The organism is Roseomonas rosulenta (assembly GCF_016106005.1).
Taxonomy (GTDB): domain Bacteria; phylum Pseudomonadota; class Alphaproteobacteria; order Acetobacterales; family Acetobacteraceae; genus Neoroseomonas; species Neoroseomonas rosulenta.
On record NZ_JACADR010000003.1, the window covers coordinates 1 to 53,637 of the forward strand.

General features: G+C 70.0%; 64 protein-coding genes and 2 pseudogenes (1 of these 66 only partly in view). 32 read left to right on the plus strand and 34 right to left on the minus strand.

The features are described from left to right. Positions 1-156: 156 nt before the first annotated feature. The 3 genes and pseudogenes from HW578_RS27595 to trbB all read right to left on the minus strand — a co-directional run. Positions 157-414 (minus strand): annotated as a pseudogene (locus HW578_RS27595) (VirB3 family type IV secretion system protein); the annotation flags it as partial. Next, positions 414-731 carry a TrbC/VirB2 family protein gene (locus HW578_RS00950; RefSeq protein ID WP_408906241.1) on the minus strand — a complete coding sequence of 106 codons (318 nt, stop codon included), beginning with the start codon at positions 729-731 and terminating at the stop codon, positions 414-416. The pseudogene HW578_RS27595 and the gene HW578_RS00950, both read right to left, overlap by 1 nt. Further along, positions 731-1,699 (minus strand): P-type conjugative transfer ATPase TrbB, encoded by a 969-nt coding sequence (trbB, locus tag HW578_RS00955; RefSeq protein ID WP_198368625.1) that lies wholly within the window; start codon positions 1,697-1,699, stop codon positions 731-733. The genes HW578_RS00950 and trbB overlap by 1 nt, the downstream gene beginning before the upstream one ends. Before the next feature lie 313 nt (positions 1,700-2,012). On the opposite strand from trbB, the gene HW578_RS00960 reads away from it, so the two are divergent. Further along, positions 2,013-2,660 carry an EamA family transporter gene (locus HW578_RS00960; protein ID WP_369407783.1) on the plus strand — a complete coding sequence of 216 codons (648 nt, stop codon included), beginning with the start codon at positions 2,013-2,015 and terminating at the stop codon, positions 2,658-2,660. 296 nt (positions 2,661-2,956) lie between these two features. Here the strand turns inward: HW578_RS00960 and HW578_RS00965 are convergent, their stop codons facing one another. From HW578_RS00965 to HW578_RS00985, 5 genes are all read right to left on the minus strand, one after another. After that, entirely contained in the window at positions 2,957-3,670 is a 714-nt protein-coding gene (locus HW578_RS00965) for a GNAT family N-acetyltransferase (protein WP_198368627.1), read from the minus strand. 294 nt (positions 3,671-3,964) lie between these two features. Then, a complete protein-coding gene (locus HW578_RS00970) occupies positions 3,965-4,876 on the minus strand; it encodes an EamA family transporter (protein WP_198368628.1) in 912 nt (303 codons plus the stop codon). Positions 4,877-4,884: 8 nt separating this feature from the next. Next, positions 4,885-5,100 (minus strand): hypothetical protein, encoded by a 216-nt coding sequence (locus HW578_RS00975; RefSeq protein ID WP_198368629.1) that lies wholly within the window; start codon positions 5,098-5,100, stop codon positions 4,885-4,887. Next, positions 5,075-5,719, minus strand: coding sequence for a type 2 periplasmic-binding domain-containing protein (locus HW578_RS00980; RefSeq protein WP_198368631.1), 645 nt, complete (start codon positions 5,717-5,719; stop codon positions 5,075-5,077). The genes HW578_RS00975 and HW578_RS00980 overlap by 26 nt, the downstream gene beginning before the upstream one ends. 5 nt (positions 5,720-5,724) lie before the next feature. Then, complete coding sequence (locus tag HW578_RS00985) at positions 5,725-6,597, minus strand: Bug family tripartite tricarboxylate transporter substrate binding protein (RefSeq protein WP_369407784.1); 873 nt, start codon at positions 6,595-6,597, stop codon at positions 5,725-5,727. Positions 6,598-6,834: 237 nt separating this feature from the next. On the opposite strand from HW578_RS00985, the gene HW578_RS00990 reads away from it, so the two are divergent. After that, complete coding sequence (locus HW578_RS00990; RefSeq protein ID WP_198368635.1) at positions 6,835-7,443, plus strand: Crp/Fnr family transcriptional regulator; 609 nt, start codon at positions 6,835-6,837, stop codon at positions 7,441-7,443. Between the two features lie 145 nt (positions 7,444-7,588). On the opposite strand, the gene HW578_RS00995 is transcribed toward HW578_RS00990, so the two are convergent. Next, entirely contained in the window at positions 7,589-8,044 is a 456-nt protein-coding gene (locus HW578_RS00995) for a YHS domain-containing (seleno)protein (RefSeq protein ID WP_198368636.1), read from the minus strand. Positions 8,045-8,209: 165 nt separating this feature from the next. Further along, positions 8,210-9,172: a LysR family transcriptional regulator gene (locus HW578_RS01000; RefSeq protein WP_198368637.1), complete on the minus strand. Its 963-nt coding sequence runs from the start codon at positions 9,170-9,172 to the stop codon at positions 8,210-8,212. A 123-nt stretch (positions 9,173-9,295) separates the two neighbouring features. Here HW578_RS01000 and HW578_RS01005 point away from each other — a divergent pair, with 123 nt between their 5' ends. Next, a complete protein-coding gene (locus tag HW578_RS01005) occupies positions 9,296-9,736 on the plus strand; it encodes a DoxX family protein (protein WP_198368638.1) in 441 nt (146 codons plus the stop codon). A gap of 74 nt (positions 9,737-9,810) precedes the next feature. After that, complete coding sequence (locus HW578_RS01010) at positions 9,811-10,497, plus strand: glutathione S-transferase family protein (RefSeq protein WP_198368639.1); 687 nt, start codon at positions 9,811-9,813, stop codon at positions 10,495-10,497. 197 nt (positions 10,498-10,694) lie between these two features. Here HW578_RS01010 and HW578_RS01015 read toward each other — a convergent pair whose 3' ends face one another. From HW578_RS01015 to HW578_RS01025, 3 genes are all read right to left on the minus strand, one after another. Continuing rightward, positions 10,695-11,168 (minus strand): nuclear transport factor 2 family protein, encoded by a 474-nt coding sequence (locus HW578_RS01015; protein ID WP_198368641.1) that lies wholly within the window; start codon positions 11,166-11,168, stop codon positions 10,695-10,697. Then, positions 11,165-11,791 (minus strand): pyridoxamine 5'-phosphate oxidase family protein, encoded by a 627-nt coding sequence (locus HW578_RS01020; RefSeq protein WP_198368642.1) that lies wholly within the window; start codon positions 11,789-11,791, stop codon positions 11,165-11,167. Before HW578_RS01020 ends, HW578_RS01015 begins: the two co-directional genes overlap by 4 nt. Positions 11,792-11,852: 61 nt before the next feature. Next, positions 11,853-12,398: a carboxymuconolactone decarboxylase family protein gene (locus HW578_RS01025; RefSeq protein WP_198368643.1), complete on the minus strand. Its 546-nt coding sequence runs from the start codon at positions 12,396-12,398 to the stop codon at positions 11,853-11,855. Positions 12,399-12,512: 114 nt separating this feature from the next. Between HW578_RS01025 and HW578_RS01030 the strand changes: the two genes are divergently transcribed. After that, entirely contained in the window at positions 12,513-13,442 is a 930-nt protein-coding gene (locus HW578_RS01030) for a LysR substrate-binding domain-containing protein (protein WP_198368645.1), read from the plus strand. 104 nt (positions 13,443-13,546) lie between these two features. Here HW578_RS01030 and HW578_RS01035 read toward each other — a convergent pair whose 3' ends face one another. Genes HW578_RS01035 through HW578_RS01045 form a run of 3 tightly spaced genes read right to left on the minus strand, consistent with a single transcriptional unit; the run spans position 13,547 to position 16,322 of the window. Continuing rightward, positions 13,547-14,227: an ATP-binding cassette domain-containing protein gene (locus tag HW578_RS01035; protein ID WP_198368646.1), complete on the minus strand. Its 681-nt coding sequence runs from the start codon at positions 14,225-14,227 to the stop codon at positions 13,547-13,549. After that, positions 14,224-15,411, minus strand: coding sequence for an FtsX-like permease family protein (locus HW578_RS01040; RefSeq protein WP_198368648.1), 1,188 nt, complete (start codon positions 15,409-15,411; stop codon positions 14,224-14,226). Before HW578_RS01040 ends, HW578_RS01035 begins: the two co-directional genes overlap by 4 nt. Further along, on the minus strand, positions 15,408-16,322 hold the full coding sequence (locus HW578_RS01045) for an HlyD family efflux transporter periplasmic adaptor subunit (protein WP_198368650.1): 915 nt from the start codon (positions 16,320-16,322) through the stop codon (positions 15,408-15,410). The genes HW578_RS01040 and HW578_RS01045 overlap by 4 nt, the downstream gene beginning before the upstream one ends. 293 nt (positions 16,323-16,615) lie before the next feature. Between HW578_RS01045 and HW578_RS28285 the strand changes: the two genes are divergently transcribed. Continuing rightward, a complete protein-coding gene (locus HW578_RS28285; protein WP_198368652.1) occupies positions 16,616-17,386 on the plus strand; it encodes a TetR/AcrR family transcriptional regulator in 771 nt (256 codons plus the stop codon). Here the strand turns inward: HW578_RS28285 and HW578_RS01055 are convergent. The 7 genes from HW578_RS01055 to HW578_RS01085 all read right to left on the minus strand — a co-directional run bounded on the left by HW578_RS01055 (position 17,288) and on the right by HW578_RS01085 (position 23,185). Continuing rightward, on the minus strand, positions 17,288-18,118 hold the full coding sequence (locus tag HW578_RS01055; RefSeq protein WP_198368653.1) for a sulfite exporter TauE/SafE family protein: 831 nt from the start codon (positions 18,116-18,118) through the stop codon (positions 17,288-17,290). The two genes, HW578_RS28285 and HW578_RS01055, sit on opposite strands and share 99 nt — an antisense overlap. A gap of 24 nt (positions 18,119-18,142) precedes the next feature. Beyond that, positions 18,143-19,735: an ABC transporter substrate-binding protein gene (locus HW578_RS01060; RefSeq protein ID WP_198368655.1), complete on the minus strand. Its 1,593-nt coding sequence runs from the start codon at positions 19,733-19,735 to the stop codon at positions 18,143-18,145. A gap of 14 nt (positions 19,736-19,749) precedes the next feature. Further along, on the minus strand, positions 19,750-20,400 hold the full coding sequence (locus tag HW578_RS01065; RefSeq protein ID WP_198368657.1) for a glutathione S-transferase family protein: 651 nt from the start codon (positions 20,398-20,400) through the stop codon (positions 19,750-19,752). Then, positions 20,397-21,509 carry a YeeE/YedE thiosulfate transporter family protein gene (locus HW578_RS01070; protein ID WP_198368658.1) on the minus strand — a complete coding sequence of 371 codons (1,113 nt, stop codon included), beginning with the start codon at positions 21,507-21,509 and terminating at the stop codon, positions 20,397-20,399. The genes HW578_RS01065 and HW578_RS01070 overlap by 4 nt, the downstream gene beginning before the upstream one ends. Position 21,510: 1 nt before the next feature. Next, on the minus strand, positions 21,511-21,984 hold the full coding sequence (locus tag HW578_RS01075) for a DUF302 domain-containing protein (protein WP_198368660.1): 474 nt from the start codon (positions 21,982-21,984) through the stop codon (positions 21,511-21,513). Between the two features lie 150 nt (positions 21,985-22,134). Next, positions 22,135-22,773, minus strand: a complete 639-nt coding sequence (locus HW578_RS01080) for a cytochrome c biogenesis protein CcdA (RefSeq protein WP_198368661.1) — start codon at positions 22,771-22,773, stop codon at positions 22,135-22,137. A 10-nt stretch (positions 22,774-22,783) separates the two neighbouring features. Next, entirely contained in the window at positions 22,784-23,185 is a 402-nt protein-coding gene (locus HW578_RS01085; RefSeq protein WP_198368662.1) for a thioredoxin family protein, read from the minus strand. 154 nt (positions 23,186-23,339) lie between these two features. On the opposite strand from HW578_RS01085, the gene HW578_RS01090 reads away from it, so the two are divergent. From HW578_RS01090 to HW578_RS01115, 6 genes are all read left to right on the plus strand, one after another. Continuing rightward, complete coding sequence (locus tag HW578_RS01090) at positions 23,340-23,939, plus strand: TetR/AcrR family transcriptional regulator (protein WP_198368663.1); 600 nt, start codon at positions 23,340-23,342, stop codon at positions 23,937-23,939. After that, positions 23,936-24,646, plus strand: coding sequence for a glutathione binding-like protein (locus HW578_RS01095; RefSeq protein ID WP_198368664.1), 711 nt, complete (start codon positions 23,936-23,938; stop codon positions 24,644-24,646). The genes HW578_RS01090 and HW578_RS01095 overlap by 4 nt, the downstream gene beginning before the upstream one ends. 16 nt (positions 24,647-24,662) lie before the next feature. Next, a complete protein-coding gene (locus HW578_RS01100) occupies positions 24,663-25,364 on the plus strand; it encodes a glutathione S-transferase family protein (RefSeq protein WP_198368665.1) in 702 nt (233 codons plus the stop codon). Between the two features lie 29 nt (positions 25,365-25,393). After that, positions 25,394-25,915 carry a redoxin domain-containing protein gene (locus HW578_RS01105; protein WP_198368666.1) on the plus strand — a complete coding sequence of 174 codons (522 nt, stop codon included), beginning with the start codon at positions 25,394-25,396 and terminating at the stop codon, positions 25,913-25,915. A gap of 7 nt (positions 25,916-25,922) precedes the next feature. Beyond that, on the plus strand, positions 25,923-26,615 hold the full coding sequence (locus HW578_RS01110) for a haloacid dehalogenase type II (protein WP_198368668.1): 693 nt from the start codon (positions 25,923-25,925) through the stop codon (positions 26,613-26,615). An 88-nt stretch (positions 26,616-26,703) separates the two neighbouring features. Beyond that, positions 26,704-26,877: a hypothetical protein gene (locus HW578_RS01115; protein WP_198368669.1), complete on the plus strand. Its 174-nt coding sequence runs from the start codon at positions 26,704-26,706 to the stop codon at positions 26,875-26,877. A gap of 245 nt (positions 26,878-27,122) precedes the next feature. On the opposite strand, the gene HW578_RS01120 is transcribed toward HW578_RS01115, so the two are convergent. From HW578_RS01120 to HW578_RS01135, 4 genes and pseudogenes are all read right to left on the minus strand, one after another. Then, the gene (locus tag HW578_RS01120; RefSeq protein ID WP_198368671.1) at positions 27,123-28,403 is read right to left on the minus strand and encodes a Bug family tripartite tricarboxylate transporter substrate binding protein; all 1,281 of its coding nucleotides are present in this window, start codon (positions 28,401-28,403) and stop codon (positions 27,123-27,125) included. Positions 28,404-28,568: 165 nt separating this feature from the next. Beyond that, on the minus strand, positions 28,569-29,222 hold the full coding sequence (locus HW578_RS01125) for an NrsF family protein (protein ID WP_198368673.1): 654 nt from the start codon (positions 29,220-29,222) through the stop codon (positions 28,569-28,571). A 7-nt stretch (positions 29,223-29,229) separates the two neighbouring features. Further along, complete coding sequence (locus tag HW578_RS01130) at positions 29,230-29,844, minus strand: RNA polymerase sigma factor (protein WP_369407785.1); 615 nt, start codon at positions 29,842-29,844, stop codon at positions 29,230-29,232. Positions 29,845-30,126: 282 nt separating this feature from the next. Continuing rightward, a pseudogene (locus HW578_RS01135) lies at positions 30,127-30,219 on the minus strand (ATP-binding protein); the annotation flags it as partial. Positions 30,220-30,352: 133 nt separating this feature from the next. Here HW578_RS01135 and HW578_RS01140 point away from each other — a divergent pair. The 3 genes from HW578_RS01140 to HW578_RS01150 all read left to right on the plus strand — a co-directional run bounded on the left by HW578_RS01140 (position 30,353) and on the right by HW578_RS01150 (position 32,152). Beyond that, entirely contained in the window at positions 30,353-31,036 is a 684-nt protein-coding gene (locus HW578_RS01140; protein ID WP_198368676.1) for a DUF1223 domain-containing protein, read from the plus strand. Positions 31,037-31,144: 108 nt separating this feature from the next. Continuing rightward, positions 31,145-31,777, plus strand: a complete 633-nt coding sequence (locus HW578_RS01145; protein ID WP_198368678.1) for a TetR/AcrR family transcriptional regulator — start codon at positions 31,145-31,147, stop codon at positions 31,775-31,777. A 54-nt stretch (positions 31,778-31,831) separates the two neighbouring features. Beyond that, entirely contained in the window at positions 31,832-32,152 is a 321-nt protein-coding gene (locus HW578_RS01150) for a DMT family transporter (protein WP_198368679.1), read from the plus strand. 120 nt (positions 32,153-32,272) lie between these two features. Here HW578_RS01150 and HW578_RS01155 read toward each other — a convergent pair whose 3' ends face one another. Genes HW578_RS01155 through HW578_RS01165 form a run of 3 tightly spaced genes read right to left on the minus strand, consistent with a single transcriptional unit; the run spans position 32,273 to position 34,334 of the window. Then, positions 32,273-32,974 carry a DUF3047 domain-containing protein gene (locus HW578_RS01155; protein ID WP_198368680.1) on the minus strand — a complete coding sequence of 234 codons (702 nt, stop codon included), beginning with the start codon at positions 32,972-32,974 and terminating at the stop codon, positions 32,273-32,275. Then, complete coding sequence (locus HW578_RS01160; RefSeq protein WP_198368682.1) at positions 32,971-33,663, minus strand: TIGR04283 family arsenosugar biosynthesis glycosyltransferase; 693 nt, start codon at positions 33,661-33,663, stop codon at positions 32,971-32,973. The genes HW578_RS01155 and HW578_RS01160 overlap by 4 nt, the downstream gene beginning before the upstream one ends. Continuing rightward, positions 33,660-34,334 (minus strand): ferritin-like domain-containing protein, encoded by a 675-nt coding sequence (locus HW578_RS01165; RefSeq protein WP_198368683.1) that lies wholly within the window; start codon positions 34,332-34,334, stop codon positions 33,660-33,662. Before HW578_RS01165 ends, HW578_RS01160 begins: the two co-directional genes overlap by 4 nt. A 314-nt stretch (positions 34,335-34,648) precedes the next feature. Between HW578_RS01165 and HW578_RS01170 the strand changes: the two genes are divergently transcribed. The 9 genes from HW578_RS01170 to HW578_RS01210 all read left to right on the plus strand — a co-directional run bounded on the left by HW578_RS01170 (position 34,649) and on the right by HW578_RS01210 (position 43,349). Beyond that, positions 34,649-35,071 carry a hypothetical protein gene (locus tag HW578_RS01170; RefSeq protein ID WP_198368684.1) on the plus strand — a complete coding sequence of 141 codons (423 nt, stop codon included), beginning with the start codon at positions 34,649-34,651 and terminating at the stop codon, positions 35,069-35,071. 3 nt (positions 35,072-35,074) lie between these two features. Next, positions 35,075-36,553 (plus strand): dihydrolipoyl dehydrogenase family protein, encoded by a 1,479-nt coding sequence (locus tag HW578_RS01175; RefSeq protein WP_232478408.1) that lies wholly within the window; start codon positions 35,075-35,077, stop codon positions 36,551-36,553. 68 nt (positions 36,554-36,621) lie between these two features. After that, entirely contained in the window at positions 36,622-37,098 is a 477-nt protein-coding gene (locus HW578_RS01180) for a YHS domain-containing (seleno)protein (protein WP_198368685.1), read from the plus strand. 24 nt (positions 37,099-37,122) lie between these two features. After that, entirely contained in the window at positions 37,123-37,833 is a 711-nt protein-coding gene (locus HW578_RS01185) for a TVP38/TMEM64 family protein (RefSeq protein ID WP_198368687.1), read from the plus strand. Continuing rightward, complete coding sequence (locus tag HW578_RS01190) at positions 37,830-38,621, plus strand: DUF547 domain-containing protein (RefSeq protein WP_198368688.1); 792 nt, start codon at positions 37,830-37,832, stop codon at positions 38,619-38,621. The genes HW578_RS01185 and HW578_RS01190 overlap by 4 nt, the downstream gene beginning before the upstream one ends. A gap of 58 nt (positions 38,622-38,679) precedes the next feature. Continuing rightward, complete coding sequence (locus tag HW578_RS28345; RefSeq protein ID WP_198368689.1) at positions 38,680-39,762, plus strand: SPASM domain-containing protein; 1,083 nt, start codon at positions 38,680-38,682, stop codon at positions 39,760-39,762. After that, on the plus strand, positions 39,759-40,979 hold the full coding sequence (locus tag HW578_RS01200) for an ABC transporter substrate-binding protein (RefSeq protein WP_198368691.1): 1,221 nt from the start codon (positions 39,759-39,761) through the stop codon (positions 40,977-40,979). The genes HW578_RS28345 and HW578_RS01200 overlap by 4 nt, the downstream gene beginning before the upstream one ends. A gap of 7 nt (positions 40,980-40,986) precedes the next feature. Further along, positions 40,987-42,669, plus strand: coding sequence for an ABC transporter permease (locus HW578_RS01205; RefSeq protein ID WP_198368698.1), 1,683 nt, complete (start codon positions 40,987-40,989; stop codon positions 42,667-42,669). After that, the gene (locus tag HW578_RS01210) at positions 42,666-43,349 is read left to right on the plus strand and encodes an ATP-binding cassette domain-containing protein (RefSeq protein WP_198368699.1); all 684 of its coding nucleotides are present in this window, start codon (positions 42,666-42,668) and stop codon (positions 43,347-43,349) included. Before HW578_RS01205 ends, HW578_RS01210 begins: the two co-directional genes overlap by 4 nt. Before the next feature lie 324 nt (positions 43,350-43,673). Here HW578_RS01210 and HW578_RS01215 read toward each other — a convergent pair whose 3' ends face one another. Further along, positions 43,674-44,072, minus strand: a complete 399-nt coding sequence (locus HW578_RS01215; protein ID WP_255528924.1) for a DUF3489 domain-containing protein — start codon at positions 44,070-44,072, stop codon at positions 43,674-43,676. Positions 44,073-45,038: 966 nt separating this feature from the next. Then, positions 45,039-45,923, minus strand: a complete 885-nt coding sequence (locus tag HW578_RS01220; protein WP_198368701.1) for a LysR substrate-binding domain-containing protein — start codon at positions 45,921-45,923, stop codon at positions 45,039-45,041. Positions 45,924-46,078: 155 nt separating this feature from the next. On the opposite strand from HW578_RS01220, the gene HW578_RS01225 reads away from it, so the two are divergent. The 6 genes from HW578_RS01225 to HW578_RS01250 all read left to right on the plus strand — a co-directional run bounded on the left by HW578_RS01225 (position 46,079) and on the right by HW578_RS01250 (position 50,302). Further along, the gene (locus tag HW578_RS01225) at positions 46,079-46,684 is read left to right on the plus strand and encodes an HD domain-containing protein (RefSeq protein ID WP_198368702.1); all 606 of its coding nucleotides are present in this window, start codon (positions 46,079-46,081) and stop codon (positions 46,682-46,684) included. A 37-nt stretch (positions 46,685-46,721) separates the two neighbouring features. After that, complete coding sequence (locus HW578_RS01230; RefSeq protein ID WP_198368703.1) at positions 46,722-47,702, plus strand: Bug family tripartite tricarboxylate transporter substrate binding protein; 981 nt, start codon at positions 46,722-46,724, stop codon at positions 47,700-47,702. Beyond that, complete coding sequence (locus HW578_RS01235) at positions 47,699-47,941, plus strand: ParB N-terminal domain-containing protein (protein ID WP_198368704.1); 243 nt, start codon at positions 47,699-47,701, stop codon at positions 47,939-47,941. The genes HW578_RS01230 and HW578_RS01235 overlap by 4 nt, the downstream gene beginning before the upstream one ends. Positions 47,942-47,965: 24 nt before the next feature. Continuing rightward, on the plus strand, positions 47,966-48,316 hold the full coding sequence (locus tag HW578_RS01240; RefSeq protein WP_198368705.1) for a hypothetical protein: 351 nt from the start codon (positions 47,966-47,968) through the stop codon (positions 48,314-48,316). An 86-nt stretch (positions 48,317-48,402) separates the two neighbouring features. Next, complete coding sequence (locus HW578_RS01245; RefSeq protein ID WP_198368706.1) at positions 48,403-49,086, plus strand: helix-turn-helix transcriptional regulator; 684 nt, start codon at positions 48,403-48,405, stop codon at positions 49,084-49,086. 184 nt (positions 49,087-49,270) lie between these two features. Then, entirely contained in the window at positions 49,271-50,302 is a 1,032-nt protein-coding gene (locus HW578_RS01250; protein ID WP_198368707.1) for an alpha/beta fold hydrolase, read from the plus strand. Between the two features lie 170 nt (positions 50,303-50,472). Here the strand turns inward: HW578_RS01250 and HW578_RS01255 are convergent, their stop codons facing one another. After that, positions 50,473-51,450, minus strand: coding sequence for an NAD(P)-dependent alcohol dehydrogenase (locus HW578_RS01255; RefSeq protein WP_198368708.1), 978 nt, complete (start codon positions 51,448-51,450; stop codon positions 50,473-50,475). 90 nt (positions 51,451-51,540) lie between these two features. Here HW578_RS01255 and HW578_RS01260 point away from each other — a divergent pair, with 90 nt between their 5' ends. Next, positions 51,541-52,437, plus strand: coding sequence for a LysR family transcriptional regulator (locus tag HW578_RS01260; protein ID WP_198368709.1), 897 nt, complete (start codon positions 51,541-51,543; stop codon positions 52,435-52,437). Positions 52,438-52,622: 185 nt separating this feature from the next. Beyond that, positions 52,623-53,264 (plus strand): SLOG cluster 4 domain-containing protein, encoded by a 642-nt coding sequence (locus tag HW578_RS01265; protein ID WP_198368710.1) that lies wholly within the window; start codon positions 52,623-52,625, stop codon positions 53,262-53,264. Here HW578_RS01265 and HW578_RS01270 read toward each other — a convergent pair whose 3' ends face one another. Continuing rightward, positions 53,265-53,637, minus strand: the 3' end of a protein-coding gene (locus tag HW578_RS01270) for an extracellular solute-binding protein (RefSeq protein WP_198368711.1). Its footprint extends 908 nt past the window's final position; only the last 373 of its 1,281 coding nucleotides appear in the window; its start codon lies off the right edge, out of view — the gene reads right to left on this strand; it ends in the stop codon at positions 53,265-53,267.

Here is a 53,637-nt window from a genome sequence, read left to right on the forward strand (position 1 = left end):
GGATCAGCCGGCGGCGATGCGCCGACACTGACCGCCGCGCTGCCGGCGGCGTGGCTGGCACGAAGGCTGCCCGCGGCGCTGCGCAGCGGGCTCATGGCAGCCGAGCCGGCGGCCGTGACCACGCCCGAGGCGCCGCCGCTGCGGTAGGCCGTGCTCGTGGCGCCGAGCGCGTAGGCGGAGCACCACCTCGACGAACTGCGCATCCCGTCGCGCTGCCCAGACCGCCGCGACGTGGCCGACCAGCCAGATCAGCACGCCCGCGACCCAGAGCCGCAGCCCGAGCCCGATTGCCGCGGCGAGCGTGCCGTTGGCGATGGCAACCGCCCGCGGTGCGCCGGCGAGCAGAATCGGCTCGATCAGCGCGCGGTGCACGGGCGCCGAAAAGCCGGGCACGGGATCGGCCGGGGCAGCCATCAGATCAGCGCCCCGCCACCGAACTGGAAGAAGGACAGGAAGAAGCTCGACGCCGCGAAGGCGATCGAGATCCCGAAGACGATCTGCACCAGCCGCCGGAAGCCGCCTGACGTGTCCCCGAAGGCGAGCGTCAGGCCGGTCACGATGATGATGATCACCGCGATGATCTTGGCGACCGGCCCCTCGATGGATTCCAGCACCTGCTGCAGCGGTTGCTCCCAGGGCATGTTGGAGCCGGCTGCGTGGGCGGGCGCGGCGAGGGCGAGGCAGAGCGTGAAGGCAGCCGCGCCGGCGAGGCGCGTGCGCAGCGTGGGCATCATGGGGTGTCTCCTGCTGGGGTGAGGTCGTAGTCGCCGGTCGGGGTCAGGCCGCGGACCTGGGCGAGTTCGGCGACGCGGCGGTCGGTGCCGCGGCCGGTGAGCACGGCGATGACGTCGATCGTCTCGGCGATCAGGGCCCGCGGGACGGTGACGACGGCTTCCTGGATCAGCTGCTCGAGCCGGCGCAGCGCGCCGAGGGCGCTCCCTGCGTGGATGGTGCCGATGCCGCCGGGGTGGCCGGTGCCCCAGGCCTTGAGCAGGTCGAGTGCCTCGGCGCCGCGCACCTCACCGATGGGGATGCGGTCCGGGCGCAGGCGGAGCGCACGACGGACGAGTTCCGACAGCGAGACGACGCCGTCCTTGGTGCGCAGCGCGACCAGGTTCGGGGCGCGGCACTGGAGCTCGCGCGTGTCCTCGATCAGCACGACGCGGCCACCCTCGCGGGCCACCTCGGCGAGCAGGGCGTTGGTCAGCGTGGTCTTGCCGGTGGAGGTGCCGCCGGCGACGAGAATGTTGCGGCGATCCACAACTGCGGTCCGCAGCGTGGCGGCCTGGCCGGCCGTCATGATGCCGGCGGCGACGTAGTCCTCGAGCGTGAAGACGGCGACGGCGGGCTTGCGGATCGCGAAGGCCGGGGCGGCGACGACGGGTGGGAGCAGGCCCTCGAAGCGTTCACCCGTTTCGGGCAGCTCGGCCGAGATGCAGGGGCGGTCCGCATGCACCTCGGCGCCAACATGATGCGCGACGAGGCGGATGATGCGCTCGCCATTGGCGAAGGAGAGGCAGCGGCCGGTGTCGGCGAGGCCCTCCGCAAGACGGTCGATCCACAGTCGCCCGTCAGGGTTCAGCATCACCTCGACGACGGCGGGGTCCTCGAGCCATGCAGCGATGCCGGGGCCGAACGCGGTGCGCAGCATCCGCGCGCCACGTGCGGTGGTCTCTGCCTTCAGCGGATGCAGCGACATGCGATCCCCGTGTCGGTGCCGCGGCGGAGGTACCGCAGCGGGCGGGGACGATTAGAGAGCGGCAGATTGGGGCAGGTTCAACAAGCCCGACGTGGTAGTAGTGTTCCAGCGTGCAGTGGCAGGCAAACGCAACGCTCAGCAACTCTTCGAGTCCCAGTGCACTGCCTGCCGGCACTGTAGGTTGGCGCCATCGTCGGTCGTGGCGCCGGATGACTGACCCTTCGACGGACTCTAGCTCAGGGCGGGGACATCCAAGGGGGCAGGGTCAGCCGCCCAGCGCCTGCCCGGCGGCGTCGCGGCCGTGGTCGGGGCGGTGCAGCCGCTGCTTGTGCTCCTGCTTGCGCAGCCGGTGCTGGGGACGGCGATTCGCCCCCTCGCAGTCCTGGCGGCGATCTTCGGAATGGGCGGTGTCGCCCTGCTCGTCCTCTCGCCGGAAGCGGGTCTCGACCCCTGGGCTATTGCGGCCGGCCTCGCGGGAGCGGTCTCGATGGCGGCCGGCACCGTCCTCAGCCGCCGCTGGCAACCCGCGGTACCGCCACTGACGATCACCGCCTGGCAGCTCGCGGCCGGCGGCCTCCTCCTCGTGCCGGTCACCCTCGTCTTTGCGCCCTTTCCCATGGCGGTGTCGGCCGCCAACCTGCTGGGCCTCGGGTGGCTGGGACTGGTGGGCGGCGCGCTGACCTACATCGTCTGGTTTTGCGGGATCGGTCGCGTCGGCCCCGCCGCTGCCACATCGCTTGGCCTGCTCAGCCCTGCCACCGCGGTTCTGCTTGGACTGGTCGTCCAGGGCGAGACGCTGTCGTTGATGCAGGCATTCGGGCTGCTTGCGCTCGTCGGCAGCATCGTGGTCAGCCAATGGACGCTGGCCGAGCCGGGATCATCCGCACTAGGCGTCCGCCATCCCGCAGCCGTCGATGACAGCGCCGGGTCAGCCGGTGTGGCGATCCGAAAGACCACATGAGCGGCCAAATCAACGTCAGCTTGGATGATGTCGCCGGCCTCCCGGTCCAGCTTTAGAAGTAGGCACCGCGCCGCGCCGCCTCGTGCGCGTTGATGCCCGCCGCTGCAAGCGGGCCGAACCGTGGAGGCCCGCCAAGCCGGTGCGCATCGAGAAACTGCTTGTCCTCAACGCCGACCTCTCGCAGGCCGACGTCGCCATCCCGACCTCGTCGCTCGCGATGGAGGCAAGAGACTCGCGATCCAACGCCGGTCGGAGAGGGACTGTGCAGCAGCGTGACGGGCCGCGCATGGCGGCCATCAGGGTGCGTCTCGCACATAGCCGCGCAGCGTCGCGACCTGCCGGAAGCCAAGGCGCTTCCAGACCGGCAGCCCGTCGGCGCTCGCCTGCAGCGTCGCGCTGCGCATCCCGCGGGCTCTCGCTGTCGCCATGGCGTCGCGTACGAGGCGGCTCGCCAAGCCGCGGCGACGATGGGTGTCCTCTGTCGCGACGTAGTGGATGCTCAGGTCATCGCCCACATCCATTGTGAGCGCGACGCAGACGAAGGCGTCGCCCTCCCGCAAGCCGTAGGTGCGGACCCGCGCATCGCGCAGGGCGCCGACGATGGGTACGAACCAGCCCGCCTCGCCATACGCGCGCTCGTTCAACTCGCCCAGCACGGCAAGCGGCGGGGCCTCCGCCGGGTTAGGCGAGCCACCGAGCACCAGGGCTGGATCGTCGAGGGTGATGCCGAGGCAGGGCGTGGCGATTGCGGGATCCTCCACGCGCCCCGACACCGAAGAAGCGGGCGTCCACACGCAGCCCGGAAGTAGCGGGTCGTCCGCCGGCGGCGCAGTGCCGGGCGGCACCACGACGGCGTCGAACCAGGGGTTGCCAGCCACTGCGGGGATTCGGGCGCCGAGTGCGTCAGCTCGGCGCACGACCGCGTCTTCCCCGACACCCCAGCGCCCAAGCGCCGCAATCACTTCGCCGAAGCCCAGGATCGACCGTCGTGCCAACTCGTCGTCGTTCATCAAAATGTGTCCTTTCCTCAGTCTGCGAATGAAACAGACGTTGCCGTCTTTCGTCTGAAGCGATCCAAAAGTGACGCTCCATGACCGTTACGAACTTGTGCCGCCCGCCTAGTCATTGCCAATCGACGCCCAGCTCGCCGTCCTCGCCTTGCTCAGAATGGCGGGAAGCGGCCACGCGATTCTGCCCGGCAAGCGAAGCACCGCGAGACGACGCAGCTGCCGCCGCTCGTTGAGTTGCATTCCACCAGAGAGAATCAGGCGCGAGGGGCGCTGACCCGGGTCAGTTGCCTCCCATCAATCTGGCCTCTGCGGCGGAGGCCGTCGCACTGGTGCCTCGAAGAGCACGAGAGCCGCGACAACCACGCCGACGCCGGCCCACTGGGCAGGGCTGAACCGTTCGCCGAGGACGGCCACGGCGACAAGGATGCCGAGCAGTGGCTCAACGCTGCTGATCATCGTCGCGCGGACCGGGCCGATAAGGCGGAACGCGGCGAAGAAGGCGAGGAGGCCGACCGTCACGCCAACGCCGGCCACGGCCACACCGAGCCAGCCGAGCATGGCGGTGGGGAATTCCCAGGCGTTGGCTGTCGTGGTGACAGCAACGAAAACGACGACCGTCACCGCCGTCATGTGGAGGTTCACCTGCGTGCTCGTCGCGTGCCGCTGGGCGCGGGCGCTGAACAGGATCATCGCGCAGACCGCGACGGAAGCGACGGCGGCGAGCCCGACGCCGATCGCGTCCAGCTCGCCAAGGGCGGGGCCGAGCGCGAGTGCCAGTCCAGTCAGCACCGCAAGCCCCAGCCCCAGTTTCCGGCTGGTGAGCGGCTCGATTCCGCGGCGATGGGCGAAGACCGCGAGCAACAGCGGGTGCGTGAAATAGATAAGCACGGCGAGGCTGACAGGAATGTAGGCGACCGAGCCGAAGAAGCCGTAGGACATGAGCGCGTAGGCAAGCCCGGCCGCGATACAGGGTAGCAGCGCCGCCCGTGGAACGCTGAAGGACTGGCGCGAGAGGACGGTCACCGCCGCCATGAGTGCAACGCCGATCACGCCGCGCAGCGTTACCACGGTCAGCGTGTTGCTCCCCGCCTCAAAGGCGAGCCGGGCCGCAGTTGGTACAACGGCGATGGCGGCGGCCGACAGCAGCACGAAGAGTGCGCCGGACAACTGGCGCGACGAGGCGTTCGCGTTCGGTTGCAAGGTCACAAGGGCCGTCACAGCGCGCTTCGCAGGTCGTCGATCGGCGTCGCGCTCCGCATCCCGCGGGTGCTGGCTGTCGCCATCGCGTCGCGCCTGAGGCAGTCAGCCCAGCCGCCGGGGCGATGGATGTCCTCGGTCGCGACGTGGTGGATGCTCAGCCCGCCGCCCACATGTAGTGTGAGCGCGACGCGGACGAGCCCGTCCTCATTCATCACGCTCTGCTCCGTCATTTTCCGCCACCTTACTGCACGGCAGATTTTCCTGCCGCATCGCGCGGCCAAGAGGGCTGTCGCGCCACGCCGTGATGTCGCCCTGCCGAACGCGGTCGCGTCCGTAGACCAGCCAGACCACGTCGACCTCGCCGATGTGCCGTTCGAGCCGGAAGCGCCCAGGGTACGCGTCGATGAGATCGAGCGTGGTAAAGCCGGAATCGTAGCGGCCCTCGACCAGGCCGCGCGCGACCTCGGCGTTTGAAATCTCCCGCACCTGCACCGCCCACTGCTCAGGGTCGAAGTAGCCCCGCGTGGCTGCCATGAAGCCGACAGAGCGCGGTGCGGCCACGTCCGCGCGCGAGACCACCCCCATGGGTTTGGTCGGCGAAATGAAGCTGTCGACGAGGAAGACCTCCTCGTAGTGGCGCTCGATGGTGTCTGCGACGTCCGGGTGCGCGCACACCTGCACAAGGTGGTCGAGCTCGCCCGCGCGCAGGCGGTCGAGCCCGTCGCGGTAGGAGCGCAACAGGACGATCTCGGCAGCGACGCCGTGGAACTCGACATAGCGCAGCGCCGCCTCATGCGAGTTGGTGCCCGCTGGTCCAAGCGTGCCGAAGCGGAGTGGCTTGTCTCGCACGACGGTCAGTCGATCCGCGCATCGGCGGCACGCACCAATCCGCGCCAGCGGGCAATCTCGGCGGGCAGCGCGGCGTGCAGCTCGGCCGGCGCGCGGCGCCACATGACAAAGCCGGCTTCGTGCAACCGCGACACCGCCGCCGGGTCGTTGAGGGCGAGCGCGACGACCCCTGCCATGCCGTCTACGACGGGCGTCGGCAGCCCCGCGGGGCCGAACAGCGCATACCAGGCATCGAGATCGACGCCGGGCACGCCGAGTTCGGCGAGGGTCGGCAAATCGGGAAGCTGGGCGAGGCGGCTCGACGAGGCGGCGCCGAGCGCGCGGATCGCACCGGAGCGGATGTGTTGCATGACGCTCGCCAGCGTGGCGATGGCGTAGTCAAGCCGGCCGGCGAGCAGTTCGGTGACCATCGGCCCTGCGCCGCGGAAGGGCACGTGGATCGAGGAGACGCCAGCGACCCGCGCCAGCATCGCACCGCCGAGATGCCCGCCGGTGCCGTAGCCCGTCGATCCGTGGCTGTGCCGGTCGGGTGCAGTCCGCAACATGGCCAACAGACCCGCCAGGTTGCGCGCTGCCGAGGCCGCTGGAACCACGAGGACGTGCGGCAGCGCGACGAGGCCGGCGATGGATGTGAAGTCCTCGACTGGCCGGTAGGGCAGGTTCTCCATCATCGCCAGATTGATGGCGTGCGTCTGGCTCGTCGCGAGCAAGAACATGCTGCCATCTGACGGCGCTGCGGCGACTGCGGCGGTGCCAATCGTCGCGTTTCCCCCGCCGCGGTTGTCGATCACGAGCGGCTGCCCGAGCCGCGGCTGGAACGCCTCGGCCAGCATGCGGCCGACGAAGTCGCTCGGCCCGCCGGGCGGATAGGGCACCACCAGGCGAACCGGGCGCACCGGCCAAGCCTGAGCCCAACTCTGCCCAGGGGACGCAGCGATGGCGACGACAGTGGCGAGCGCACTGCGGCGCGAGACCGAACCAGGCACGGCGCTTCCCCCAAGGGCATTCATCCCAGAGAGTATCGCCCGCCGAGGCCCAAGCCGCTGTATCCCGCGATACGGCCACGGGCACATCGGCGGGGTGGAGGCGACAGAATGGCAGGTGGCAGGGTCGGAATGGCGACGTGGGCGACCTCGGCCGCGCTGATTGATGGCTGGACTGAGCTGACGCACGGCCTCGGAACGCCGCGATCCCTCGCGGCCGGCGAGGTGCTGTTCCAGCGCGACGATCCGAGCCACGGGCTCTACCTGCTGCGGGAGGGTCTGACGAAGGCCTATGGGGTGTCCGCGGCCGGCCAGGAGCGGCTGGTGGAGATCATGGGCGCAGGGAGTCTCTTCGGGGAGGGCACTGCGCTCGAAGGCGGTCCGCGCCTCGTCACCGTGGTCGCGCTCTCGGCGCTGCGCGTCGTGTTCTACCGGGCTGGCGATGTGCAGGACGCGCTGCGGCGCGACCCGCGGATTGGCCTCTGCCTCATCCAGATCATGGCTGCGAAGCAGCGGTCGCTGGCGCACCGCCTCATTGAGGCGTCGTCTCTGCCGCCACGGGCGCGGCTACTGGACCTCCTTGAGCGCCTGAGGGACGCACGCGTACCGGCGGGACGCCGCGCCCTCGAACTGCCCCTCAAACACGAAGACTTGGCGGGCTATCTAGGCCTCTCCCGCGTGACCGTGACTCGCGCTGTCAACGGGCTCCGCCGCGAAGGACTTCTAGCGCCGGCCACCTGACACCGCAGCATGCGCGCAGCGCGGCGTGGTAGCATTCTGACTCGCCGGATATTGCCTGCGCTGAAATTGCCGACGATGCCCTGGGCGTTCCCGCCCAGGGCACCACACACTTACGACCACTCAGCGAGGGGCGGTCCGCCGCGGCTCAGAATGGGTGAATGCGCGGCCAGTTCGTGTTGCCCTTGGCGATATTGCCGGGCACGTCACGCAGCCACATCTGCTGCGCCTGCTCGTGGACCTTCAGGTACAGCTTGTTGTCCACGACACGCCAGATCTCCGGGTTGCCCGGCGCCTTGTAGGCCTGCGAAGCCGCCCAGGCGCAGTAGCCGTCGAACTGCGGCGCGTAGCGGGCGGGATCGGCCCTGAACAAATCGCGCGTCGCCTCCGACTGGAAGAACCAGATCCCGCCGTTGTGGGTCGCGTTGAACCTCGCCACGCCGCGCTGCGCGGTGCCGCTCTGGTAGCTGGTCGCGTCATAGCCGCTGATCGCGACGGCCAGCTGGTTGCCCGCCACAGCTTCACGCGATGCGCCAATAAGACCGGCCGTGGCACCGAGCAGCGCGGTCGCTGTTAGACCACGACGCTTGAGGATAATCGACATGGGGGACCTTTCCTGTTGCTCCCATGTCAGCCTTCGCAGCGCACCTCTGCTTGGTTACGCTGCAACGCTGCGGGATTGTGCCCGATGTCGTGGAGCCCTGCACAAACTTCGTGGTGCAACGGACGCTGAGCGTTGGACGGCTGACGCTTGCGCCGCAGGCGCACGTCACGGGTCTGCACCGTCTGCGGTAAGGGTGTCGCGCATAGTCGCGGCGACGGCCGGAACGGTCCCCCGGCCTTCAATGAGCGCACGGTCCGCCTGCAAGCCACGTGTCACCGTGTCGAAGAAGGCGCGGATGCGGGCGGTGTTCCGCAAGTCCCGGTGCGTCACGATCCACATCTCGCGCGAGAGCTCCGGGATCGGTTCGGGCAGCGCTCGCGCCAGGCCCGGCTCGGGGTCGCCGAGGTAGCAGGGCAACAGCGCAAGGCCGAGACCCGCGCGCGCCGCGACCATCTGATTCACCAAGCTGCCAGTCCGGTAGACCACCGCTTCGGGCGGTGCGATCTCAGCAAGCCACCGCGCGGCGTTGACGCCCGTCGTCGCCTCCTCCCAGCCGATCAGCGGGTGCGCGGCGAGGTCCCGCGGTCCGGCAAGCGGCGGTGCGGCAGCGAAGTGGCTGGCCGCGCCATACGCGGTCCAGGCGACGTCGGCGAGCTTGCGGCCCCAGAGGTCTCCCTCGCGCGGGCGGGCAACGCGCAGCGCAACATCGGCCTCGCGCCGCGAGAGGTTCAGCACGCGGCTATCCACGACGATCTCGACGGCGATGCCGGGGTGCTCGGCGCGAAAACGGCCCACCCACGGAGTCAGCAGCCGGAACGCGAGCGTCTCGGAGCAGGTGATGCGCAGACGACCGGCGAGGCGGCGGTCCTGGCCGGCCAGGTCGCGGGCAAGGCCGAGTGCCGCATCCTCCATCCGCTCGGCTGCGGCGGCGGCGTGGGCGCCCGCTTCGGTGGGCGTATAGGCGCCGCCCGCCACGCGCTCGAACAGTGGCAGTCCGAGCCGCGCTTCGAGCGCCGCGAGGCGCCGGAACACGGTGGAGTGGTCCACGCCGAGGGTTTTCGCCGCGGCTGTGAGGCTGCCGGCCCGTGTGACGGCGAGCACGAGGCGGTGGTCGTTCCAATCATCCATGAGGGCCAGGGTAACAGGTGGAATCGCTTGCAGGAATGCAAGCGGTAACTGCCGACACGCAATGTGCCTTGCGGCTGTGGCGGGCCTAGCCTTGCGGCATCACCCACCAATGAAGGATCCGACGTGACCGACCTCAAGAACGCTCCCCACGCTGCCCTCATCCTGCGCGTCGCGCTCGGCGTCATGTTCCTCGCCCACAGCCTGGTGCTGAAGCTGATGGTCTTCGGCCTTCCAGGGACGGCCGCCTACTTCGGCTCCATCGGCCTGCCGCCCTGGTTCGCCTACGTCATCTTCGCGGCGGAAGCGGTCGGCGGTGTCCTTCTGGTGCTTGGCGTGCAGACGCGCTGGGTTGCGCTAGCGTTGGCGCCGGTGCTGGCGGGCGCGACCTGGGCCCATGCGGGAAATGGCTGGATGTTCGGGTACCCGAACGGCGGCTGGGAGTATCCGCTCTACCTCACCGTCCTCGCGCTCGTGCAGGCGTTGCTTGGTGACGGCGCCTATGCGCTCTCGCCCTCGCGCTCGCTCGCCTTCGGCGCGGCACGCCCGGCCGACAGGGCCGCCTGAAACCTTACAACCACACCGAACGAATGCTGGCCCCCGGCGCCGCCGGGGGCCGCCCACGAACACGGAGCAGCGCCATGTCCAGCCTTCGCCTCGTCAGCCACCATCTCTGCCCCTATGTGCAGCGCGCGGTCATCGCGCTCGCTGAGAAGGGCGTGCCGCATGAGCGGCAGCTCATCGACCTTGCTGCAAAGCCCGATTGGTTCCGCGCCGTCTCGCCGCTCGGCAAGGTGCCGCTGCTGGTGGTGGACGACGGCGCGGTGCTGTTCGAGAGCGCCGTCATCTGCGAGTACCTCGAGGAGACGCAGCCTGGGCCTCGCCTGCATCCTGGCGACCCGCTGGAGCGGGCCCGCCATCGCGCCTGGATCGAGTTCGCCTCGGCGAGCCTGAACACCATCGCCGGGCTCTATGCGGCGCCCGACGCGGCAGGCTACGAGGCACGGGCCACCGAGCTCGCCGGGAAAATGGCGTGGCTGGAGGGCGCGCTCGGCGCAGGGCCGTACTTCGCTGGTGAGCGCTTCAGCCTGGTAGACGCCGCATTCGCGCCAGTCTTCCGCTACTTCGATACCTTCGAGGCGGTGCTGCCTCCGCTCGGCGTGTTCGACGCGACACCGAGGCTGCGCGCCTGGAGGCAGACGCTAGCCGCGCGCCCGAGCGTCCGGACGGCGGTGACGGAGGACTACCCGGAGCGGCTCGCGGCCTTCCTGCGGGCGCGGGGGTCACACCTCTCCAGCCTGATGGCGCGGGAAGCCGCGGCAGCATGACGGGCGCCGCCGGATGCTCCCGCTCGTGAGGGGGTGCGAGCAGCGGAGGTGAAGGCAACGAAGCCGGCAGGTTTAATCGAGTCGGCAATGCTCGGTGGCAGCAGCCGCATTACGGATCGAGGCTCGCGTGCAGGCGGCAGCCATACGCGTTCGGACGGAATCAGCCGAACGCGTACCCTGCCTGCCGGCAACGGGTCCTAAAGTCCAAGCTCGGTGAGCCCCGGGTGCCCGTCGGGTCGTGGCCCGGGCACCTGCCAGTGGAAGAGCCGGTCCGCCAGGCCGATCGGCAGATCGTTGATACTGGCATGACGCTCGGCCATGTAGCCCAGCGCGTCGAAGCGCCAGTTTTCGTTGCCGTAGGAGCGGAACCACTGGCCGCTGTCGTCGTGCCACTCGTAGGCAAAGCGCACGGCGATGCGGTCCGCGGCGACCGCCCAGAGTTCCTTGATAAGCCGGTAGTCTCGCTCGCGCTGCCATTTCCGCGTCAGGAAGGCCTCGATAGCCGGGCGGCCGGAAAGGAACTCGGCACGGTTCCGCCAGCGGCTGTCCTCAGTGTAGGCCAGCGCCACGCGAGTGGGATCGCGGCTGTTCCAGGCGTCCTCGGCCATGCGGACCTTGCGCGTGGCGTCCGCGGCCGTGAAGGGCGGGAGGGGTGGACGCGGGCTGCTCATGCGGCGGGCTCCTGGGCCGGGTTGAGACCCTGTCGGAGGGTTCGGTTTTCCGCCTCCAACTCTTCGATCTGCCGGCGCAAGGGTGCCACGCCGGCCGTCACCTCGGCCTCAGTAAACCGGGGCGTGATATGCTGCGGGCAGTTCCAGTCGAATGCCTCGACCGTGACAACAAGGATGCGCTCGGCGCGCCTGGCGGCGGCAAATAGCGGCGCGAGCGAGGCATCCTCGGATGCGCCCACCTCCATGCGGCCGAGCAGCTTCAGGCGGCGGCGGTTCGCGTAGTCCATCAGGAACAATGCGACGCGGCTGTCAGCGGCAATGTTGCCGAGCGTCAGGTATTGCCGGTTGCCGCGCAGATCGGCGAAGGCGATGCGCCGGTCGTCGAGCGGCAGGAGGAAGCCCGGCGGACCGCCGCGATGCTGGATGTAGGGCCAGCCCGTCTCGGACACGCTGGCGATGTAGGCGCTGTCGCGCGCGGCGATGAAGCCCGCCTCGGCGGAGCCGAGCTGGTCATGCGTGTCAGGGCCGCCCTCGAAGCGCGCATAGGTGGCGGCACTGCCCTGCGCGGCGCGTGCGGCCCTGACGGACGGCGTGCCGGTGATCTCGAGAAAGCGGTGGCCCATGGCAGTATCCTCCTCGGGCGGCGGGTCCCGCGCAGCGCGAGACCCGCCGGCCTTGCCGTGCTCAGGCCGCTTCGGCGGCACGGACGACCGGGAAGTCGATCTCCGTCTCGGCGACGTTGTTCACGAAGTTGGTGAAGACGTTCAGCGCGACGAGGCCGACGATCTCGACGATCTGCGCCTCTGTGTAGCCTGCGAGCTTCACCGCCGCGATGTCGGCGTCGCCCACTTGGCCGCGCTGCGATGCGACCTTCGCCGCAAAGACGACGGCCGCGTCGGCGCGCGGATCGCCGGAATGGCCGCGGCGGTTCATGGCGATCTCGGCGGCGTCGAGCTTCGCGACGTTGAGGCCGAGGTAGCTGTGCGCCGAGAGGCAGTAGTCGCAACCGTTCACCTGCGCCACCGCGAGCGCGATCCGCTCGCGCGTGCGGGCATCCAGCGCCTTCGACAGCGCGCCATTCAGCCCCAGGAGTCCGCTCAGCGCGGCCGGGCTCTGGCTGACCAGCCGGAACAGGTTCGGCACGACGCTGAGCGACTTCTCGACCGCGTCGAGCAGGGGTTGTGAGGGGGCGGGGGCAGCCTCGCGGGCCGGGATGGTCAGGCGGGACATGGCGATTGCTCCTGTGATGCAACGGGTTGCTGCGGCCGCATCCATGGCCCATCTCGTGATCCGCGATAATCATACGTCTTGACACTTCATTATTTCACACAGTGAAATAGCGAGATGGACAGACTCGACGCGCTCCGTTCCTTTCTGGCCGTCGCGGATCTGGCGAGCTTCGCCGCCGCCGCGCGCGCCCTGCGCTGCTCGCCCGCCGCGGCCACCCGCGCGGTCGCGATGATCGAAGCCGAGCTTGGCGTCGTACTGTTGCACCGGACCACGCGCGTCGTGCGGCTGACCGAGGCCGGCGCGCTGTATGCCGAGCATGGCCGCCGCATCCTGGCCGACATGGAAGCCGCCCGCAGCCTCGTGCGCGGCGAGCATGCCTCGCCCCGCGGCACGCTTTCCGTCACAGCGCCGGTCGTCTTCGGGCGGCTGCATGTCCTGCCAATCGCCGAGGCACTCGCCGCGGCCCATCCCGCACTCGCCATCCGTCTCACCCTGGTTGATCGCGTGACGCACCTGGTGGAGGAGGGATTCGACATCGGGGTACGCATCGGGGCCTTGCCGGACAGCGCGCTAGTGGCGGTGCCGCTCACGCAGGTGCGCCGCGTCGTCGTTGCAAGCCCAGCCTACCTGGCCACGCATGGCGAGCCCAGAAGCCCCGACGAACTCCGGCACCATGCCATCATCGCCTTCGACGGGCTGGAGGCAACGGATGCCTGGCGTTTCGCTCCCCCGGGTCAAACTGCTGGCGCGTCGGTGCGTGTCGCCGTCTCGCCGCGCCTCATCGTCAACAGCGCGGATGCCGCCACAGCGGCCGCGCTGCACGGACGGGGCATCACGCGCGTCCTTTCGTATCAGGTCGAGGAGGCGGTGCGGGATGACCGATTGCGGCATCTGCTCCGCGCGCATGAGCCGCCTTCAGTGCCGGTCAGCCTCGTCTTTCAGGCCAGCCGCCGGAGCTCCGCCAACATCATTGCCTTCGTGAGGGAAGCACGGATGCAATTCCACAGCCCCACGTTCGAGCTCGCCCCGCGGGAACGAGCGTAGCACACGATGAGACGCGTCTCACGAACGCCAGAGAAGGTTGGATTCCGGTTCCCACCGCTGCGGCGGTGGGAGCCGGAATCTAACCGTTGCTGGGGCGCAGCTGCTCACCCGCCCTCCTTCACCCGCCCATCCTCCATCACGATGATCCGGTCGGCCAGGTCCAGGATGCGAGTGTCATGCGTCACCATGAGCGTCGTCGTGCCGCGCTGCTTGGCCAGGCGCCGCAGCAGCGCAACCACCTCGAAGCCGCTCTCCTTGTCGAGTGCTGCGGTCGGTTCATCGGCGAAGACGACCTCCGGATTGCCGACCAGCGCGCGCGCCACCGCGACGCGCTGCTTCTGCCCGCCTGAGAGCCGTCGGGGCTTGTAGTCCAGCCGTTCCCCGAGGCCGAGAAGCCGCAGCACATGGGCTGCGGCATCATCAGCTCCCGGCGCAGGCCCATGCACATCCAGCCCCATGCGCACATTCTGTAGCGCGGTCAGGCTCTCGTGCAGGTTGTGCGCCTGGAAGATGAAGCCGAAGCGCCGCCGCAGCGCGACCATCACCTGTTCGGACGCATCGTTCAGCTCTGTCCCCAGCACCCGCACGCTGCCCTGCTGCACCTCGCGCAGGCAGCCCAGCAGCGTCAGCAATGTCGTCTTGCCCGAGCCTGAGGCACCCATCAGCACCACCAGCGCGCCGCGCGGGATCTCGAGCGCCACGTCGAACAGCACCTGTCGCTCGGCTTCGCCCACACCGAAGGCATGGTTCAGCCTGGTGACGGCAATGGCCGGCGGCGCGCTCAAAACAGCTCCGCCGGATCGGCGCGCGCCAAGCGTCGCGTCGCAACTGTACCCGACAGCAGGCACAACAGAACCGTACCGACGAAGACGCTGGCAAGCCGCGGCGCCTCCAGCGCCAGCGGCAGCCCGGTGATTGCCGAAATGCCCGCATATAGGGCGGCGGCGGCAAGGGCGCCCGGCACGACGCCGGCCAGCGCCAGGATCATCGCCTCCTCCAGCACGATGGAGAGGAAGGTGCCGCGCCCGTAGCCCATGGCCTTGAAGGTCGCGTATTCGCGAATATGGTCGGCAACGTCGGTCGACAGCACCTGGTAGACGATGATGCCGCCGACGAGCACGCCGATGGCGACGCCGAAGCCGAAGATGATGCCGACGGGGCGGCGCGTGGTCTGGAAGGTGGTGTCGGCCGCGGCGGCCTCCATCACGCTGCGTACCATGACGTCGCCCGTCGGCAGGGCAGCATGGATGCGGCCGACCAGCGCCGCGATGTCTTCGCCCGGTGTGGCGCGCAGCAGCACGAGGTTGGGTGCGCCTGGGCTGCGGTTGCGGAACAGCCGCAGGAAGGTCTGGTCCGAGACCACAAGGTACCCATCAGCGCCGAAGCCGCCGCCGATCGAGAAGGTGCCGGTCACGGTCACGCCATGGCCGTTCGCCTCGAAGCGTTGCGTCCCCCCCGCCTCCAGCCGCGCGCGCAGCACCGGATCCAGACCGCGCGTCGTACGGTCGACCAGCGCGAAGCTACCTACTGCGAGCAGTGGGCGCGCCGCCTCAACCTCCGGCAGCCGCAAACTGGGCATGCCGGGATTGATGCCGAGCACGTCGAGGTTGACGTTGCTGCCATTGGGCTGGCGCCAATCGAGGCGACCGACATGCACCGTCGTCGCCGATGCGACGCCCGGCACAGCCAGCGCCTCCAGCATCCGTGCGCGCGGCAATGGGCTGCCATCCTGCAAGGTATTGGCGTCGGAGGATTGGATCAGGATGTCCGCCTCCAGCGCGCGATAGGGCAGCGCGATGCTGCCGGTCAGCGCGCCGAGGAAGCCGAGCTGCATCAGCACCAGCAGATTGGCGAAGGCCACGCCGGCCACCGCGGCGGCGAAGCGGCCAGGCTTGTGGATCAGCTGCAGCCAGCCGATCGGCAGCCGTCCCAGCAGGTGCGCGAGGATTTGGGTTAGGGCGGCCGTCATGGCGCCGCCGCGATGCGCGCGGTCACCTGCAGGTTCACGAGCCGCGCGGCCGCCGCGGTGGAGGCCGCGTCCAGCGCCACCACGGCGCGCAGCACGCGCGCATCCGTGGCGGCGGCGGGCGATGGGTCGGTCAGGGTCTGGCGCAGCACCTCCCGCCCCACCGTGGCAAGCCTGCCGCGCAGGGGCTCTGCCAAGGCGGGTGCGGTCAGCGTGACAGTGGCCCCCGGGCGGAGCCGGGCGGTCTGGTCCTCATGCACCTCGATCTCCGCGATCATGTCGTCGAGCGTACCGAAGCTGAGGATGCCCTCGGCGCCAGGCCGCTCGCCCGGGCGGGCGTGGAGGGTCAGGACCGTTCCGGCCGCGGGGGCGCGTACGGTGGCGCGGTCAAGTTCCGCCGCCGCGCGGTCGCGCGCCGCCAGCGCGGAATCAAGGGTGCGCCGCGCCAGGCGGACATCCACCTGCTCGTCCGGATCGGGCGCGTCCTGGCGCTGTAACTGGGCGCTGGCACGTGCGGCCTCCTGCACCGCCTGATCGTAGGCGAGGCGGCGCTGCCCAAGCACCTGCGGCGTTGCGGCACCGCGGGCCTGGAGATCGATGGCGCGATCGAGGTCGCGGCGCAGGATCGGCAGTGCGGCTTCGGCGCGAGTCAGCGCGGCGCGCGCTTCCTGCCGAGCGGCGGCGACCGCTACACGGGTCTGGTCGAGGGCGGCCTGCCGCGCAGCGACCTCTGCTTCGGCCGCGGCCAGCGCGGCGCGCAGCACGGGTGCGCTGTCCAGCACGGCCAGCACCTCGCCTGCGGCGACGCGGCTGCCTTCCTGGACGGGCAGTTCGGCGATGCGGGCATCCCCGGCGCCGGCCGGTGGGGCGATGGCCAGGATGCGGCTGTGCGGCAGCAGTCGGCCGAGGGCCACGATGTCGGCCGGGCCGCTGACCGAGGGCGCCGGCGCTTGGCTGGGGGGACGTGATGCGGCCAGCCAGGTGCCCACCACGAGCAGAGCGCCCAGGCCCGACGCCGCAGCCAGCCACGTGCGATGCTGGGTGACCGGCGGCCTCGGCGGCGCCCTATGGACCAGGAGTGGCATGTCCGGTGCCGGGGCGGTCTGTGGTCCGGCGCTCAGGGGAGCCTCCTCGGGTTGCCGGGGCGCTGCCTGGCCATTAATGACTTATCGGTCAGTAACATCCCAGATGCCGTGAGGCAATAGTAATGACCGATGGGTCACTAAAGGAGGAGTCCACCCCGCCCCGGCGCCGGCGCAAGGCGGCGCGGCCCGGCGAAATCATGGAGGCGGGCCTCGCCGAATTCGCCGCGCGCGGCTTCGAGGCCACGCGCATGGAGGACGTCGCGCGTCGTGCCGGCGTGGCGAAGGGTACGGTGTTCCTCTACTTCGCGACCAAGGAGGCGCTGTTCGAGGCTGCGTTGCGCTCCCGTCTGGCCCCTGTGCTGGAGGGAGTGGAGGCGGCGGTGGACGCCTATCCCGGCCCTACCATCGACCTGCTGCGGATGCTGGTGGGGCATGTGCACACCGGTCTCGTCGCTACTGACGCGGCCGCGGTGATGCGCATGATCCTCGCCGAAGGCCCTCGCTTCCCGGAGCTGCTGGAAACCTACCACCGGGAGTCCATCGCGCGCGCTACGTCCCTGCTGCGGCGGATCGTGGAGCGGGGCATCGTGCGCGGCGAGTTCAGGACCGGTGCAGCGACGGACCTGCCCATGGTGCTGATGGCCCCGGCGCTGATGGCCGCACTATGGCGTCAGACCTTCGACCACCTGGCGCCGATCGAGCCCGGCCGCTTCCGCGCGGCGCATCTCGAGATGCTGGAGAGGGTACTCTGCGACGGCGGCAAGGAACGTGAGGTGGACGCTGTGCGCGCTGGATCATTGTCCGAAAGTCGCGCGCCAAAGAACACGGAGGGCGATAGCGAAAAGGCAGGCGGCAAAGACGCGGCGCAAGAGCGGTACCGGAAGCCGCGATGAGAGGCGCGCGGCAAACGGCGCCACCACGATGGCCGGCAGCGCCAGCAGGATAGCCGCGCTCAGGCTGACGTAGCCGACCGAGTCGGGAGGCAGGCCGGGCTTGCCGTAGCCCAGGGCGGCAAAGCCGAGCGTCGCCGGCAGCGCGACCGCGATATTGAAAATGGCGCCGGCCCCGACGGCGCGATTGATCGGCGTGCTGAAGAGCCCGAGGACGGGGCCGCTCAACGTGCCTGCGCCGATCCCAAGGGCGGCGGACAACGCCCCGATGGCTGCCGGCGGCAACCAACCCAGCGGCGGGGCCGGCAGGCCGGAAGCCAGCACGCCGCGAGCACCCGCCATCATCTGAGTGCCGAGTAGAACGGCGACGGCAGCGAAGGCGCCGACCGACAGGGAGGCCGGGATCAGGGGTGCCAGTCCCAATCCAAGCAGCGTACCGGCCAGGATGGCGGGCAGCCAGGACCGCAGGACAGGTTGATCGATGGTCCCAGCGGCAGCGTGGGCCGCTGCCGCCGCCAGTGAGGACAGCAGGATCGCCGCCTGCGCGGTGCCGATGGCCAGCGCGGCGTGATCGGCGTCTGACATGCCGCCCAGTGCGAAGACCTCAAGCAGCACCGGCACGGCAATGACGCCGCCACCGATGCCGAGCAATCCTCCCAGCGTGCCGATCAACAGTCCCACTGTGGCAAGGACAAGAATCGAAATCACGCCGAGGTCGGCCAGAGCCGACGTCATGATCCCCGCGACCGCGCCTGTGCCCTACCGCGCCGCCTTGCGGATGTTCCACGGCACGATGATGCCTGGCATCGCCAGTACGCCCGAGATGCGCGGGCTGACGGCAGATGGCAGGTACCATTGCCCGTGCGGCACATAGGGCACCACCCGATAGGCGCTGACATGCAGCGCCTCGAGCAGCCGCTGGCGTTCGGCCGGCGTCGCCGCGTAGGGAAAGGCATCGATCAGCGCCTGGTGCTCGGCGTCGCAGGGCCAGCCCGGCCAGGCGCGCTCGCAGCTCGCCTGCATCGGCACGTTGCCCACCGGATCGGATGCGCCGAGGCCGTTCCAGAAGGTCAGCCCGATATGCCACCCGCCCTCGCTCGGCGGGCGGCGATTGGCGCGGCGACCGGCCATGGAGGCGAAATCCGTCGCTTGCACATCGGTCCGGAAGCCGACTGATTGCATCTGCTGCGCCAGGACGAGCGTGGCCGCATGCACAAACGGGTTGTCGGTCGGGTCCATGATGACGATCGGGCTGCCATCATAGCCGCTCTCGCGCAGCAATTGCCGCGCACGCTCGCGCGCCGCCGGCGTGCCAAGGCCGGGTGGCACGCCCGCATTCGTCTCCTGCGGCGAGCCGCAGACGAAGAAGGCATGGCAGACCTGGTACAGCGCCGGGTCGGGGAACATCCCCTGGAGGATTTCCTCCTGGTTCACCAGCAGCATCAGCGCCTGGCGCGCGCGCACATCGTTGAAGGGCGGGTGGATGTGGTTCATGCGGATCATGCCCGGCGCGCCGAGCGTGTTGGTGCGGATGATGCGCATCCCCCGCCTCTGCAGCATCGGCAGGAAATCCACGCCTGGACTCTCGATGTAGTCGAGCTCGCCCTGGATCAGCGCCAGCACCGCGGTCTGCGCATTGGCGATGTTCAGCCATTCCACGCGATCGACATGCACGACCTTGCCGCCGGCGGTGCCGGAAGCGGGCTCGGTGCGCGGCACGTAGTTCGGGTTGCGACGATAAACCACGCGCGAGCCCGGCACCCATTCCTCCCGCACGAAGATGAAGGGGCCGGAGCCGTTGGTGCTCTGGATCGCGGTGAACGGATCGGTCGCGGCGACCGCGGCGGGCATGATCGCGGGCATGTTGCCGGAGGGCTTGGACAGCGCGTCGAGCATCAGTCCGTAGGGCCGGTTGAGCGTCCAGACAACCGTCTTGCCGTCGGATTCGGCCACAAGCCCGGTGGTGATCGCCATGATCTGGCGGCCATGCGGATCGCGCGCGCCCCAACGGCGCAGCGAAGCCACCACGTCGTTCGCCGTCACCGGGGCGCCGTCGTGAAAGGCCAGCCCGTCGCGCAGCGTGAAGCGCCAGACCAGCGCATCGGCGGAGACCGCATGGGCGCCCACCATCTGCGGCTGCGGCCGCTGTTCGGCGTCGCGGCCGAACAACTGGTCGTAGATCATATGAGCATGGCTCTGCACGACGCCGGCCGTGGTGTTGATCGGGTCGAGCGTCTGCAGGTCGGCGTTCGGCACGATGCGCAGGATTCGCTCGGGCGGCACGGCCTGCGCCAGGGCCAGGCCGGGCAGTGCCACGAGGGCCAGCCAGAGGGCGAGATTACGCAACCACATGCTTCGGGTCTCCGTCAGGCGAGGATGGCGCCGCGCGGCACGGCCATGCCGCGCTGCACGGCCGGACGCTGGGCGAGGCGCGCGTGCCAGCGCGCCACATGCGGGGTGAGCGCGAGATCGTGCTCGGCCCAGCCGTGGCGGGCTACCCAGGGGAAGGCAGCGATGTCGGCGATGCTGTAGGCGGTGCCTGCCAGATAGGTCTGCGCGGCCAGCCGGCCATCGAGCAGCCGATACACCCGATCGACCTGCCCCAGGGCATAGGCGCGTGCCGCCGCGGGCTTCTCAGGCGCCAGCTCGGTCCAATGATGTGCCTGACCGGTGGCGGGGCCGAGGCCGGTCAGCGCGACCATCAGCCACGCCAGTGTATCCGAGCGCGCCCCGCCCGAGGTCGGCAGGAAGCGGCCATGCGCCTCGGCCAGATGCAGCAGGATGGCGCCGCTTTCGAACAGCACCAGCGGCTGCGCGCCGGCGGCTTCCTCGACCAGGATCGGCACCTTGCCGAAGGGGTTCAGCGCCAGGATCTCCGGCGCGAACTGCGCCCGCGCGCGGATGTTCACGCCGGTCACCCGGTAATCGAGCCCAAGCTCCTCCAGCAGGATCGACACGCGATGGGTGTTCGGCGTCGCCCAGCCATAGAGATGGCGACTGACGACGGGATCATTCATTTGGTTCTCATTCCAAACATCGGCCGCATCCTGATCCCGATCCAGCAGCCTGGCATCGCGGCGGCGAGCCATACGAAGCCGTGCAGGCTGCCCGATGATGCGCCACCGAGGAAGGCGCCGACATTGCAGCCGAAGGACAGCCTGGCGCCCACCCCCATCAGCAGCCCGCCCAGCGCCGCCCCTGTGGCACCGCGCCAGCCGATCGGCGTGCCGTGCCGCAACCGGCCTTGCCCTGCCGCAGCGAGAAGGGCACCGAGCAGCAGCCCTACATCGGACAGCGAACCGTGCATCGCGAGCAGCGGACCGTCGAGCGTTTCCCGTGTCCAGCCGGACGACCAGAACTCGAAGCCAGAAAGGTCCCATCCCAGGGCTTGCAAGGCTTGTGCGCCCCAAAGCGTCAGGCCCATCGTGATGCCCCAGGGCGTGCCCGAGACGAGGAACAGCGCCGCGGCGCCGGCCCCAATCACCGCGCCTGCCAGCAAGCGCTCGCGCGACGGCCGCGCTCCACGCAGAACCACCATCGCGCCGAGGCCGAGCAGCACCTCGGTCACCACGAGCCCGCCCCAGGGGCCAAGCAGGGCAGGCAGATCGATCTCGCCAAGGCTAGGCAGCCGGAGTGCGGCGGGGAGCATCAGGCTGCCCAACACGCCGCCGAAGCAGAAAAATGGGAGTGCTACCCACATCCGGCGCGACCCCTGGCCGGCCGCGACCAGGGTGCCGGACCCGCAGCCGTTGGTGATCTGCATGCCAACGCCAAAGACCACTGCGCCGACCAACAGAGAAAGCCCGATCGGGGCGACGAACCGCCCATAGCCCTCCACCAGCACGCCGACGGGCAGCACGATCAGCGCTGCTACCGCGGGCACGATGAAGGCTGCGCCGAGCGTGCGGCCATCACGCTCCACGAGCAGCGCGCGAAATCCGCCGGCGAAGCCGTAGTCGAGCCAGACAAACATGGCGCCAAGCAGGATCGCCACCGCCAGGACCGGCAGAAGCGCCGCATCGCCAATTCCGGAGATGCCCGCAATGGCCAGAACGGTGCCGGCCGCCCCGAGCAGGAGGCTCGCCACATGCACCCGCGGCTGCGCGGCCGAGAGCGCGCCCGCCATGCTATTCGGCGGCCTTGCGAACCAGGGTTTCGATGAAGGCCTCGGTGTTGCGCTGGCCCTCGGGCGGGACGGTGACGCCGTGACGGGCAAAGACCCGCTCTGCGATATCCGCCCCGGTGCTGCGGGTGATGAAGGTACGGCCCTGGTCGTCCTCCCACACCAGGACACGCATCGGCAGGTCGATGGCGAGCGTCGGGTTGGCGGCCATGCCCGGCGTACCGGCGCGCGGATTGCCGAACAGGACCACCGTGCGCGCCCGCAACGTCATGCCGACATCGCGTGCCGCGGAGGCGTGGTCCACCTCGGTGAAGACGATCCAGCCGGCCTCGCGAACCGCGGCCGTGAAGCGATCGAGCGTTGCGCGCGTCCCATGCGCACTTGGTCTGGTCACGAGACCCGCCTGCTGCGCATTGGCAGGAAGGCTGGCCGCAAAGATCGTGAGCGCCGCGCCGAGGAAGATTGTGCGGCGCCTCATCGGATGTTCGCGAGGTTCATCGTCGAAAACTCCTCCTTGTTCTTGTTGCATTGCCGATTCTTGACGCCGCTCAGAACCGGGTGATCAGATCCACCCAGCCATCCGGCAACGCCGCCGTCAGCACCGCCTCCACCCGTCGGTCCAGGCCGCTCAGCATGGCCACGCCAACCAGCGCCACAACACGCCGCCCAGTGCCGGCCGGCCCCAACCCCCCGCCTTGGCCATATGGCGACGCAACGCCGGCATGGCACCTCGTGCCACCGTGCCGAGCGCCAAGAGCGGCAAGGCCGCACCCAGGGCGAACGCCGCCATCACCATTGTGGCCTGCGCGGCTGTCCCGGCCTGGGCGGCCAGGCCCAAGGCCGCGCCGAGCGCAGGCCCGGTGCAGGGCGCCCAGGCCACGCCCAGCACGACGCCGAGCCCGAACTGACCGCCAAGCCCCTGCGCCGGCATCTGCTGCGCCAGGGCGGAGATCGGCGCCATCATCGCCTCACCCGCCATGGTCAGGCGTGTGGCCAAGCCCGCGACCACCAACGCGAGGCCCGCCAGCAGCAGCATCACCGCGGACCCGATCCGCAGCACCTCGGGGTCGAAGCCGATCGAGGTCGCCAGCAGGCCAAGCACGACGCCCAGCCCGGCAAAGCCGATGACCAGGCCACCCGCCAAAGCCAACGGTGCCAAGCGATGCTCGGCGGTCGCGGCACCGAGCACGATCGGCAGCAAGGGCAGCACACAGGGCGAAAGGCTGGCGAGGATCCCCGCCAGCCCGGCCGGCAACAATGTTCCCATGGCCGCGGCGTCAGACGGCGCGGCGGATCAGGTCGCGGATCTGCGTCGCGTCGGTCACGCCGATGATGCGGCCGCGCTCCTGCGCGCCGTTGAAGGCGATGATCGTGGATTGCTGCCGAACGCCGAGGCGGCGCAGCGCATCGTTCTGCGTGTCGAAGTCGACGGTGAGCAGCAGCGCTGATGCCAGCGCCGGCTCCGCCAGGGTAGCGGCCACATGCGGCGCCTGGGCGCGGCAGGTCGGGCACCAGGGTGCCGTGACCTCGATGATCAACGGCCGACCGGCGGCCTGCGCCGCGGCGAAGGCTGCGTCGGACCAGGGCGCGCGCTCGGCGGCGCGGGCGGTCGAGGCAGCGGCGGCGACCCAGCTGAAGGCGAGTGCGGCGAGCAGCGGGCGGCGGGGCAGGTGCGGCATGGTGGTTCTTCTCCTCGATGGCACGGGCAAGCCCAGTGAGGCGCCTTCGCTCGGCTTCGATGGAAGGTTACGCGAGCCGGGCAGAAATTTAGGACCTTGCCAGCGCTCACAGATGTTCTAGAACGAACGCTCTAGAATAGGAACGCCGCTGCCCATGGCACGCGCCCGTGAGTTCGACGACACCGCTGTCCTTGACGCCGCCACCGACCGCTTCTGGCGGCAGGGGTACGCCGCGACCTCGGTGCGCGACCTCGGTGAGGCGATGGGGCTTGTGCCGGCGAGCCTCTACAACGCGTTTGGCAGCAAGCACGCGCTGTTCGCGCTCTGCCTTGACCGCTACCTCGACCGCAACATGCGGGAACGGATCGAGCGCCTGGAAGCGCAGCAGGCGCCACGTGCTGCCATCGAGGCCTTCCTGAACGAGATCGTATCGCGTTCTCTTGCCGATCCGCGTGGGTGCCTGCTGGTCAATTCAGCGCTGGAAGTCGCGCCGCATGATGCGGAGATCGGGGCTGTCATCGCCGCGCGGCTTGGTGAGTTGGAGGCATTCTTCCACCGTTGTGTTCTCGCTGGGCAGCGCGATGGGAGCATCGCCGCGGCGCCGTGCGCGCGCGACCTCGCGCGGCTGCTGCTGACCACCGTGATGGGCTTGCGCGTGCTGGCGCGCAGCAAGCCGGAACCGGCCCTGCTGCGGGGCGCCGCGCGCCAGGCGTTGGCCCTGCTCGATCCTCCTCCCACGGACCAAGCGACATGATCGACCTGCACTACTGGACCACGCCGAACGGCCACAAGATCACGATGTTCCTGGAGGAGGCGGGCCTGCCCTACCGCATCGTCCCGGTGAACATTTCCGCCGGCGACCAGTTCAAGCCGGACTTTCTGGCGATCGCGCCGAACAACCGGATTCCCGCCATCGTCGACCATGCGCCCGCCGATGGTGGCGCGCCGGTGTCACTGTTCGAAAGCGGTGCCATCCTGCTCTATCTCGCCGACAAGATCGGCCGCTTCGTGCCGCCCGCCAGCCATATCCACAGCCGGGCCGAGGTGCTGCAATGGCTGTTCTGGCAGATGGGCGGACTCGGCCCGATGGCTGGCCAGAACCACCATTTCAGCCAGTACGCGCCGGAGAAAATCCCCTACGCGATCACTCGCTATGGCAACGAGACCGGGCGGCTCTATGGCGTGCTGAACAAGCGGCTGGCAGATCGTGAATTCATGGCCGGCGCCGACTACTCCATCGCCGATATGGCGAGCTACCCCTGGATCGTGCCGCATGCGCGTCAGGGCCAGAACCTCGATGATTTCCCTCACCTTGCGCGCTGGTTCGCCGCCATCAAGGCGCGGCCTGCGACCGAGCGTGCCTATGCCCGCGCGGCCGAGGTGAACACGGCACCCACGGTCAGCGCCACCTCGGCCGCGCTGCTGTTTGGCCAGACCGCCGCGACCATCGCCAAGACCTGACACCGGAGACGCACCCATGATCCGCTTCTATTTCCACCCAACGCCGAACCCCGCGAAGATCGCGCTGTTCCTGGAAGAAGCCGGCCTCGCCTACGAGACCGTGCCTGTGGACACGATGAAGGGGGAGCAGCACGAGCCGGCGTTTCGCACCATCAACCCCAATGGCAAGGTGCCCGCGATCGTCGATACCGAGGGCCCGGGCGGCGCCGAGGCGCGCGTCTTCGACAGCAGCGCCATCCTGCTCTACCTCGGCGACAAGACCGGGCAATTCCTGGGTACGCCCGCGGACCGGCCGGAGCTGCTCTCCTGGCTGTTCTTCATCGCCTCGGGACTCGGCCCTTTCTCCGGCCAGGCCGTGCATTTCCAGTGGGCCGCTCCCGAGGGGCTCGACTATGCGCGCAACCGCTACCGGCGCGAAGCGGAGCGGCACTACCAGGTGCTGGAAGACCACCTCGCCGGACGCGAATTCGTCGTCGGCGACGGCTACACAATCGCCGACATGTCGGCTTGGGGCTGGATCGACCGCGCATCGCGCGTGATGAAGGGCGAGACCGATCCGCTGGCCGGCTTCCCGAACATCAAGCGTTGGTTCCAGGGCATCGATGCACGCCCAGCGGTGGCGCGCGCGCGTGCCGTGGGCAAGGACCATGCCTTCAAGAAGGATGCGGATGAACAGACCCGCCGCGCGATGTTCCCCTCCAACTATCCGCGCGCCTGACGCAAACCCCCATCTCGGAGATTTCAATGATGACCCAGACCATGAAACTTGCCGCCGGCGCGGCCTTTCCCGCCATCACCGTGCCGCGCCTCGGCGGCGGTGAGATCGCTCCCGCCGCGATGGAAGGCTGGCGCCTGCTGGTCGTCTATCGCGGCAAGCACTGCCCGCTGTGCAAGCCCTATCTGGGTACGCTCGACAAGCTGCTGGAGGAGTTCGAGGCGGCTGGGGTGGCGGTGGTGGCGGTATCCGCCGACCCGGAGGAAAAGGCCGCGGCCGACCTTGCCGAGTTCGGCTGGCGCTTCCCGCTCGGTTTCGGGCTGACCCTCCCGCAGATGCAGGTATTGGGGCTGTATGTCTCGAACCCGCGCTCGCCGCAGGAGACCGACCGGCCATTTTCGGAGCCCGGCCTGTTCCTGATCAACCCTGCGGGGCAGGTGCAGCTGATCGAAATCTCCAACGCGCCATTTGCACGACCCGACCTGGCCGGTATCGCCCGTGGCGCGAAGCGCATCCAGGAGATGAACTACCCGATCCGCGGCACGCTGGCCTGATCCCGCCATGCTGACCGGCATCCGCGCCTGCGTCTTCGATGCCTATGGCACGCTGTTCGACTTCGCTTCGGCGGCCGCCGGCTGCGCCGACGTGCTGGGTGACAAGGCCGGTCCACTGACCACCCTTTGGCGGGACAAGCAGCTCCAGTATTCCTGGCTGCGCGGGCTGCAGGGCCGCTACGTGCCGTTCTGGCAGGTCACGGGCGACGCCCTGGACTTCGCGTTGGAGACACTTGACCTGCCGGCGGACGGGCCGCTGCGCGAGCGTCTGATGGACCTGTACCGCACGCTCGGCACTTTTCCCGAAGTGCCCGGCGTGCTCCGCGCACTCCGCGAGGCGGGCTTTGCCACCGCTATCCTGTCGAACGGCTCGCCGGACATGCTAGCGAGCGCGGTGGAGGGCGCCGGGCTCGGCGGGGCCTTCGATGCGGTGATCTCGGTGGACGAGGTCGGCAACTTCAAGCCGGACCCTCGCGTATATCAACGCGCGGTCGACCGGCTCGGTGTGCCTGCCGAGGCGATTGCCTTCCAATCCTCCAATGCCTGGGATGCGCATGCCGCCTCAGCCTTCGGTATGCGTGTCGTGTGGTGCAATCGCTATGGCCAGCGGCGCGAACGGCTGCCCGGGACACCGGCCCACGAGATCCATAGCTTGGCGGAGCTGCCCTCCCTGCTCGCACCCCTGGCGGTGCGGCCTTGACCGGCTTCGCCGAGATCCGCGAGGCTGATGCGTCCCCGCGATCGCGGTCATCTCCGCCGAGATTAGGCATGCGTCGGGCCTGCCCCTGGTGAACCTGATCTGGCGCCATTTCGCCGCGCTGCCCGGGGTGCTGCCCTGGGCCTGGGCGGCCGTCGCGTCGATCATCCGCTCCACCGCGATGGAGGCGGCGCGCGGCCGGGTCACGGCAGGCATCGCGCTGCCCCCGTCAGGCCCTTTCGATTCGCGCGAAGCTGGGCTCTAAGCCGGAGAAATCGCACGGATCACCGCGGTTCTCGACGATTATACTCGCGGCAACCTCACCAACCTGCTGGCGCTCACCGCGCTGCGGCTGCGTCTCGAGCGCCCGCAACTGCGGTCATGCGCGCCGTTGCCCGCCAGCGACCCACGGCCGCACCAGAGCTTGATCCGCCGCCGAGCCTGGCCAGCCTGTCGCCGGAGCGGGCGCCGCACGCTCCTGGCGCGATGGCGCGTCCTCGGGCAGGCTGGTCATGATTCGGCGCGAATTTCGGCCTCCCGCACCAGGCGGCCCCAGCGCTCGGTCTCGGCGGCGACGAAAGCCACGCTGCGCGGCTCTTCCCAGCCGAGCACATCGAAGCCGGCCTCGGCCGCGCGGCCGGCGGTCTCGGGATCTGCCATGGCGGCCGCGGCTGCTTCGGCGATGCGGCTGCGTAGCGCCGCAGGTACCGCGGTGGCGGCGACCAGTGCGGTCCAGCTACCGATCTCGATCGCCGGAAAGCCGGCCTCCGAAACCGCAGGTATCGAGGGCAGCAGCCGGTGCCGCGCCGGGCCGGTCACCGCCAGTGCGCGCAATCGCCCACCCTGCACCTGAGCCAGCGCGTCGGGGAGGTTCGCGAACATGAAGTCAATCCGCGCGCCGAGCAGATCGGTGATGGCCGGCGCGCCGCCGCGATAGGGCACGTGCTGCAGGCCGACCGCGCCCGGCACTTCGCGCCGGAACAGCTCCAGCGCCAGATGCGCCGGCGTGCCGCTCCCCGATGAGCCGCCATTCAGCGGCCGCTGCTGCGCAAGCTGTGCCAGATCGGCCAGCGTGACCGCCGGCGAGCCGGCCGGCACCACCGCGACCAACGGCAGCGCGCCGAGCAGCGTCAGCGTCGCTGCATCGGCGCGGAAATCATACGGCGCGTCGGCTACGAGCGTGGCGTTGATGGCGTGGGTCGAGGTGATGGTGAGCAGGGTGTGGCCATCGGGCGGGGCGCGCAGGGCGGCTTCGGCTCCAAGCAGGCCGTTGGCGCCGGCGCGGTTCTCCACGACCACCGCCACGCCCCATACGATGCCGAGCCGACGCGCCAGCAGACGGGCGGCGATATCGGTCTGCCCACCGGGCGGGAAGGGCACCACCAGGCGGACCGGCCGGGTGGGGAAGCGGTCCGTGTCGGCGCTGGCGACTGGCGCACCCAGGACGGCCGCTCCGCCCAGGCCCAACATAGCGCGCCGCGTGGCGCGAGCGCGCGATACGGCCATCCGTGTCTCTCCTTCGTCAGGGTTGCTCCGGTGCCTCACTTCGCTACTGCGCCCGTCGAGGTTACACCTAAGGATGCCTTTCTCTCCCACTCTCGCTGCGTCCTGAAACCAGATCTCGATTAGCGGGCCATCCCCTTCGCCCGGCGCCTGGGCGATGGCGCCTAGATCAATGCGGGCGCCACCGGCATGCTGGCCGATGACGGCACGGCGCGGGTCTGGTTCGCGGTGCTGACGCCCCTGACCAGCAACCTCCGGATCGAGATCCTGCCGCTCGACTACGACCATGCCGCGGCGGCCGGGGCGATGCGCGTGGCACAGTTGCCGCAGGGCTACGCCGCCGCACCCGGCAGCGGCATCTGGCTAAGCTGCGACGAGCTGCCCGAGGCCGAGCGTGCCCGGCGTGGCGTGCAACTCGCCCCCGTGAAACTCGGCTGGTCGCGCAGCGATTGGTCAGCCCACCGGGTGGCCGCTGCGCATGAGTCGCGGCCCGAGCACCCCGGCCAGCACTGTGACGACCAGCACGGACAGGCCATGCCACGCCAGCACCATCGCGGCTGCATCCAGGTAGTGAATGAAGCTGAGCCCGACACTGGCGAGCGCGGCTGCGGACAGTCCGCCCAGCGCCGCCACGGGGCTTGCACGCAGCCATGTGGCGTGGCGGGCGAGCCAGAGCATCGCAACGGTGAGCGGCACGCCGAGGCCGGCGATGAACACCAGGCAAGGCACGCTCATGCCGATCTGCAGCGCCTCCGGCCCCAGACGCGCCATATCCTGCAGGCAACCCCACCCCATCGTCGCGAACCAGGCGGCAGCGGCGGGAAGCGGCAGCAAGGCCCAGTTCCGGCTTCGCTCGGGCAGGGCGATTTGGAAGGCCGCGAAAGCAGCCAGCACCCCGGTGGCCAGGGCCGCGATAATTTGCGGCAGGTCGAAGCCCCCGGCGAGGCGCTCCGCAAGGTCATCCCGCAGGCCGAAAACCAGCACCGCTACGCCGATAACAGCCGCCACGATGCCGAGCCAGACTGCGGTGGCCCGTGCGGGGTGCGGCGCCGGCCGGACCGGGCGCAGGTCGGCGGCGAGGCGGTGGATCAGGTCTTCGCTGTGCATGGGCGTGTCACTCTTCCGTGCCGAAGCGTCGCCGTAAAGCATGCAGCGCGCGATGGGTGGCAACCTTGAGCGCGCCCACGCTCATGCCCGAACGCTGGCTCGCATCCGCCAGGGTCAGGTCCTGGATCTTCGTCAGCCGGAGCGCGGTGCGCTGCGCTGGCGGCAGGTCCTCGATGGCCTGTCGCAGGTTTGCCGCGGCACGCCGCGCGTCCAGCTCGACCTCCGCGGCAGGCTCGCCCGAAGCGATCTCCCCCGCTGCGTCCACCGGAAGCTGGCGCCGGACCCTGCGACCGCGTGAGCGAACACGGTCTAGCGCACGCCGCTCAGCGATGGCGACGAGCCAGGGACGGAAGGGACGTGCGGCGTTGTAGCTGTCCCGCGCCCGGTGAATCGTGAGCAGCGTGTCCTGCACGGCGTCTTCCGCCTCGGTCGCGTCACGCAGGCGCGCGCGGCATATGGCCCGCAGAAGCGGCAGGCACTCGCGGAGCAGCGCTTCATAGGCGCGCGCATCGCCGGCCTGCGCGGCCGCCATCATTCGCGACCAGCGCAGATCGCGCGCATCCCGCTCGGTGGCCGTGGCCGCCTTGCTGACTTCGCCCAGGGTCACGTTGAACGAACCCACTCGGCATGCTGGCACGCTGGCATGGGACATCCGGATGGAACCCTTCGAAGAATGGCCGGCGAGCATTCAGGCAGGGCGCGTCGCACAGCCCTCCATTCGCCTGAGCGGCCTTGGAGGTTACGCGGGGTTCACCCCTCGGCACCCGGCTCGAAACGCTGCGGCTTCTGGACCACTCTCCATTCCGCATCGCCGGACTAAAGTGCACTCGGGGGGCGATATGAATTCCGTATTCTCCGCACGTAATGGGCCGCCCCCCGGCGCGGCGGCGCAATCGGCCGTGGATCAGGAGCGGTTCTTGAACCGCCAGCTGTCGTTGCCGGTCTCGATGATGGCGCAGGGATGCGTCAGGCGATCCAGCAGCGCGGTCGCTATCTTGCCCGGCGCGCCGGGCCATGAGATCCGCAGCCTGGCGGAGCTACCGGCATTGCTTGCGCCGCCCGGCTAACCGACGAGGCACCTGCAACGAAGACCTGGTTGCGCCCGTCGCGCCGCCAGGGAGACCCAGCCGATGCTTCGTCGCAACCTGCTCCTCGCCGCCCCCGCCGTGGCGAGCCACGCGCCACGCCGCGCCGCGGCGGCGCAGGTGCAACCTGTCCTGGTCGAGCTTTTCACCTCGCAATCCTGTTCCTCCTGCCCGCCAGCGGATGTCCTGCTGGGCGAGTTGGCCGGCCGGCCGGATGTGCTCGCGCTGTCCTATCACGTGACCTACTGGAACCGCCTCGGCTGGCGGGACCGCTTCTCCCTGCCGGAGGCGACCGAGCGGCAGCGCCGGTATGCCGCAACCCTTGGCCACAACCAGATCTACACGCCGCAGACGGTGATCCAGGGCCAGCGGGATGCGGTCGGCTCGAACCGCGCCGCGATCGCCGCCGCCATCCGCGCCGCGACACCCGGCCAGGTTCGCCTCTCGCTGCGGGAGGCAGGACCGGCCGTGTCGGTTGATGCCGGCGCCGGCGAGGGCAGCGCGACCTTCTGGCTGATCGGCTATGACCGCCAGCATGTCACCCCTGTTGCAGGCGGGGAGAACCGTGGCCGCACGCTGACGCACAGCCATGTCGTGCGCAGCCTGAGCCCGCTCGGCGAATGGCGTGGCCAGGCCATGGGCCTCACCGGCACGAGGCCTGCTGGCGAGCGCGTGGCGGTGCTGCTGCAGGCGCATTCCGGCGCCATCCTAGGCGTGACGACGCTGTGACCTGGGCACCGGCGGGAGGGCGCACTCCGTGGCGGAGCGCGACGGGCACGGCTGAAGCCGCATGTCGTGCTGCATTGCATTCATGCACGGCGAGTCATAAAAGGCGACATGGCAATTCTCGAACGCACAGGGCAAGGCGGCGGACCTGGTCGCCCGCGCAGCTTTGACGAGACCCAGGCGCTCGATCGCGTCATGCACGTCTTCTGGGCGAAGGGCTACGAGCACACGAGCTATCCCGAGCTGGAGGCGGCCACTGGCCTGCACCGGCAAAGCCTGCGCTACGCATTCGGCGACAAGGCCGAACTCTTCCGGCGCGCAGTCGAGCACTATGCGCGCAGCCGGCTCGACACGGTGGAGGCCCTGTTGCACCGGCCTGGCTCGGCGGCCGCAAACATCCGGGCTGTGTTCGATTTCTGGGCTCGCGATGCTCGTGCGAGCGGTCGCGGCTGCCTGATGGTCAATAGTCTCGCCGAGTTTGCCGACGCTCTCAGCGCGGTGGCGCCGGTGCTCGTGGCCGCGAACCGGCGCCTGCTAACTGCCTTCGCAGATGCCTTCCGCACCGCGCAGGCCGAGGGCGCGATACGTCCCGAACTCGACCCGGACATCCTCGCGGCGCAGGGGGTCGCATTGGGCGACGGCCTGATGCTGCACGCACGCAATGGCGGGCTGCACGCCGAGCCAGGCGCCGTTCTTGAAGCCTTCCTGTCCATGGCCCGCGCTCCGCCAGGGCGTCGTCGCTAGGCCGTAAGTGCGCTCAATTGATGACCGTTCATACACAATATAGGAGATCGCAATTTGTCCGCCTGGTTCTACCTGACAGTCGCCGCCCTGTTTGAAGTGACCTTCGCGATGAGCATGAAATACGCCGAAGGCTTCACACGGCTGGTCCCGACGCTCGTGACCGTCATTGCGGTCATCGGTGGCATCGGCTTCCTCACCCTCGCGATGCGTACGCTGCCCGTCTCGATCGCCTATCCGATCTGGACGGCGGTCGGCACGCTGGGAACGGTGGCCCTGGGCTACCTGTTTCTCGGCGAGGCGCTGACACCGCTGAAGATCGTCTCGGCGATCCTCATCGTCATCGGCGTCGCCGGGCTCAAGATCTCCGCCGGCTGAACCTCCGCGTCATCGGCACGAGGCCCGCCCGGGAGCGCGCGGCGGTGCGCCTGCAGGCGCGTTCCGGCGTCATCCTCGGCGGGGCGACGCTGTGACCTGGGTGAAGTTCCGATGCGGATTTCACAGTGGCAGGAAACGCGGCGCCTGAACCTCCGCCATCGCGACGCCGCCCAGGTCGTCGGTATCGGCCGACAGCGCCAGGTGCGTGGGGAGCGGTGCCAACTCGCCAAACGCTGCACGGTAGTCGGCAGCCGGATCGACCCTTTCGTCGTGCCAGCGGCCGAAGGGCGCCTCCGGCCCGCGCAGCACGATCAGCACGCCGTCCGGCGCGATGTGCGGGTTGGCGGTGACGGTGCCCGGCGGCGCTCGTCCGCCCCACACATAGGTGAGCACGCGCCCCGAGAAGGCGCCGCCTAGCAGCCCCGCGCGCAGCCCCCGACGGAGCACGGCGCCAAACCCGCCACCGCGCCCGGCACCGGCGAACAACAGATGCACGCTGGCCGGCCGGTCATCGGCGCCGATCGTCGCTGCATCGCTGGGCGCCGGCGCCGCGAGCACACGCCAGCGCCAGGCCAGGCGGTAGCCGCCGCCCGGGACCTCGTCCTGCCTGGTCGAGCGCAAGAGAAAGCCGACCGCGCTTTCGGCGGTCATGACGACCATCCCGTGCGGCCGCCCGATGAACCGCGCCGCGGCACGTCCTGGCACATCGAGGCAGCGCCAGCCCTCGGCCATCAGCGACGCGTCGGCACCTGCAGCCGGCCGGGCCGCCAGAGAGGGCAGGACCGTCAGGATCAGCGGCAGCGCGCGACGCGGCGTCGTCATCGCGCGCGGTTCCGTGCGGAATCGTAAAGTTCGGCCAGGCGTTCCGGCGCGACACCCAGCGCATACAGCAGGTGCACACGCAGCCAGCCCGCGATGATCGCAACCCGCCCCCGCCCGGCAAACCGTCGCGACGAGGTGACCAGCGCCGGCGTCTCGATGCGCAAGGTGGGGCCCGCGCGTTCCATCCGACGGACCAGATCGAAATCCTCCATCAGCGCGATCGGGCGGATGCCGCCGATCGCATCGAGGGCCGTGCGGCGGACGAAGATGCCGCTGTCGCCGTAATAGATGCCGTGCCGTCGCAAGCGGGCATAGAAGCCCTCGAGCCAGCGGGAGAATCCCTCCGCCCCGTCGAACAGCAGGCTGAAATTGCCGCCCGGCGCTTCTGCCCGCCGAGCCAGCGCAGCCTCGATCGCCACCAGCCCGCCAGGTGGGAAGGTGGTGTCGGCATGCAGCATCAGCAGCACGCTGCCCCGCGATGCCGCAATGCCGCGGGCCAATTGCCCGCCGCGCCCGGGCGGGCCGCAAACCCATCGCGCGCCAGCCGCGTCGGCTGCCGACCGGGTGCCATCCGTGCTGCCGCCGTCGCTGACGATGATCTCGCCAAGCGAGACCTCGGCGCGCAGCTGCGCCAGCAGCGTCGGCAGGCATTGCGCCTCGTTCAGTGTCGGGATGATGACGGAAATCACGCGCTAGCCTCGGCGAAGAGGCTGTCTTCCCCCGCTCCGATCAGACCCACCCGACGAAATCTGGCCTGAAGGCGGCGCCAACCCGTCTCAAGACGGGCCTCGGGAGCCGCACGAGCGAAGGCAAGGCCGTGATCCGCCGCGGCGGCGGCCGCACAATCGCGCCAAAGGCACCGCAATCGGCGATGGAGCTCAAGCCGCACCTCGATCTGCTGGGCCTGCAGGGCCGCCGCGTGCAGCAGCACGCGGCCGAGCGCGAGGTGCCGCCCTTCGTCGCGCGCCGATAATCGCGAAATCTGCTGCATGACCGGGCACGGGAAGTCGCGTGCCAATTCCTGCTGGATGGCCAGCGCCTCGCTTTCCAGCACCACATGCGTCGCCAGCACCAGACCCACGGCCGAACCCCGCCAATCCTGGATATGGCCCAAGGCCTGGACCAGCAGGGGGCGCGGTGGTGCGATGTCGCCTATGCGGGCGAGATAGCGCGCATAGGCTTCGACGTGCCGCGCCTCATCCGCGATCTGCGTCGCCATGGCCTGGCGAAACGGGCCTTCCGGCAGCAGCGGCAGCAGCGTCTCGCAGGCCGACTTGGCGACCTGTTCGCCGTGCAGGAACTGGCTGGTCAGGATCACATGGTTGCGGCGCGGCAGCCACCAGGGGCGTTGCGGTGGCACCTACCAATCAACGTCCCGCGTGGCCGACCACGCCTGTTCGGCCGCCTTGTCCACCAGCACGCCGCAATATCTCGTCGCCTGACCGGAGCCAGCGAAGCCCTCCCCGGGCGGAGCTGCGGATTTGCATGGCTGCATGGTTGCGCTCCCAAGCCAATGGAACGCCTTCGGCATGGTAGCGCCCGAGGTTACGGCGCATCGCTCGGCGGTCCGCAGGAGCGCCGGCTTCAAGAGCGCCGGCGATGAGCTGCGGCGGTGGGGCCGCGTAACCTTCGTCGCCCGTCAAGCGATAGCAGAGTGACAGACCGGAGAGAGACATGACCCCGCCTGCCGATCGCCTGGCGCTGTCGCTGCTGTTGCTGCGTCTCTCCCTTGGAATTTTCTTCCTGCAGTGGGGCGTAGAGAAGTTCGTCGTACCCGGCACCACCACGGCGATCTTCCGCAACTTCTACGGTTTGGCGGTCGATGGCGTGCTGCCCTCGGTGCTCGGCGGCGCGCAGATCGCGCTGGCGTTGGCGTTCGTCGCCGGGGTGGTGCCGCGCGTCAGCTACGGCCTCGTGACGCTGCTGCACTTCGTGACCGTCATCGTCACCATCCCGCGGCTGATCTCGCCGTGGAATCCGGTGAGCAACCACTTCTTCATCGCCGGCGTGCCGGTACTGGCCGCCTTCGTCACGCTCTACCTGCTGCGCGACAGCGATCGCTGGACCTTGCCGCGAATGTTGCGGCAGCAGGCCTGAGCCATGACGGGACCGACGGACATGGGGTCGACGCCGCACCACCCCGCGCGGCGGCCGGTGCTGCGCGAGGGTGTCCTGCACGCCGATCTCTGCATCATCGGTGCGGGCTCGGGTGGCCTGTCGGTCGCGGCCGGCGCGGCGCAGATGGGTGCCGCCGTGGTGCTGGTCGAAAAGCACCGCATGGGCGGCGATTGCCTGAACACCGGCTGTGTGCCCTCCAAGGCGCTGCTGGCCGCGGCGCATGCCGCGCAGGCCGTGCGCGATGGCGACGTGTTCGGCGTGGTGGCGCCGGTGTCCGTGATCGACTTCGCTCGCGTCCATGCGCATGTGCAGGGCGTGATCGGCGCCATCGCGCCGCATGATTCCGTCGAACGCTTCGAGGGTCTCGGCGCCACCGTCATCCAGGCCGCCGCGCGGTTCACCGGACCCGCCGAGGTCGAGGCCGGCGGGCAGCGCATCCGTGCGCGGCGCTTCGTCGTCGCGACCGGCTCACGCGCCGCCCTGCCGCCCGTGTCGGGCCTCACCGACACCCCTTACCTGACCAACGAGACGGTCTTCGACCTCACCACCCGCCCCGAGCACCTTATCGTGTTGGGCGGTGGGCCGATCGGGATCGAGATGGCGCAGGCCTTCCGCCGCCTCGGCGCCGCGGTGACGCTGCTGGAACGTGCCGCCATCCTGCCGAAGGATGAGCCAGAGGCCGTCGCTGTGGTGCGCGGCGCCCTGCTTCGGGCGGGGATCGACCTGCGCGAACAGGCGGCCGTCGGCGCGGTGCGACCGGTGGCGGACGGTGTCGAGGTCGAACTCGGCGATGGCGCCCGCATCGAGGGCACGCATCTGCTGGTGGCGGCCGGCCGCGCGCCGAACATCGCGGATCTCGGGCTTGCCGAAGCGGGCATCGCCACGACGCCGCGCGGCATCACGGTGGATGCCGGGTTGCGCACGACGAACCGCAGCGTCTACGCCATCGGCGATGTCGCGGGGGGGCCGCAATTCACCCACATTGCCGGCTATCACGCCGGCATTGTGATCCGCAACGCGCTGTTCGGCCTGCCCGCCAAGGTCGACTACGCGGCGTTGCCCTGGGTGACCTATGCCGATCCCGAGCTCGCCCATGCCGGGCTGACCGAGGCCGAGGCACTCAAGGCCGGGCATGTCGTCTCGACCCTGACGCAACCGCTTTCGGGAAATGACCGTGCCCAGGCCGAGCGGGCGACCGAGGGGCTGATCAAGGTCGTGCTCGGACGCGGCGGACGCATTCTCGGCGCCACGATCGTCGCGCCGCACGCCGGGGAGATGATCGGCATGTGGGGGCTCGCCATCCATCAGCGCCTGAAGATCGGCGCCGTCGCGGCCTCGATCGCGCCCTATCCCACGATTTCGGAGATTTCCAAGCGCGCCGCCGGCGGCTTCTACACGCCGAGGCTGTTCGGGGCGCGCACGCGGCGGTTCGTCGGGCTGATCCAACGCTTCCTGCCGTAACGCCGCGCGTAACCCTCGGCGCATCTGCAGCGAAAAGCGCGTCGAGACCCAACGAGGAGAGCATCACCATGCCGACCCCCGCCATTCGGCTCGATCGCCGGAGCCTTGCGGCGCTGTTCGCAGGCCTCGCCATCATCGCCGACAGCCCGGCACAGGCTGCCTCGCCCGCCATCTTCACGCCGCGCTCGGGCCTGGCGCTCGACGGCTACGACACGGTGGCCCTCTTCACGCAGGGCCAGCCGGTGCAGGGCGATGCACGCTTCGAGACGGTCTGGCAGGGGGCGCGCTGGCGCTTCGTGAGCCAGGATCACCTGGACCGGTTCCTTGCCGACCCGGCGCGGTTCGCCCCGCAATATGGCGGCTATTGCGCCTGGGCGGTCGGCGCACGGAACGCGCTGGCCCCGGGCGATGCCCGCTACTGGCGGATCGTGGATGGCAAGCTCTACGTGAACTACGACTCGGGTGTGCAGCGCCAATGGGTGCGCGACATTCCGGGCTTCATCCTCGCCGCGGACCGCAATTGGCCGGCGATCCTGACACGCTGAACCGCATTTAGACGAGCGAGCGACATGAGCCGTGTCCTGCACGACAGGCGCGTCTGGTTTGCCCTGGCGGTGGTCGCTCTGATGGTCGGGTTGCGCGCGAGCGGCGCCGCCGACGCGCTGTCGCTCGACACGCTCGCACGGCATCGTGCGGTGCTGGTCGGCCTCGTGGCGGACAATGTCGTTCTGGCGGCACTGGCCTATGCGGGGCTCTATGTCGCCGCGGTCGCCTTCTCGCTGCCCGGCGCGGTGTTCCTCACCCTGGCCGGCGGCTTCCTGTTCGGGGCCGTGGGCGGCACACTGCTGACCGCCTTCAGCGCTACGCTGGGCGCCACCCTGGTCTTCCTTTTCGCTCGCCGGATCTTCGGGGCGGATGCGCTGGATCGCCTGGGCCCCACCGCGGCGCGGCTGGCCGATGGCATTCGGCGCAACGCGGCCTCCTACCTGCTCGTGTTGCGCCTCGTGCCGTTGTTCCCCTTCTTCCTCGTCAATCTGGTGCCGGCCTTCGTGGGCGTCCGGCTCGGGACATATCTGTGGACCACCCTGCTCGGCATCCTGCCGGGGACCGCGGTGTTCAGCCTGGCCGGCGCGGGGCTCGGCAGCGTGCTCGACGCCGGCGGCACGGTGGACCTGCGTACGGTTCTCACACCCGAGATCATCGCGGCACTGTTTGGCCTGGCCGCCTTGTCGCTGGCGGCTATTCCGCTCAAGGCGCGGCTGGCGCGGGCGCCGACATGAGGCGCCGCGCGATGCTCGGGCTTGCCGCCACCGCGGCCATCGCGCCACCGGCGCGGGCCGAGGCCACGCTCGATGCCCTGCTCGGCCGCTATGTTGGCGCCTATGTCGATGGCGTGAATCGCGTTCGCTACGCGGCCTGGAAGAACGCCGCTGCCGATCTCGCGGCCCTGGATGCCTGGATCGCCGAGGCAGCGGCGCGGCGCCCCTCGGGCATGGCGCGGGCCGAGGCGTTCGCCTATTGGGCCAACCTCTACAACGCACTGACCCTGATGGTGGTGCTGCAACGCTACCCGGTGCGCTCAATCCGCGACATCCGCTCGACCGGCGTGCCCTTCGACCCACGCCAGTTCATCGGCCCCTGGCGCACGCGCCTGGTCACGGTGGAGGGGCGGCGCCTGTCGCTCGATGACATCGAGCACGAGACCATGCGCCCGACCTTCCGCGATCCGCGCGTGCACTACGCCGTGAACTGCGCCTCGATCGGTTGCCCGAACCTGCGACCCCGGACCTGGCGCGCGGCGACGCTGGAACAGGATCTCGACGCGGCCGCCGCCGATTTCGTCAACCATGCGCGCGGCGTGACGGTGCTGCCGGATGGCAGGCTGCGCGTCTCCTCCATCTACCGATGGTTCCGCGAGGATTTCGGCGGCGATGATGCGGGCGTGGTCGCGCATCTCCGTCGCCATGCGGCGCCCGCGCTCGTGGCCCGGCTTTCCGCGGGCACGGTGATTGCCGAGGATATCTACGACTGGACGTTGAACGATGCGGGCGAGCCGCCGCGCGGCTGAGTCCGGTGCCCTTGGCCTGGGGCGCCGCGCTGCCATGTTGCCGTGAAGAGGAGAAACCGTGGAGTCGATCTATTACGTGATGGCATGGGCCTGTCATCGGAAGTGCAAGCATTGCTATGAGGACCGCTTCCGCCCGTATGTGCGTGGCGCACTGGAAGCCGTGGTGGCGGAGGCCGAGGCGAATTATCCGCGCATCATCGCCAACCTGCCCGAGCGCCTGACCTATTTCGACCGCGACGATCCCAATCCAGACGGCACGCTGCCGCTCAAGCCGGGGCGCATCATCCTGTCGGGCGGTGAGGCGCTGCTCGATGCGGTGCGGGAGCGCGTGACCTACAGGGTCATCGACGCGCTGCAGGAGAAGTATCGCGGCCAGGGCGTGAAGATCGTGGTGCAGACCACGGGCGACATCCTGACCGAGGCCATCGTCGCCGAGCTCATGGCGCGCGGCGTCTGGATGATCTCCGTCGCCTCGATCGATGACTTCCATGTCGGGCTGGAGGGTGCGGCGAAGCAGCAGGCCTTCATGGACGGGCTCTCGGCGATGTTCGCGCGGCACGGCATGCACCGCTCCGGCGTCTCCTCCACGCATCGCAAATGGTTCGAGGAGGAAGGCCCGCTCTACTCCTTCTTCGGGGCGCAGCCCGACAGCTGGATCGGCAAGCTCTGGCCGCGCGGCCGGGCCTGGCAGAACGGTCTCTCCGGCGCGACGCTGGACGACAATTTCTGCGCGCGCTGGTCGGGCGGCCTGAACTTCCTCGACCATCGCCACAGCGGTTCGGAGGTCTCGATCGAGCCGGATGGCGCGGTCTATCCGTGCTGCATCAAGACCAAGCTGCCGATCGGCAATCTGACCGAAGAGAAGCTGCTCGACATTCTCGACAGCCTCGCGGGCGACCCGATCTATGAGGCGATCAACGCCGGCCAGCCGCAGCGGATGGGCCTGTCGCAAGGCTGGTCGGTTGAGACGTTCGTCGAACGCTCCCACACCACCGACCCGAAGGGCCGGCCCTACGCCAATCTTTGCATCGGCTGCGACCGCTTCCATGAGGAGGTGCTCGCGCCGCGCATCGCCGCCGCCCGCGAAAGGCGGATGCGCGCCCGGGACAAAGCGCCGCAGGCCGTGGAGTTCCTGACATGATCCGCCGCCGTCACCTGCTGGGCGGCGCGGCACCGCTCGCCGCGACGCGGGCCAGGGCGCAAACCCCGGCCGATCCGCTGCTTGCCCTGCCCTGGGCCGAAATCGTGAACCGCGCGCGCGGCCAGCGCATGTTCTTCAACGCCTGGGCCGGCGATGACCGCACCAACGCCTTCATCGCCTGGGCCGGCGAACAGGCACGCGCGCGCCATGGCATCACCGTGACCCATGTGCGGCTGCGCGATACGGCCGAGGCCGTCGCGCGCGTCATCGCCGAGAAATCCGCCGGCCGCGACGAGGGTGGCAGCGTCGATCTGGTCTGGATCAACGGGCCGAATTTCCTCGCAATGAAGGAGCAGCGCCTGCTGTTCGGGCCGGTGCTGGACCGTCTGCCGAACGCGCACTTCGTCGACCGCGCGGGCAAGCCTTCCACCGTCATCGACTTCACCGTGCCGGTCGAGGGCCTTGCGGTGCCGTGGCGCATGGCGCAGGTGGTGTTCATCCATGACAGCGCACGCCTGCCCGCGCCGCCGCGCTCGATGCAGGCGGTGCTGGACTGGGCGCGCGCGAATCCCGGGCGCCTCACGCATCCCAATGCGCGCAACTTCATGGGCGTGACCTTCCTGAAGCAGGCGTTGCTCGAACTGGCACCCGACGCCGCGCTGCTGCAAAGCCCGGTGACGGAGGGGGCGCAGCGCCCCGCGCTGGCGGCGCTGTGGGATTGGTATGACGCGCTGCGCCCGAATCTCTGGCGCCGCGGTACGCAATTTCCCGAGAACGGCCCGGCCCAGCGCCCGCTGATGATGGATGGCGAGATCGACCTGTTCATCAGCTTCAACCCGTCGGAAGCGGCGACGGCCATCGCCAATGGCCAGTTGCCCGACACCGCGCGCAGCTACGTGCTCGAGCGCGGCACCATCGGCAACACCAGCTTCGTGGCGATCCCCTACAATGCCGCGAACAAGCTCGCCGCGATGGTGCTGGCCGACCTGCTGCTCAGCCCCGAGGCCCAGGCCCACGCGCAGGATCCGCGCGTGCTGGGCAATTTCACCGTGCTCGACCTCGCCGCGCTGGCGCCAGCCGACCGTGCGCGCTTCGAGGCCCTGCCGCGGCCCGCGGCGACGCCGAGCAACACCGAACTCGGCCGCCCCCTGCTGGAACCGCACCCCTCCTGGATGACGCGCATCACGACGGAGTGGGAGCGTCGCTACGTGCGCTGAGCAGGGCATGACGCTGCGCGCCGTGCCGGCTCTGACCATAGCCCTGCTTCTGCTGCCGATCGGCGCCGGGCTGCTGGGCACGCTGCTGCCGGCCTTCGGCCTGCTGCCGGCGATTGGGGGGCAGGCGCTGTCGCTCGAGCCCTGGCGGAGCCTGTTCGAGGCACCGGGTCTCGGCACAGCGATCCGGCTCTCGGTCAGCACGGGTCTGGCCGCGACGCTGCTTTCGCTAGCGCTCGTGCTCGGCTTCTGCGCGGCGGCACACGACACGCGCAGCTTCGGGCGGATGCAGGCGGCGCTGGCGCCGATCCTGGCCACGCCGCATGCCGCCCTCGCCATCGGCTTCGCCTTCCTCATCGCCCCCTCGGGGTGGATCCTGCGCCTGTTGTCGCCCTGGGCCACGGGATGGGACCGCCCGCCGGACCTGGTCACGGTGCAGGACCCGCTCGGCATCGCGCTGGTGCTGGGGCTTTGTCTGAAGGAGGTCCCCTACCTGTTACTGATGACGCTCGCTGCCCTGGCGCAGGTGCGTGCCGCGCCGGCCCTCGCGGTGGCGCGCACGCTCGGCTACGGGCCGGTGTTGGCCTGGCTGAAGGTGGTGGCGCCGCAGCTCTGGCCACAGCTGCGCCTGCCGGTCTACGCAGTGCTGGCCTTCTCGCTATCGGTGGTCGATGTCGCGCTGGTGCTCGGTCCGTCGAACCCGCCGACGCTGGCGGTGATGGTGGTGCGCTGGTTTGCCGATCGCGACGTCGCGCTGTGGTTCCCGGCGGCGGCCGGGGCCTTGCTCCAGGCGGGCATCGTGGCCGGTGCCATCGCGCTGGTCTTCGGGATCGAGCGTTTAGCGCGGCCAATCGGCCGGAGCTGGATCTTCGCCGGCCGCCGTGGCGGCGAAGGCGCGTGGCTGGCGCGTGGCGCCTCGGTGCTGCTGGCGCTGATCCTGGCGGCGAGCCTGCTGGCCATCCTGGCACTCGCCGTGTGGTCCTTCTCCGGCATCTGGCGCTTTCCGGACGCTCTGCCGCAAGCCTGGAGCCTCGCCACCTGGCGGGCGCAGGGGCAGGCGCTGGCGGCGCCCATCGCGGCGACATTGGGGCTGGCGAGCGCCTCCACCCTACTGGCGCTGGTCCTGGTGCTGCTGTGCCTCGAAGCCGAAAGCCGTTTCGCGCTACCGCCGGGCCGAGGGGCAACCCTGATCCTGTACCTGCCCCTGCTGCTGCCGCAGATCGCCTTCCTGTTCGGCCTGCAGGTGGTGCTGGTGCGGCTGCGGCTGGACGGTATGGCGGTGGCAGTGGTCTGGGCGCATCTGCTGTTCGTGCTGCCCTATGTCTACCTCTCCCTGGCCGATCCGTGGCGCGCGCTCGACCCGCGCATGCTGCGCGCGGCGGTGGCGCTGGGTGCGGGGCCCTGGCGATGCTTCCTGGCGGTGAAGCTGCCGCTGCTGTTGCGCCCGATGCTGGCGGCCGCCGCCGTCGGCTTCGCGGTGAGTGTGAGCCTCTATCTGCCGACGCTCTTCGCTGGCGCTGGCAGGATCGCCACGCTGACCACCGAGGCGATCACGCTCGCGGCCGGCAGCGATCGGCGCGTCCTCGGCGCCTATGCGCTGGTGCAGGCGGTGCTGCCGCTGCTGGTCTACGGCACGGCGATCGCGCTGCCGGCCTGGCACCACCGCAACCGCGCGGGGATGAGCGTGCGATGAGCGGGGCGGCACTCACCCTGTCGGGCATCCGCCTCTCGCTGGGCGGGGCGATGCTGCTGGCGCTGCCTCCGGTCAGCGTGGCGCCGGGCGAGATCATGACGGTGATGGGCCCCTCAGGCTGCGGCAAATCCAGCCTGCTGGCCTTCCTCTGCGGCACGCTGGCACCCGCCTTCCGCGCCGAGGGCAGGGTGTTGCTCGGCGGTGAGGATGTGACGCATCTGGCGCCGCAGCGCCGGCGCATCGGCATCCTGTTCCAGGACGACCTGCTGTTCCCGCATCTGTCGGTCGCGGAGAACTTGGCCTTTGGCCTGCCGCCGGGCGTGCGTGGGCGTGCCGCCCGCGAGGCGCGCATTACAGCAGCGCTCGATGATGCGGAACTGCCCTGCTTCGGCTCGCGGGACCCGGCGACCCTGTCGGGCGGCCAGCGTGCGCGCGTGTCCCTGATGCGCGCGCTGCTGGCCGAGCCGCGGGCGCTGCTGCTGGATGAGGCCTTCGCGCGGCTCGACGCCGCGTTGCGCGAGCGGATGCGACGCTTTGTCTTCGATCACGCCGCCCGGCTCTCGTTGCCAGTTCTCCAGGTCACGCATGACCTGGAGGATGCGGTGTCGGCTGCAGGATCACTGATGCGGCTTCCAGGGCCGGGGTGCGCCGCAACACTGGAGCGCGGGCCGGGAAGCTGAATCGGGCCAGGTCGCCTGCTGCCGATGTTCGCCCCGATGGGCCTCGAATATGGCCACCAGTGGGGCGGGGCCAAAGTCGGTCCAGTGACGCTGCGGGAAAGGACGCGCGGCGGAAATCATCGAAGGCATGATGGTCGAGCTACCGGTCGGGGGCCTGGCGAATGGTGGCGTGGCTCAGATGCTTCACTTCGCCAGAGCGTAGATGGTGACGGAGCCCTTCGCGCCCGTCTTGTTAGGGCCGAACATTCGCTCGCACGACTTCACCTCGACCGTGTTGCCCTTCTTCTTCAGGCTCGCAAAAAGCCTGCGGAGCGCGTGCTGTGGCTATCCCGCCGCATCGGCGATCTGCGCCACCGTCGCCCCCTCGGGCCGGCGCAGCATGCCCAGGAACTGTTCCTGCTTGGTGCCCTCGCGCAGCTTGCGCGGCGCGCCCGGTTCTCGGGCGATGCGGGCGGGCTGGAGGCGACGGAACGAAACCGCAGCGGACCTGCCGCACGACCCCGGCCTCCGCGCCGCCCTGCCGGATCTGGAAGCGGCGCCGGCCTGGGCGCGGGAGAGCGACACATCCGGGCCTATGCTGATCCAGGGAAGCAGGTATTCGGCGGCGCTGGTGCTTTTGTTGACCGCGGCATCGGGCCGGGCAGAGCTAGCGCTTCTGGGCTTCTCATGGCGGGGACGGCGGAGCATCGACGTGCGGCGCGAAGTGCTCCATCGCATGCCCATGCCTGCCAAGGAGAGCTATATCCAAAGCGGAGGGATTTGGGGGCGCAGGTCAGGGAGCACGTCATCTGGGATGGCTGCGAGCAATGTTGCGCGGCTGATCAGGGGATGCGGCGCCCATCGCGCTGTGCGCGGTGATCCAGCCCGTTGTCGAGGTCATGGTCGGCTGGGGCGAGATCCAGGTTGCCTCAGCAAAGAACCGGCTGGCACTGCGGACTCTTCCGTCAGATCTTCACCGCGAGTAAGCGGCAGCGCTGACCTCGTCGATTTGAGCTCAGTCTCGCGCGCTCGGGCCCTCACCTGGAACCTCGTCAGCCAGTAAGCGTCCCTGGGTAAGCCGGCGTCCGAGTGCCTCGACGAATGCCTCGTATCGTTCGCGCCCCTTGGCTTGCGCCGCCGCCTGCATGGCGTCTGGCGTTGGCGGAGTCGCTGAGAGGCTCTGCAGCAGGGTGCGCCGGGCGATGTCCTCGGCCAGCTCCTCGACGGCGATGCCGGCCTTGATGCGGCGGACAGACGGATCGCCTGGGCGGCGGTTCCAAGGGCGACGAGGGCTGCGGCGAGGAACAATGTCTTGTGCATGGTGTAGGGTCCCTTCTCGGTCCTGGCGGAGCAGTCCCGCCGTTCTGGTGAGGCAAACCTACCTGCCGTCTGTCGCGTCCCGATCTCGCGCAGGGCGATCTGTTGTCGCGTCCGTCGCGCGCGGCGCCCTGGCGTGGTGCCGACCGGCCCGGCGCAGGCTGCGGCGCTCTCGACCAGACGTTGCCTTATGTGGCCGGGCGTCACGCCGACCGGTGCTTGCGCCACCGCCCGGGCGCGCAGCATGGAGCGGCGTGAGCCGACGTGCATCGGCGGCGCTCCAGCGCCAGCGCGCCCGGCGCGACCATCGCCTTCCGCCCGCCACGCGGCTTCACCGGGAGAGGAAGCGGTCGACTCCGACAGCGCGTTCGCAACCAGCGGGGCCGCGCCGCGTCAGCCCACCACCTCCCGCAGACAGCGCCGGAATTCCAGCGCCAGGCGCGAGATGGGGCGGTGGCCGGGCTCGACGAGATAGGCGCTGTTGCGCACTGGCAGGTCGAGCGGCCGGATCTCAAGATCCGCCCCGCCGGCGGCGAGCAAGCCGAAGCCGTCCAGCACCGCCACCCCTGCCCCACGCCGCACCAGCGCCCCGGCGACCGAGGCCAGAGCGCTTTCGATCGCAATGCGGAAAGGCAGGTGGGCCTGCTCAAAGGCCAGGCTGAGCTGCGCGCCGGTTTGGTACTGCAGTCCCGGGCAGATGAGGCTCTCGCGCGCGAGGTCGGCGAGCGAGACTGTCCCCTGTGCGCAGAGCCGGTGGCCGCGCGGCAGCAGGCAGCCGAGGCCGCGCGATCCCAGTTCGATCGTGCGGACACTGGCATCGCCGGTTGCGCCGATGATGGCGCCGAGATCGACCTGATGATCGGCCACCAGGTTCACCACCTCCTGCGCCGGCACGACATGCAGCGCCACCGCGACTTCCGGCCGGTCGGCGTGGAATCGCTGGACTGCATCGGCCACCGCGCCGCTGGCCAGCGCCGCCACGGTCGCGACCTTCAGCGTGCCAGCCCGGCCCTCGCGCAGGACCTGGGCCAGGCGGTTCACGGCGTCGAGCGCGGTGAAGGCATTCGCCGTCTGGGCAAAGAGGGCGCGCGCCTCCGGCGTGGGCAGCAGGCGCTTACGCACGCGGGTGAACAGCGGAAAGCCGATCCGCGCCTCGGTCTGGCGCAGCATGCGGCTGACCGCAGGCTGGGAGATCCGCAGCCGAACCGCCGCCGCCGTGACGCCGCCCGCCTCCATGACGTGCCGGAACACTTCGAGCTCGCGGAAGGAGAGGTTCATAACGTCAGGTTATCATATGGGGGTGTGCTTTGCATTGGCGGCCGCCGCTTGCCGCGCGGCACCATCGCGCATCCCAGCCTTGAGGACCCGTGACAGCGATGAACTTCCTCGACCGCCGCGAACGACGCCCGATCACCGACGCGCTGCGCGCCAGCGTGCTGGAGGACCTGCCGGAGCTGGCTGACGTCCAGGACGAGGAGCTGCGCCGGAAGGCCGTCGAGGCCTGGGCCTATGCCCTTGCCGAGAGCAGCTTCGCCCGGATCCGCGACATTCCCGGCGAGGCTAACCCGGGCATGTTCCGCCTCAAACGCGGCGATCAGGCGACGCACCTGCGCGGCGTTGCCCGGATAGCGCTGGCCATCGCCGACGACTTCCTCAGCACCTTCCCCGAGGCGGTGATCCATCGCGACATCATCCTCGCCGGCGGACTGGTGCACGATGTCGGCAAGGCGTTCGAGTTCGATCCGGCGAACCGCGCCCGCTGGGCTGCGGACGGCTCGCAGACCGGCATGCCCTCGCTGCGGCACCCGGTCTACGGCGTGCACGTCTGCATCGCCGTCGGCCTGCCCGAGGAGATCGTGCACATCGTCATGGGTCATTCCTTCGAGGGCGAACTGGTCAATCGCAGCCTGGAATGCCTGATCGTGCACAAGGCGGATCATCTCTGGTGGTCCACCGCCGGCGCCTGCGGTCTGCTGGAGCCGGAGACGGCAAAGGCGCTGGAAGCCCGGAAGATCACGCCGCGCGCGCCGCGCGGCTGATCACGACCCGACCCTCGACCACAGACGGAGAAGCCCGATGACCCACTTCCCGCGCCGTGAGCTGCTCGGCCTGCTGGCCGCCGGTGGCCTCGCCAGACCCTTCACGGTGCGGGCGGCGGATTATCCGACCCGTGCGGTCAGCATCGTCGTCCCCTATGCCGCCGGCGGCAGCAGCGACGTGGTGGCGCGCTTCACCGCGGAAATGCTGCGCCCGCGCATGGACGGCCAGCCGGTGGTGGTGGAGAACCGCCCGAGCGCCAATGCGGTGATCGGCATGCAGCATGTGGCGCGCGCCGCTCCGGATGGGTACACGCTGCTGCTCGGCGGCGCCTCGACAAATGCGGTCAACCCACATCTCTATCGCCGCAAGCCCTATGACGGCATTGCGGATTACACGGCCCTCGGCCTGGTGGGCACGGGGCCGCTGGTGGTCTCGGTGCATCCGGGACTGCCGATTCACAACCTCCAGGAGCTGATCGCCTATGCCAAGGCGAACCCGGGCAAACTCGCCTTCGGATCCAGCATCGGCGTCACGCTGCATCTGGCTGGCGAACTGCTGAAGACCCTGGCCGGCATCGACATGCTGCACGTGCCCTACAACAGCAACACCCAGGCGTTGACGGATGTCGTCGCCGGGCGGCTGCAGGTGATGTTCGATCCCGTGAGCAATTCCGCGCCCTTCATCGCCGATGGGCGGCTGCGGCCGATCGTGGTGCCGGCGCCTCGCCGCGCTGCCGCGCTGCCAGACGTGCCAACCTCGGCTGAGGCCGGGCTGCCGGCTTTCGAGGTGCTGACGTGGTTCGGCCTGTACGGCCCGGCCGGCATGCCGGCGGAGCTCGTTGCGACGCTCAACCGGCGGCTCAATGCCGGGCTCGCGGAGCGGACATCCGTGGAGCGGCTGGCCCGGCTCGGGCTGGATCCGGCGCCGACCGATCCGGCGGGCGCGGCGGCCTATCTCAGGGCGGATTCCGAGAAATGGGCCGAGGTGATCCGGCGCATCGGGCTGGTGGTTGATTGAGGCAGGGCCCTGGCGCCGGTCAGGGGGCCTCGGGCGCCTGCGCGGCAAGGTCACGGACGAGGCTGCCGAGCCCGTCGAGCCGCGTACGGGAGGCCGGCTTCACCAACCCGGTGCTGACGGACGGCGACAACGGCATCATCGCTGGCCATGGGCGGGTGCTGTCGGCGCGGAAGTTGGGCCTGGCCGTGGTGCCGGTGATCGAACGCGCCCACCTCACGCCGGTGCACCGCCGCGCCTAGGTGCTGGCGGACAGGAAGCTGGCGTTGAATGCCGGGTGGGACGAAGACCGGCTGCGCCTCGAACGCGCTGACCTGCCGGTGCCGGGCATCGACCTCGGGCTCACGGGCTTCGACCCCGACGAGATCGCCGCGTTCCTCGCCGAGGCGACCAGCGGCCTCACGGATCGGGACGGCCTTCCCGCGCGGCCCGAGACGCCCGTCACACAGCTGGGCGACGCCTGGCGCCTCGGTCGCCACCGCCTCGCCCGCGGAACCTGCATCGACCCAGCCGTGGTGGTGGCGGTGCTGGGCGGCGTACAAACCTTCCTCATGGTCAACGATCCACCCTGCGGCGTCGCGTACGACCCCGGGTGGCGGAACCGGGCACGCACGTAGGGAGGGATCTGATCGGGATGGCTTACACGGCTGCCGGGCAGATCGTGGTCTGGCAGGGTGGCAGTCTCTGGACTGGCCGTGCCGCGATGACGACGGACGTCCACGCGCACCATGCCATCCAGATCACGCTCGGCTTCGATGGCGGATTCCGGCTCCGCAGTCCCGAGGCGGGGTTCGGCGCCGAGACCGTCGCGGCGGTCGTGGCCGCCGACAGGCCGCATGCCTTCTCGGTCGATGCCACGGTCGCGCTCATCTTCATCGAGCCAGAATCCCTGCAGGGTCGCGCTATCGGCCGCCTCTGCGGGGATGCGGGGATTGTCGCCATCGATCCAGAGTTGCTCGGCCACACACCCGCCGCTTTGCTGGAGGCGATCAAGGGCCGCAGCGGTGCCGACATGGAGGCTGCTGCGCGGGCCGTGGTTGCCAGGCTCGGTGGCCCCGGCTCGCCGCGCGACCGGCCGGATGCGCGCGTGGCGCGCGTGATCGAAGTTCTCGGCGGACGTCTCGATGATCCGCCCAGGCTCGAGGAGGCTGCCCACCTGGCCAGCCTCTCTCCCGACAGGTTCCGCCATCTGTTTGTCGAGGAGACGGGACTGCAGTACCGCAGCTACCTGCTCTGGCTTCGCCTCGGCCGCGCGGTGGCCGCCTTTGCCAAGGGCCACTCGCTGACCGAGGCAGCCCACGCCGCGGGCTTCTCGGATTCGGCCCATCTCAGCCGAACCTTCCGCCGCACCTTCGGCCTCATGCCGTCCTCGCTCCGCATGGAGTAGCCGCTACGTTCAAGTCGCCTCCGCCGCCGCTGGGTAGGTTCCGCCTGCCTACCAACCACGGAGAGGATCCGATGAACGCCAACTGCTCCTGCGGCCCGAACTGCAACTGTGGCCCCGGCTGCGCCTGCCAGGGCGCCGCCACCGCGACCTGCGGCTGCGGCCCCGCCTGCACCTGCGGCGCCAATTGCCGCTGCACCCCCGAAAGCCGGTGCAACACGGCGTGCCGCTGCGGCCAGCCGGCGAACCGGCTGGTATCGGCCTCGCTCGCCAGCGCGTCTTGAGCGGTGTCCCGGTGCCGCCGTTCGCGCTCGGCGAACGGCGGTCGCCGCGGGCGGGGGGCGTGCGCTGCCGACGCGAGCCTGGGTCTTCGCTTCTACAAGCGGATGCAGCAGTCCGCGCGCGGCCATGCATCCGCCCCATGGGGCGCCGCATCGCGCTCTCCGCAGCCGCGACGCTGCTGCTCTCCGCCTGCGCCACGGGTCCGGGCTCCCGGATCGGCCCGCACGGCATCGAATTCATCGCGACATCGGGCAGGCGACCGACGGTCGTGTTCGAGAACGGGCTGGGCGCCGAACTGGCTGGGTGGGCGGAGGTGCTTGCCGGCTTGCCGCCGGACGCCGCCCACTTCGCCTACAACCGCGCAGGCAATGGCCGCTCCGCGGCCGCCGCGGCGCCGCGCGACGGCGCGACGATCGTGGCCGAGCTTCGCGCCGTCCTCGCCGCGGAAGGCTTCCGCCCACCCTACGTCCTGGTCGGCCATTCCCTGGGCGGCCTCTACATGCAGCTCTTCGCCCGGGCACATCCGGAGGAGGTCGAGGCGCTGATCCTCGTCGACTCCACCCACCCGCGGCAGTTCGAGGGCGACAGCGCGCTCGAACGCCAGTCCTGGTGGCTGCGGACGGTCCGTGCGCTGCTCGTGCGGGGCGCGGCGGCGGAGGAGCTGGCCATGGCCCCGGAAACCGGCCGGCAGGTCCTGGCCATGCCAGCGCCCGCCGGCGTGAGGGTCATCATCCTGAGCGCACGAAAGCCGACGCAGCACGCATCGTCGGATGCCGAGCGCCGGCTGAATGCCATGCGCGTCGACCTGGCGCGGCTCTACCCGGGCGCGCAGCAGATCTGGGTCGACAGCGGCCATGCCATGCCCACCGAGGAACCGGCCGCCATCCGAGACGCAATCCTGGCCGTGCTGGGCCGATCCTGCCTCGTGGCAACGTAGTGTCAGTCCCGCAGCCAGGCCGCCGGCGCGGCCTTCGCGACCCGCTGCGGCGCAGCCGGGCGCTTATCCTCATTGTGTCCCACTGCTCATCGCGGTGGCCGGGCGTCATGCCACGCCATGCTTGCACGACACCCGTCGGCGATGCCCTGCGCAGCCTGCGACGCGGATGGTCACCGCGGATCGACGAGGCTGATCACCGTGCTGCCGCGCTTGCCGCCCCCGTCCACCTCGCGATGCGCCTCCACGATGTCGTCGAGCCAGCAGCGGCGCCCGATCACGGGCCGGATCGCGCCCGCCTCGAGCATCGCCGCGATACGGGCCAGCTCGACAGGGTCGTTGCCCGAGAAGCCGCATCGCACCCGCGGCCCCGGCCGCAGCGCCGTCACGACCATCTGCGCCAGTTCCCGGGCGCCGAAGGACAGGAACACGTGGCGCCCGCGCGGCGCCAGGTGCGGACGCCACTCCGCGAAGCGCGTCGCGCCGATGGTGTCGAGGATGACGTCGTAGGGCTGCGCCGCCACGCCGCGCGGCCCCACGTTCCGGTCGATCACGGCATCGGCCCCGAGGCTCCGCACCAGGTCGCCATTGGCCTCGCTGCACAGCCCGGTCACATGCGCGCCGAGATGCTTCGCGATCTGCACCGCGAAGGCCCCGACGTTCCCCGCCGCGCCGACCACCAGCACCCGCTCCCCGCGCTCCAGCCGCGCCACGTCGCGCAGGAAGGCGAGCGCGGCGAGCCCGCCGAAGGGCACGGCAGCGGCCTCGGCGAAGCTCAGCTCTGCCGGGATGGTATGGATCGCCGCATCCTCGCGGATCGTCAGGTATTCTGCATTGGCGCCGCGCAGCACGATGCCGAAGACCGCCTGGCCCGGGCGGAAGCGCGTGACCTCGCCGCCGACCGCCTCGACCTCCCCGGCGAACTCCATGCCGGGAATGGGCTGGCGGGGGCCGCGTAGGCCGAAGGCAAGCCGGATCGGCAGCCGGAAGATCGCCGAGGCGCGCAGCCCGCGCAGCCGCGCATCGCCCGAGGTGACGGTGCTGGCATGCACCCGCACGCGGATGTCCCGCGGGCCGATGGGCGGCAGCGGGACCTCCTCGATCCGTAGCACCTCGGGCGGCCCGTAGCGGCGGTGGATGGCGGCTTTCATGGCGTGCTCCGGTGGTGGCGGGGCTCGTCATAACCATGCATCTTCAACGGGGATATTGCCGATACCTGTAGAGGATCCATACAATCCTGCATGGGTGAACGGTGGCCATCCTTCGACTGGACGCTGGCCCGCGCCTTTCTGGCCACGGCGGAGGCCGGCTCGCTTTCCGCCGCCGCGCGTCTGACCGGCCAGACCCAGCCCACTCTCGGCCGCCAGGTCGCCGCGCTGGAACGGGCGCTGGGGATCGCGCTGTTCGAACGTGTCGGTCGCGGCCTTGCCCTGACGCCCAGCGGGCGCGAGGTGCTGGAGCATGTCCGCGCCATGGGCGAGGCCGCGGGGCGGGTCGCCCTCGTGGCCTCCGGGCGTTCGCAATCCGTCGCGGGGCCGATCCGCATCACCGCGAGCGAGGTCTATGCGGCGCATCTGCTGCCGCCGATCCTCGCCAGGCTGCGCGCGGAGCATCCCGGGATCACGGTCGAGCTCGTGGCCACCAGCCGCCCGAGCGACCTGCTGCGGCGCGAGGCCGACATCGCCGTCCGCAACTTCGAATCGCGCGACGCCGAGCTGATCGTCCGCAAGGTCGCGGAGGACCGTGCACGGCCCTACGCCACGCCGGAATGCCTGCAGCGCCTGGGCCGTCCCCGCCGTTGGGCGGATCTCGCCGAGGCCGACTTCGTGGGCCTCGACCGGACGGAGCTGCTGATCGAAGGGCTGCGCGCCTTCGGCCTGCATCTCACGGCGCGAAACTTCCCCGTCCAGGCCGACAGCCACCTGGTCCACTGGGCCTTCGTGCGTCAGGGTCTGGGCATCGGCCTGATCACCGAGGCTGTAGGCGATGCCGATAGCGCAGTTCGTCGCGTGCTGCCGGAGGAGCCGCCCGTCACCTTCCCGATCTGGCTCGCCACGCATCGCGAACTGCACACGAGCCGCAGGGTGCGGCTGGTGTTCGATCTTCTGGCAGACGCGCTGTCGCCGTCCGGGCGGTGATTCGGTTGCGCCGCGACGGTTCCAGTCCAGATGCACTCCCTCCAGCAATTGCCAGGACTGAACAATCCTAGCCCAGCCAGCCCTGGGGGGACCCGGCAAGCAGCGACAGCCTGAGTTGCGATGGGTCCCGCGCGGGGAACCACGGCACTTCCCGCCGCGGCGTCATCGCGATAGTCGTCTGGTCCATGCAGGCAGATCTCTTCGTCACGCCGGACGCGGTGCGGCGTGCGGACGGCGCAACCCTCCATCCCATGACGTTGCGTTGGGAAGCGTGCGACGCGCTGCTTGGCGAGGCGCGGCGCGTCCCGCCGGCCGAGGCCGCGCAATGGCTCCTGACATCGGGCCGAGGCCGGCGCCTCCCCGTCGCGATCATCGGTCCGCGCGATCCGACGCCGCGGTCCCTCGCTGATGCCGAGGATGTCGCGCATGCGCTCGCGAAGATCGGCTTCCCGCTGATCTGCGGCGGACGCGGCGGCGCGATGGAGGCGGCCTCGCGCGGTTGCGCCAGCGCTGGCGGGCTGATGATCGGGATCCTGCCGTCGGATGATTGGCGGGAGGCCAACGACCATGTCGCGGTCCCGATCGCGACCGGGATCGGCGAGGCGCGCAATGCCGTCATCGCCACCGCAGCCTTCGCGCTGGTCTCGGTCGGCGGGCGGGAGGCGCCGGTGAGCTACGGCACGATCAGCGAGATGGCCTTCGGCCTGCGCCACGGCCGCCTGGTGATCGGCATGCCGGAGGCGCCCGACCTGCCCGGCGTGGTGCGCTGCGCGACAGCCGGGGACGCTGTCGCGCGCGTCGCGCGGCGCTATCTCGCGCTCGACTGATCAGCCGCGCATGAGCGCGCCGGTCTGCGCGACCATGCGCTCCAGCCCCGCCTCGGGCGGCGTGTCGCCGCGCATGACCGCGGTCAGCAGTTCCTGTTGCATGCGGTGGATGCGCGGCCCGTTGGCGCCGTAGTCTTCCCACGGCAGGGATTTGTCGGCCTGGCGTGCGGCGGACTGGGCGTTCGGGTTGTCGCGATACCAGGCACCGAGGAACTGCTCGGCCGTGGCGTGGCGGTTGGTGGGCAGGTAGCCCGTCATCCTGACGGCGATGCTCTGCGCCTCCGGCCCGGCGGAGAACTTCACGTAGCGCCAGGCCGCGGCGCGCTTCGCAGCATCGCGCGCAGTGATGACGGCCGCGTTGCCGCCGGTCGGC

Bases quoted from the DNA above. Each gene is read 5' to 3' on its own strand.
- HW578_RS01025 (WP_198368643.1), bottom strand. From the start codon at position 12,398: ATGTCCCGCCTGACCATCCCGGCCCGCGAGGCTGCCCCCGCCCCCTCA.
- HW578_RS01120 (WP_198368671.1), bottom strand. From the start codon at position 28,403: ATGGTCGTAGTCGAGCGGCAGGATCTCGATCCGGAGGTTGCTGGTCAG.
- HW578_RS01185 (WP_198368687.1), top strand. From the start codon at position 37,123: ATGAGCCGTGTCCTGCACGACAGGCGCGTCTGGTTTGCCCTGGCGGTG.
- HW578_RS01175 (WP_232478408.1), top strand. From the start codon at position 35,075: ATGACGGGACCGACGGACATGGGGTCGACGCCGCACCACCCCGCGCGG.
- HW578_RS01200 (WP_198368691.1), top strand. From the start codon at position 39,759: ATGATCCGCCGCCGTCACCTGCTGGGCGGCGCGGCACCGCTCGCCGCG.
- HW578_RS01255 (WP_198368708.1), bottom strand. From the start codon at position 51,450: ATGAAAGCCGCCATCCACCGCCGCTACGGGCCGCCCGAGGTGCTACGG.
- HW578_RS00975 (WP_198368629.1), bottom strand. From the start codon at position 5,100: ATGACGGAGCAGAGCGTGATGAATGAGGACGGGCTCGTCCGCGTCGCG.
- HW578_RS01020 (WP_198368642.1), bottom strand. From the start codon at position 11,791: ATGGGCCACCGCTTTCTCGAGATCACCGGCACGCCGTCCGTCAGGGCC.
- HW578_RS28285 (WP_198368652.1), top strand. From the start codon at position 16,616: ATGACCGATGGGTCACTAAAGGAGGAGTCCACCCCGCCCCGGCGCCGG.
- HW578_RS01215 (WP_255528924.1), bottom strand. From the start codon at position 44,072: ATGGGCATGCGATGGAGCACTTCGCGCCGCACGTCGATGCTCCGCCGT.
- HW578_RS01230 (WP_198368703.1), top strand. From the start codon at position 46,722: ATGACCCACTTCCCGCGCCGTGAGCTGCTCGGCCTGCTGGCCGCCGGT.
- HW578_RS01245 (WP_198368706.1), top strand. From the start codon at position 48,403: ATGACGACGGACGTCCACGCGCACCATGCCATCCAGATCACGCTCGGC.
- HW578_RS01010 (WP_198368639.1), top strand. From the start codon at position 9,811: ATGTCCAGCCTTCGCCTCGTCAGCCACCATCTCTGCCCCTATGTGCAG.
- HW578_RS01140 (WP_198368676.1), top strand. From the start codon at position 30,353: ATGCTTCGTCGCAACCTGCTCCTCGCCGCCCCCGCCGTGGCGAGCCAC.
- HW578_RS01265 (WP_198368710.1), top strand. From the start codon at position 52,623: ATGCAGGCAGATCTCTTCGTCACGCCGGACGCGGTGCGGCGTGCGGAC.
- HW578_RS01030 (WP_198368645.1), top strand. From the start codon at position 12,513: ATGGACAGACTCGACGCGCTCCGTTCCTTTCTGGCCGTCGCGGATCTG.
- HW578_RS01095 (WP_198368664.1), top strand. From the start codon at position 23,936: ATGATCGACCTGCACTACTGGACCACGCCGAACGGCCACAAGATCACG.
- HW578_RS01155 (WP_198368680.1), bottom strand. From the start codon at position 32,974: ATGACGACGCCGCGTCGCGCGCTGCCGCTGATCCTGACGGTCCTGCCC.
- HW578_RS01000 (WP_198368637.1), bottom strand. From the start codon at position 9,172: ATGGATGATTGGAACGACCACCGCCTCGTGCTCGCCGTCACACGGGCC.
- HW578_RS01065 (WP_198368657.1), bottom strand. From the start codon at position 20,400: ATGAATGATCCCGTCGTCAGTCGCCATCTCTATGGCTGGGCGACGCCG.
- HW578_RS01210 (WP_198368699.1), top strand. From the start codon at position 42,666: ATGAGCGGGGCGGCACTCACCCTGTCGGGCATCCGCCTCTCGCTGGGC.
- HW578_RS00965 (WP_198368627.1), bottom strand. From the start codon at position 3,670: ATGAACGACGACGAGTTGGCACGACGGTCGATCCTGGGCTTCGGCGAA.
- HW578_RS01085 (WP_198368662.1), bottom strand. From the start codon at position 23,185: ATGCCGCACCTGCCCCGCCGCCCGCTGCTCGCCGCACTCGCCTTCAGC.
- HW578_RS01260 (WP_198368709.1), top strand. From the start codon at position 51,541: ATGGGTGAACGGTGGCCATCCTTCGACTGGACGCTGGCCCGCGCCTTT.
- HW578_RS01180 (WP_198368685.1), top strand. From the start codon at position 36,622: ATGCCGACCCCCGCCATTCGGCTCGATCGCCGGAGCCTTGCGGCGCTG.
- HW578_RS01220 (WP_198368701.1), bottom strand. From the start codon at position 45,923: ATGAACCTCTCCTTCCGCGAGCTCGAAGTGTTCCGGCACGTCATGGAG.
- HW578_RS01040 (WP_198368648.1), bottom strand. From the start codon at position 15,411: ATGACGGCCGCCCTAACCCAAATCCTCGCGCACCTGCTGGGACGGCTG.
- HW578_RS01125 (WP_198368673.1), bottom strand. From the start codon at position 29,222: ATGCACAGCGAAGACCTGATCCACCGCCTCGCCGCCGACCTGCGCCCG.
- HW578_RS01100 (WP_198368665.1), top strand. From the start codon at position 24,663: ATGATCCGCTTCTATTTCCACCCAACGCCGAACCCCGCGAAGATCGCG.
- HW578_RS01070 (WP_198368658.1), bottom strand. From the start codon at position 21,509: ATGGCGGGCGCGCTCTCGGCCGCGCAGCCGCGGGTGCATGTGGCGAGC.
- HW578_RS00995 (WP_198368636.1), bottom strand. From the start codon at position 8,044: ATGTCGATTATCCTCAAGCGTCGTGGTCTAACAGCGACCGCGCTGCTC.
- HW578_RS01090 (WP_198368663.1), top strand. From the start codon at position 23,340: ATGGCACGCGCCCGTGAGTTCGACGACACCGCTGTCCTTGACGCCGCC.
- HW578_RS01060 (WP_198368655.1), bottom strand. From the start codon at position 19,735: ATGTGGTTGCGTAATCTCGCCCTCTGGCTGGCCCTCGTGGCACTGCCC.
- HW578_RS00990 (WP_198368635.1), top strand. From the start codon at position 6,835: ATGGCGACGTGGGCGACCTCGGCCGCGCTGATTGATGGCTGGACTGAG.
- HW578_RS01015 (WP_198368641.1), bottom strand. From the start codon at position 11,168: ATGAGCAGCCCGCGTCCACCCCTCCCGCCCTTCACGGCCGCGGACGCC.
- HW578_RS01145 (WP_198368678.1), top strand. From the start codon at position 31,145: ATGGCAATTCTCGAACGCACAGGGCAAGGCGGCGGACCTGGTCGCCCG.
- HW578_RS01055 (WP_198368653.1), bottom strand. From the start codon at position 18,118: ATGACGTCGGCTCTGGCCGACCTCGGCGTGATTTCGATTCTTGTCCTT.
- HW578_RS01105 (WP_198368666.1), top strand. From the start codon at position 25,394: ATGACCCAGACCATGAAACTTGCCGCCGGCGCGGCCTTTCCCGCCATC.
- HW578_RS01110 (WP_198368668.1), top strand. From the start codon at position 25,923: ATGCTGACCGGCATCCGCGCCTGCGTCTTCGATGCCTATGGCACGCTG.
- HW578_RS01170 (WP_198368684.1), top strand. From the start codon at position 34,649: ATGACCCCGCCTGCCGATCGCCTGGCGCTGTCGCTGCTGTTGCTGCGT.
- HW578_RS01075 (WP_198368660.1), bottom strand. From the start codon at position 21,984: ATGAGGCGCCGCACAATCTTCCTCGGCGCGGCGCTCACGATCTTTGCG.
- HW578_RS01080 (WP_198368661.1), bottom strand. From the start codon at position 22,773: ATGGGAACATTGTTGCCGGCCGGGCTGGCGGGGATCCTCGCCAGCCTT.
- trbB (WP_198368625.1), bottom strand. From the start codon at position 1,699: ATGTCGCTGCATCCGCTGAAGGCAGAGACCACCGCACGTGGCGCGCGG.
- HW578_RS00950 (WP_408906241.1), bottom strand. From the start codon at position 731: ATGCCCACGCTGCGCACGCGCCTCGCCGGCGCGGCTGCCTTCACGCTC.
- HW578_RS01205 (WP_198368698.1), top strand. From the start codon at position 40,987: ATGACGCTGCGCGCCGTGCCGGCTCTGACCATAGCCCTGCTTCTGCTG.
- HW578_RS01190 (WP_198368688.1), top strand. From the start codon at position 37,830: ATGAGGCGCCGCGCGATGCTCGGGCTTGCCGCCACCGCGGCCATCGCG.